This window comes from Microbacterium zouquanmingi (assembly GCF_052266675.1).
GTDB lineage: Bacteria > Actinomycetota > Actinomycetes > Actinomycetales > Microbacteriaceae > Microbacterium.
The window spans coordinates 111,292-162,386 of sequence record NZ_JBQPRA010000007.1 but is presented as its reverse complement, the minus strand read 5'-3'; the positions used below and the strand labels follow the sequence as shown (position 1 = coordinate 162,386).

Genomic DNA, 51,095 nt, shown 5'->3' with positions numbered 1-51,095 from the left:
CGGTTTCTGCTTGCGCACTCGCACCCCGGTGTTCAGATCGATGTGTCCCCGCAGCGGCACCCGGTAGCGGGTGAGGATCTTCGACACCGTCGACTGGGGCAGTCCCAGGTGGTGGGCGATCCGGTGCGGCCCCACCGTCTGGTGACCCGCAACGCGACGGCCCGACGCTCCGTGCGCGGCGGCGTCCGATTCGGTGAGCGCAGCGGCCGCGAGGAGCAGTCCTGAAGACCTGCCTCGCCCTCGGCCCGGTAGCGGGTCACCCATTTCGAGACGGTGCCGCGCGCGACCTGGAAGCGTTACGCAGCACATGACATCTACCGGATTCTCGTTGCCGTAAGCACCGAGGAGCGCATGGGTTTTTCCGTTTCCACCCTTCGGCAGCGACCTTCGTCATTGCGAAGCGATGATTCGCGTGCTCCACGATCAGAGTTCGACCGTGCCGCCGTCGAGCCCCTGCTCGACCAATACACTGGGGCCGTGGATCATCTTGAGCGTGTCTTCACCGTTGTGGCTGTGGGTTTCGAGGCGCTCGGCGCCGCAGCGATCGTCATCGGATTCCTCGTCTCGGTCGCTGTCGGCATCCGTTCGGTCGCTCGCCAGGAGGGCGGGGCCGCAGCCTTCTCCGCGTTGCGGACCACGCTGGGCGGAGCGCTCCTGCTCGGCCTCGAACTGCTCGTGGCTGCAGATCTGATTCGCACCATCACCTCGAAGCCCTCTCTCGAGGACGCCGTGATCCTCGGTGTCATCGTGCTCATCCGCACCGTGCTGTCCTTCTCGATCCAGGTCGAGATCGACGGCGTTGCCCCGTGGCGTCGCGCGTTGCTAACCAGCGGGGCCCAGGTCGTCGCCAATCAGATCAACCGTGATGCGCGCGGCGGGCGCAGCGCCGAATCGTCGCGCGAGTGACGATGTGATCTGAGTGGTCTCCCGGCACCTTGCGCCGACAACCGGCAGGGCGCATCACTCCAGCTGCAGGTACCCGCCCCACCCCGAGCCGATGAGGCTCCTGGCGCCGAAGCGGCCCGTTCCGTCTCCTGGGTACAGGTAAAGAGTGCCTGAGGCATCGCGACCGATGATGTCCACGCGGCCATCGCCGTTGTAGTCGACGCCTCCGGTGAAGGCGGTGAATGGAGCCCAGCCGCTGCCGACCGCAGTCGCCGTGGTGAAGGCGTTGCCGACTCCGCGATAGAAGTAGAGCGTGCCATCGTGCGCCACGGCCATGATGTCGCCGATTCCATCACCGTTGAAGTCGCCCCCGGCTAGGAACTTCATGACGCCCCACCCGCTGCCGGCTTTTGTGCGCGCGCCGGACAGCGCACCGGCCCCGTTGCCGTTATAGATGGTGAGTTCGCCCGCCGAAGACGTCGCGAGCACATCCTGCAACCCGTCGCCGGAGAAGTCTGCACCCGATACGACGTGCACCATGTCGGACCACCCGAACTCGAGCCGGTCGTATCGGCCGAACCCGCCGCGTGATCCTCCGCCGTAATACTCGAGCAGCCCGTCGCCCCGCACCGCGAGGATGTCGCCTCTACCGTCGGCGTTCAGATCGGTGTGAACCAGATGGCGGTACACGCCCCATCCGCTGGTGATGACCGACGGGGACTGGAGCGCTCCTCCGCCACTGCCCGCGAGGAACTGCAGATCGCTGTCGGCACTGATTCCGAGCAGATCGGCCTTGCCATCACCGTTGTAGTCAGCCGACGACACGGGCGAGAGGGGCGCGGTCGGAGCCGTTCGAAGGCCGGGGAAGATCAGAGGGAGCGTGTTCCCGCGCGCCACCGTTGACAGGCACACGAAGCCATCGTTGATCGCGGAGTACACCGAGCCGTTCCGCCACACCTCGAAGTGCAGGTGGGCGCCCGTCGAGTTGCCGGTGCTGCCGACGACACCGATCTGCTGACCGCGCACGACGTGCGTACCGGGGGCGACGACTCCCTGCGCCACCATGTGGGCGTATCTCGTCGCGTACCCGCCGGTGTGCTCGATGTCGACGTAGTAGCCGTACCCACTGCTGTACGTGCGTGTCTTCACGACGCCGTCGTAGGCGGCGAGGATGGGCGTCCCGCCTTGACCCGAGATGTCGATGCCGTCATGCGCACGATAGTTCGAGCGGCATCCATCTCCGACTCTCGACTGAATCGTGCCGGATGCGGGATAGATCATCTGCCCATCGGTCGCCGCCGCCGCCGCCGCCGCGGGAGCAGGCGGCGACAGTGCGGTCGCGATCATTCCGACCAGGACGGCCGCTGTCGCGGCGATCGCGATGCCTGAGAAGCGCCAACGGGACGTCCGTCTCATCTCGAGTGCCCTCCACCTGCGTCGCACCCTCGGATGCGAGCGCTATCGAGGTCACCGTATCAGCGCGAGCACGCCGTCGGCATCTGCTCACATCGCGCGTCGATCAGCTCCCCACGACAGCGGTGAGGTCATCCGCCTCGCTGAGGTTGCGTCCCCCACGGAACTGCGCCGCCGGGTGCGAGTCAGCCACTCGAGGACCAGCTCCGTGCACACGCTCGCGCAGCGTCTCGCCAGGGGTGTACGCCTCGCGCAGACGCCCGCGTCGGCGCAGTTCAGGGACGGCGTACTCGATGAAATCCTTCGCCGTGTCATAGCTGTGGTACTGGACGAGATTGATCCCGTCGATGTCGTGTTCGTCGAGCCAGCTCTCGATCTCATCGGCAACATCCGTCGCTGAGCCGACCGCCATGAAGGGCTTCCGGTGGAACCCTGACATCGTCTTCAAGAACTCTGAGATGGTCAGATCCTGCGGCAGGAACGCCGCCTGCACATCATCACCGCGTCCTTCGCGCCGCATCGCCTCGCCGAGCGTGATGTTGCCGTCGTGCGCGGTCGGGTCAAACGGCAGGCTCGCATGCGCGAGCACCCCGTCGATGCTGGCGTACTCGTCGTACTCCCGCAGCTTCGCCTGCGCCTCGGCCCGAGTGGATGCCACGATGACCGTCGCGCCGACGACGAACTTGATGGCATCCCGCGGGCGTCCCTGGCGCTCCAGCTCATCTCTGATGCGCGCGATCGTGCTGCTCACGCCCTCGAATGACGATCCGCCGGTGAAGATGAGCTCCGCGTGACGGCCGGCGAACTCGATCCCGCGCGAGGACTGCGTGGCCTGGATGAGGAACGGCGTCCGCTGCCTCGACGGCGATGACAGGTGTGGGCCCGCCACCGAGAACCGCGGGCCCTCGTGGCCGATGGAGCGCACCTTCGAAGGGTCGGCGTAAACATTGTTCTCGCGGTCCTCGATCACGGCGTCGTCATCCCACGACCCCTCCCACAGCTTGTAAAGCACATCGAGGTACTCGTCAGCGATCTCGTAGCGGGTGTCATGGTCGACCTCGCCGGTCAGCCCGAAGTTGCGCGCGGCGTTCGGAAGATACGAGGTGACGATGTTCCACCCGACCCGGCCCTTCGTGAGGTGATCGAGCGTCGACATGCGCCGCGCGAACGCGAACGGCGGCTCATAGGTCGTGGAGAACGTGATGCCGAAGCCGAGGTTCTTCGTCACCGCAGCCATGGCAGGCACGACCAGCATCGGGTCGTTGCTGGGGATCTGCAGTCCCTCGCTGATCGCCGTCTCCGGTCCGCCGCGGAAGACGTCGTACGCACCGATGACATCGGCGAGGAAGACCGTGTCGAAGCCGCCGGACTCGAGAAGCTGCGCGAGCTCGGTCCAGTACTCGATGTCGTTGAACCGCGTGCGGCTGTTGCCAGGGAGGCGCCACAGACCGTGCGTGATGTGGCTCACGCAGTTCATCTCGAACAGGTTGAGGATGAGACGCTTCGGCTCCGACATGACGGATGCTCCTTCCGGACCCACCGGCTGCGAGTCGACGTCGTTCATCCTGCGTGCACCGAGCGACCTCTCGCGTGCGCTGCGACACACAGCGCAACATGACGAACCATGACGTTCTGCGGCGTCACGTGACGTGGGCAGGTTTCATCGCTCGAAGACCTCGTCATGCTCGTGTCCACGATGCACCAGATTCGACGACGACGCCCCAGGAAAGGCACCCTCACAATGATCACTCACCGCTTCCGCAGGTCAGCGACCGTGTCCGTCACGCTCGTGGCGGCGATGATCGCGATGACCGCCTGCGGTACGTCCGACGCGGTCGTGCCGGCGTCCGACGCCGAGCGCGTCGACGGCGGCACCCTCGTCTACGCCCACCAGCAGGAGCCGCAGTGCCTCTACGGCGGCTGGATCGAACAGGCCTACATCTCGTACCAGTTCCTCGACAACCTCGTCTCGCTCGATGACGACGGCAGCGTCGTTCCCTGGCTCGCCGAGAGCTGGGACGTCTCTGACGACGGACTCACCTACACGCTGACCCTCAAAGACGGCGTGAGCTTCACCGATGGGAGTCCCGTCGACGCGGCGGCCGTCGCATACAACTTCGACTACTGGATCGCGGGCGGCAACAGCACCGCGGGCGTCTGGCTGGACGGCTACTACGCGTCGGCCGAGGCTCTCGATGACCTGACCGTGGCGATCCACCTCATAACCCCTTACCCGCGGTTGCTCGAGAACCTCTCGCAGTCGTACTTCGGCATCCAATCGCAGCAGGCGCTCGAGACCCGCACCCCTGAGGAGAACTGCGAGCAGCCGATCGGCTCCGGGGCCTTCGTCGTCGAGGAATGGAACCGCGGCGAGAACGTGCTGCTCGCTCGCAACGACGACTACACCTCGCCCCCGGCGAATGCGAAGCACGCCGGTGCCGCCTACCTCGACAAGATCGACTGGCGCTTCGTCGCCGACGGTGTCACGCGCGTCTCCGCGCTGCGCTCTGGTGAGGCCGACGCCATCTACGACATCCCAGCCTTGGAATGGGCGGGCCTTGAGAGCGAGCAGTGGGAGCTGCAGAAGTACGTCACCCCCGGCCGGCCGCAGCAGCTCTCGTTCAACACGACCCGTGCTCCCTTCGACGATGAGCCGGTCCGCAAGGCGTTCATCTACAGCCTCGACCGCGAGACGATCGTCGAGACGATCGGTCACGGAGTGATCCCCTACGACGGCAACGGGTCGGTGAGCCAAGCGACCCCCGGCTACAGCCAGGCCGCAGCCGACCTCTACGGCTACGACGTCGATGAGGCGAACAGCCTCCTGGACGCGGCAGGCTGGACCGACCGCGACGGCGATGGATACCGCGTCAAGGACGGCAAGACCCTCGATGTCGTCTTCCCCTACAACGCCGGCACGATCATCAACGCCGACGGTGCCGCGATCTTCCAGGCCGTGCAAGAGCAGGCGAAGGCCACCGGCTTCAAGGTGAAGCTCATCCCGGTGCCGCCGTCCGAGACCTGGGCGGGCAAGTACGCCGGTTCCGACACCTACGACATCTCGGCCGGGTACTGGACGTCGGTGAACGCCGGCATCCTCTACATCACGTGGCGTCCGAGCACCGAGGAGAAGCCGAACTTCTCGAACAGTGCCTTCTACGACGATGCGGACCTTGGGGCGATCATCCTCGAGGCGAACTCGACCGCTGACGTCGACGCACAGAACGCGCTCTACCAGCAGGCGCAGGAATACATCGCCGAGCACGCGACCGCGTTCGGGCTCTACGACCGGCTGAGCACGCTCGGCATCAACCCTCACCTGCGCGACGTCTGGCAGGAGAACGCACAGGGAGGACCGACGTTCTATGACTCGTACTTCGTCGAGTGACGTGCTCGAAAATGCGGATGCTGCCTCGCACAGCGCAGCATCCGAGAGACCTGTCCAGGATGCGGCGACGAACGCCCGCAGGCGATCGCAGCAGGCCCGGCGGATCGTCTCGCGCCTCATCGGTGCCGTCGTGGTGCTCTGGGGTGCGGCCACAGCCGCCTTCCTGGCACAGGTGGCCCTCCCGGGCGACCGGGCGACAGCGATCCTCAACATCCGCACCGGTCAGGCGCAGGAGCGCACTCCTTCAGAGCTGGCCCCGGTCATCGAGGCGTACGGTCTGCATGATCCGGTGCTCGTGCAGTACCTGCACTACCTCACCGGACTCGTGCGCGGCGACCTCGGCACGTCGTACCAGCAGTTCCGGCCGGTCTGGGATCTGATCGGAGAGCAGCTCGGGTCCACGTTCGTGCTCACTCTGGTCGCCATCGCGCTGGCCTGGGTGATCATGATCGTGTGGGTCACACTCACCGCCGGCCGCAGCAGGCGGATCGGTGCGGTCGGCGCGGTCGTCGATACGGTCGCTGCGGCCTTGCCGCCGTACTGGCTCGGCATCCTGCTGCTGCTCGTGTTCGCCCTGAACCTGCGCTGGTTCCCCGTCATGGGCGGCACCGGCATCGCCGGCATCGTGCTTCCTGCGCTGACCCTGGCCATCCCACTGGCCGGCTTCATGGGCCAGTCCGTGCGCGCCGAATACGAGCGGGCGCTCGACCAGCCGTTCGTGCTCAGCGCGCGGATGCGCGGCATGGGTGACCTGCAGATCCGGCTCCGGCACGTGCTGCGCCACGCCTCGCTACCGGCTGTCACCCTCACCGGCTGGGCGATCGGCGCGACGATCTCGGGCGCCGTGATCGTCGAGCAGATCTATTCGCGGCCGGGAATCGGCAAGACGCTCGTCGCGGCTGTCGGTGCGCAGGATCTTCCCGTCGTCACCGGCGTCGTGATCCTCGTCGCACTCGCGTACGTCGTCGCCAATCTGCTCGTCGACATCGTCTACGCGCTGATCGACCCGAGATTGGAGCGGTCATGACCATCGCCGCATCGAAGCCCATCGCCGCATCATCCAGAAGGCGCCGCATCGATCCCGGCCTCGCCGTCGCGATCGTGCTGACCGCGCTGTTCGCGGTCGCCGCCATCGCCCCGGCGCTGCTGGCGACCGCAGACCCCACCGCTCAGAGCTTCGCCGATGCACTGCGCCCACCCTCACTCGCCCACTGGTTCGGCACGGATGAGTCCGGCCGCGACCTGTACAGCCGGGTGATCTACGGCACCAGGGAGTCGCTGATGATCGGTATCGGCGCGGCAGGCATCGCCCTGGTCGCAGCGCTCATCCTCGGGTCGCTGGCGGCACTGGGCGACAGGTTCACCTCGGCGATCGTAAGCCGCGGCATCGAGGTGGTCTTCGCGTTCCCGATCCTGCTGCTGGCGCTGCTGCTCGTGTCGGTCCTCGGCGCATCTGCGTGGACTCAGGTCATCGCCGTCGGTGTGAGCACCGCACCGGGATACGCGCGGATGGTCCGCGGGCAGATCCTCGCGGCCAAGAACGCCGGGTACGTCGAAGCAGCACGGGCCCTCGGGCACAGTCGCGGCCGTATCCTCACCCAGCACGTGCTCCCCAACGCGATCCGCCCGCTCGTGGTGGTGTTCACGATGGCGATCGGGCAGTCGATCGTCTGGGCGTCGGGGCTCGCATTCCTCGGGCTCGGCGTGGCGCCGCCGTCATCGGAGTGGGGTGCCCTGCTCGATGCGGGACGCGCCTACATCCTGCAGGCCCCGTGGCTGACCTTCGTGCCGGGACTTGTGATCCTCGTTCTGGCGCTGACGGCGACGTCGCTCGGAAAACACATCCAGAACAGCTTCGAAAGGGGCGAATGACATGACCACGCAACTGGCCTTGACCAGGCCCAGCACCCAGGCGCAGACTCCGCGGCTCAGCATCCGCGATCTGCGCGTGGGGTTCGCCGCAGGCGGCCGGACGCGACAGGCCGTGCACGGGGTCTCCTTCGACCTCGCGCCTGGGCGGTGCGTCGCGATCGTCGGCGAATCCGGGTCGGGCAAGAGCGTCACCGCGCGCACTCTTGTCGGCCTCACTGGCGCGGGTGCCGTGGTGGATGGCGCGATTGCACTGGGCGGCGACGATTCTGCGGAGAGCATCGACCTCACCACGCAGACCGACCGGGACTGGCGCAGCATCCGAGGCCGGCGGATCGGCTTCGTCCAGCAGGACGCACTCGTCTCCCTCGACCCCCTGCGCCCGGTGGGCGCGGAGATCGGTGAGGCCCTGCGGCTGCACGGGTGGAAGGATCGCGCGGCGCGTGAGCGCAAGGTGATCGAGCTGCTCGCGAGCGTCGATGTGCCATGGCCGAAGCTGCGGGCCAGGCAGCGGGCGGGCGAGCTCTCCGGAGGGCTCCGGCAGCGCGCGCTGATCGCCTCTGCTCTTGCGATGGATCCCGAGATCATCATCGCGGACGAGCCCACCACGGCGCTCGATGTCACCGTGCAGGCGCAGGTGCTCTCGCTGCTGCAGGATGCCAGGACGCGCGGCACCTCGATCATTCTCATCAGCCATGACCTGTCTGTGGTCGCAAGCCTTGCCGACGACATCATCGTGATGCGCGGGGGAGAAGTGGTCGAGCAGGGTGAGGCGGCGAGCGTGCTCGCAGGTCCCCAGCATCCGTACACGCAGAGCCTCATCGATGCGGTCCCCGGCGGGCACACCCGCGGGGAGCGTCTGGCTCCGCAGGCGCGTGAGGTGCCGAACCTGCACCTCACGCGCGCCCATACCCGAGAGCGCGGGGAGCCGGTTCTGGAAGCTCGCGACCTCGTGAAGAACTTCGTCACCCCGGATGGTCGGCTCACGCAGGCGGTCGATCATGTCTCGTTCACTCTGCACCGAGGGGAGACCCTCGGGATCGTGGGGGAGTCGGGATCGGGAAAGAGCACGACAGCGCGCATCGCGCTCGCGCTCGAGACGGCGGATGCCGGCGACGTGACTCTCCTCGGCCAGCCTTGGTCGGCGGTCTCCGAGTCGCGGCGCCGCGGGCTGCGCCCGCACATCGGCGTCGTCTATCAAGACCCGTTGAGCTCGTTCGATCCGCGGTGGAACGTGCAGCGGATCCTGCTCGACGCGATCCCCGCTGATGCCGGGCTGAACCGTGCACAGAAGACCCAGCGCGTGCGGGATCTGCTCGCGCAGGTGGCTCTTCCTGCAGACGTCGCCGACAGATTCCCTCTGCGGCTATCGGGCGGACAGCGTCAGCGCGTGGCGATCGCACGGGCACTGGCGACTTCTCCTGAGGTCCTCGTCCTCGACGAGGCGGTGTCGGCGCTCGACGTCTCGGTGCAGGCACAGATCCTCGATCTGCTGGCTGATCTGCAACGCGAGTACGGCCTCAGCTACCTCTTCATCTCACACGATCTCGGAGTCATCCATCACTTGAGTGATCGGGTGCTGGTGATGAAGGACGGCATCGTCGTCGAAGAGGGCGAATCGGATCAGATCTTCTACGCTCCCGAGCATCCGTACACGAGGGAATTGGTCGCCTCTCTCGCGACGCTGGATGCTTCGGGCTCACCGACCCTTCTGGTTCATAGAAGAAACGAAAATTTTCTGCATTGATTCCGCCAGATGAGCGCTTGTTCTTGCCTGAGAGTGGAGGTATCGCTGAACCGTCACCACAGCAAAGGACACATCATGACCGCCTACCAAGACGACATCGACGCCATCCGGACACTGAAGGAAGAAGCAGGGTCCAGTTGGGATGCGATCAACCCCGAGTCGGTTGGCCGGATGCGCACGCAGAACCGCTTCAAGACCGGCTTGGAGATCGCCCAGTACACCGCCGACATCATGCGCCACGACATGGGGGAGTACGACGCCGATTCGTCGGCCTACACCCAGTCGCTCGGTGTCTGGCACGGCTTCATCGGTCAGCAGAAGCTCATCTCGATCAAGAAGCACCTGAAGACCACGAACAAGCGCTACCTGTACCTGTCGGGCTGGATGGTCGCGGCCCTCCGCTCTGAGTTCGGGCCGCTGCCGGACCAGTCGATGCACGAGAAGACGTCGGTGCCTGCGCTCATCGAAGAGCTCTACACGTTCCTCCGCCAGGCTGACGCGCGCGAGCTCGACCTGCTGTTCACGCAGCTCGATGACGCGCGTGCCGCCGGCGACGACACCGCTGTCGAGTTCATCCAGTCGCAGATCGACAGCTTCGAGACGCACGTCGTGCCGATCATCGCCGATATCGATGCGGGCTTCGGAAACCCTGAGGCCACCTACCTGCTCGCCAAGAAGATGATCGAGGCCGGCGCCTGCGCCATCCAGATCGAGAACCAGGTCTCCGACGAGAAGCAGTGCGGCCACCAGGACGGCAAGGTCACCGTTCCGCACGAGGATTTCATCGCCAAGCTCAACGCCGTCCGCTACGCCTTCCTCGAGCTCGGCATCGACAACGGTGTGATCGTCTCGCGCACCGACTCCCTCGGCGCAGGCCTCACTCAGAAGATCGCCGTCACCAGCACCCCTGGCGACCTCGGCGACCAGTACAACTCCTTCCTCGATGTCGAAGAGATCTCGGAAGATGACCTGGGAAACGGCGATGTCGTCATCAAGAGGGACGGCAAGCTGCTGCGTCCGAAGCGACTTGCGAGCAACCTGTACCGCTTCCGCGCAGGGACCGGTGAGGAGCGCTGCGTGCTCGACAGCATCACGTCGCTGCAGAACGGCGCCGATCTGCTCTGGATCGAGACCGAGAAGCCGCACGTCGAGCAGATCGCCGGAATGATGGACAGGGTGCGCGAGGTCATCCCGAACGCGAAGCTCGTCTACAACAACAGCCCGTCGTTCAACTGGACGCTCAACTTCCGCCAGCAGGCGTACGACCGCTTCGCCGAACAGGGCCGTGACGTCTCGGCGTACGACCGGAGCGCCCTCATGAGCGTCGAGTACGACGACACCGAGCTCGCTCAGGTCGCCGACGAGATGATCCGCACCTTCCAGCGGGATGGCTCGGCGCGTGCCGGCATCTTCCATCACCTCATCACTCTGCCCACGTATCACACGGCGGCGCTGTCGACGGATGATCTGGCCAAGGGGTACTTCGCCGAAGAGGGCATGCTCGCCTACGTGAAGGGCGTGCAGCGCCGCGAGATCCGCGAGGGAATCGCCACGGTCAAGCACCAGAACATGGCCGGCAGCGACATCGGAGACAATCACAAGGAGTACTTCGCAGGGGATGCTGCGCTGAAGGCAGGCGGCAAGGACAACACGATGAATCAGTTCAACTAGGCGAGCCCACGCGAACGGGCCCAGGTGACGCCGGGCCCGTTCGATGCATGTCAGTACGCGAGATCTGCGATGCCGGAGCTGATGAGCTTCGCACCGAGGATCACGAAGAGGATCATCATGATCACGGCGTGGTTGGCCACCAGCCAGTCCCGTACGCCGCTGAGGCGGGCCTCCACCTTGCTGGGCGAGATCACGCTGATCAGCCAGGGGATCAGCACCCCGAGCACGCCGATGAATGCGAAGATCAGGATCACGATCATGATCTCTTGCACCGGGAGCCTCGACTGCGAGACGCGGCCGCCTGCCGCGATCAGCAGCGGAAGGTCTTTGGGCGAGAGCGGCCCCGAGATCAGCACGCCCGCGAGGAACGCCTGCCAGATCGACAACCCGTCCACGGCGCTCATCCACTTGGGGGTGCCGGTGTGGTTCCGATTGCGCCACTGCAGCACCGCCAGCACGAGCAGCACCACACCCAGCACGATCTCGACGATGTCCACCGTCAGGTTCGCGTCAGAGCCAGTGTCCTCCGTGCCGGTCGAGCGTCCGAGGAGCACGCACAGGCCGACGAATACGACGGCGAACGCGTAACAGCCCAAAACGAACGCCGTACCGTTGGTGCGGCCCTTTCCCGACGTCGCCATCAGAATGACGGCGACGATCGCGAGCGGACTGATCGCGATACCGATTCCGATCGTCAGAAGATCAGCGAGCAGATGCAGCATGGTGGTCAGGCTTTCACTGGACGAGACGGGAATCAGGCGCTGGCGGCCTTCGCGGCCGCAGCCTTCTGAACCAGTGCCAGCGTGAGGAAGTCCAGCGTGCGTCCCGCCTCGAAGTGGTCGCTCACATTGCCGGCCAGTCCGCCTTCGAGGGCGAGCTTGCTGCCCAGGTCGAGCACGGCCTCGGGCATGCCCTCGCTGAAGTCCAGGTCTGCGAAGTCCACCCAGACGATGTTGGGCCTGGTCGTGGACTCGAAGATGTAGCGCAGGTTGGTCTGGTCGGCCACGACCTGCCAGATCGTCTGCGAGGCATCGGGCTTACCCGGGTCCGGAATCCGGAACGGCTGGGCGGCGTTGCGGATGACGCTGAACATCGACGCGATCGCCTCGAGCTTGGATGCCGGCTGAGGAAGACGCTGGACGTAATAGGCCGCACGGGCGAAGCGATCGGGAGCATTCGTCGTGCCCGGCACGGGCGCATCTCCGCCGAAGCCATCGAACCGGGCGAGCAGCTCGAGCTGCTCGTCGAACTTCGGCGAGTTCGTCATGATGCGGAATTCCGGACTGTGGTGGATCTCCAGCGCACCATCGATGTACTCGATGATCGCTGAGTCGCCCGTGGCGTCGTTGAGTGCGAGGTGAATCGCCGGTACCTCGCCGCTGGCGGGGTCTATGAGCTGAACGACCTGAGCGCCCGTGCTCTCCATCCACTCCACAGCCTCGGCGACGGTCGCGTAGTTGTCGAGGAAGTACTGCAGCCAGATCGCCTGGCTGAGGGCGGGGCGCTCGGGGTCGTGCTCGCCGTAGATCGACTCAGCCAGCCACAGCACGTGTCCGGCGAGGCCAGCCTCGTTCATGCCATCCACGGAGATCATGTCGAAAGCCGCGGCGACGACACTGCCGTACTTCGACGTCCACGACAGCGCACCGTGCACACCGTCATCGCGCACGGCGCCGCGCGGCAGCTTCCACAGGTTCGTTCCCAGATCCCGGTGGTAGTCCATATTCCGGCCGACCAGGACCGCTCCGTTCGCGTCCGGCCAGAGCACTCGAGTGCACATACGTCGTTACCTCCATGGCGTCTCGTGGACGGGCTGCCGCCTCGCCACAGATGGCTGTGAGTCATTCTTATCCCACTGGCGGCGCTCCGATCCCGGGAACGCGCGCACATCACCCGTGAGATCACCCGCGCGTCATCAGGCCTTCCGGCCCAGGCGCCAGCCGCGCGCAACCGCGGTGACGTCGCGACTGAACGCGGCGCCGAGCATCATGCCGATCGCGATCGCGATGAGTGAGCCCGCCGTCCGCAGGATGGCGGTGGTCGCACCGCTCGTCCCGGCGGCGGCCTCACTGAGCCCGATGAACCCCATGGCGCCAGGGACGAGCAGCCAGTACGCGCAGGTGAGCATGATGGCGGCCGACGGTGCCGCCTTCAGCCGTGCGGCCAGATATGCGGCGGGAATGACGATCAGCGCACCGACGAGGCCGGAGAGCTCTGCGCCGAGCATGACGTTGCCGAGCAATTGCGCGGCGTACGCGACGACGAGTGCGTAGAGGATCCAGATCAGAGACCCGCGGGGAGCGGCGGAGAAGAAGTAGTAACCGATGCTGACCAGCACGATCCCCACCCACGGCGCCCAGGTCCCGAGCTGCTCGCCCGCGCCGGTCGGCGAGGGCGGATTACCTGCGACGGAGAGACCGGCGTAGACCCCGAAGGTCAGCAGCCCCAGCCGAGCGATCCCGTACACGAGTCGGCTCGCCCCGGCCATCATCTGTCCGGAGGTCAGTTCGACGGCGGCGATCGTCAGGGTGAGCCCTGGCAGGAAGGTGACGAGCGCGGGGGCGACCAGCCTCAGGACGTCATCGTGCACCAGAGGGCGGACCAGGAGGGAGATGAGCAGCGTCACGGCGAAAGCGGTGAGCACGGGAAGGATGAGTGAGAGCGTCGGGGAGCGATTGCCGAAGACGACGATCGCACCGACGATCACACCCAGCACCAGGTACACCGGCAGCGCCGTGACGGTGGGATTCAGCACCAGACCGAACCCGACGGTGAGCAAGGTGTGACCCAGGATGCTGAGGAACAGTCCGAACCGCGGAGCCCGAGAACGCACCTCGGAGATCGTCGCGATGACCGAGGCGGGATCGGTCTGATCGCTCGCGACGCGACGCACGAGTCGTTCGACCTCATCGGATTGGTCCAGGCGGAGTGCAGCCTGATCTGCGGGAAAGATCTCGGTTTTCACCGGCGCTGCACGCGTATCCTCGACGATCACCAGAGTGGGCAAGACGAAGATGCGTAGGTCGGGCCGGCCATAGCTTCCGGCGATCCGATTGAGCGTGTCTTCGACATCGCTGGTCGCTTGGGACGAGGCCAGGAGCGTCGTGCCGATCTGACCGATCATCGCGGTGAGATCGGTGTCCTCTTCAGGCGGCGCACCCGCTTCGGGACGTGCCCGGACCGCCTTCAGTGCGTTCTTGGCACGATCGATGAACCGCACCTGCTCACGGTCCCTGCGCCGGTTCATCGGCGATCAGATGAGTTCGGTGGTCAGGAGGTGACTGCGTGCGGCGATCAGGATCGCTTCCTCGCGGGTCGAGCATCCGAGCTTGCGGTACATCGACTTCAATTGCGATTTGATCGTGTTCGGGGAGACGTGGAAGTTCATGGCGATCTTCGCAGTCGTGCCGTGAGAGGCCAGTGCGTTGAGCACGCGAAGCTCGCCATGCGTCAGCTTCGGGCGGGGCTGGGTCTCAACATGTGACAACCCGGACACTCCTGCTTCGAGGATCACGGAGTCTTCCGCCGAGAGCTGCGGACGTACGAGATCGATGAGGGTGCCCGGCACCCCGGCGAGTATCCGGCGGTTCTCACTTCTCGACGCGAGTCGCCAGACCTGCCGCGCCGTTTCGGCGTCCAGCGTGTCGGTGCGCTGCATCTCGAGCCATGCCGACAGGAGCACGAGCTCAGATCGATGACCGGGCGACAGATCCTCCTCGCGGCGAAGACGGACGATTCCCTTGGCCGCGGCATCCAAGCGCGACTCGACGAGGTCGAGCCGGATGACGGCGAGCCGCGTCAGGGGCCCGCATTCGCCATGGACCTCGGCGATCTGACGGGCTGATGTCGTCTCGCCCAAGTCGGCGAATGCTTCGATGGATGCCGAATTGATCACGTCGTTCGCGAATGCCCCGTGCTGCACAGGGTGCGCATCCCGCGTCAGTCGGATCGCCTCGAGGGCTTCGTCTGCGCGGTGCGATGCGATCAGCCATCGGGTGCGCGCAAGGAGCGCACCCGACCACGTCAGCAGGATGCTGTCATAGGCATCGAGGGTGGGAAGGAGATCGTCCGCCGAATCGCTCATCTGATCGACGGCGATGAGCGCGGCGGAGGTTCGCACCGTCATGACGCAGGCGTCGGTGTGCACCGGTGTGGCCTCGGGAAGACCCGAGAGCTCGTCGAGAGCATTCTCGGCCTCAGTCAGAGAACCGCGCAACGCGTGCGAGAGAGCGATCCGGCCCAGCGTGAGCCGCTCGGCATCCGGCTGAGGCGAGAGGCGTCCGAGCTGACGCGCCGTCGCGAACTGCAGCAGTGCGCGGGTGAAATGACCGGCTGCCAGCAGAGTGGAGCCGATGTTGAAATGGTAGAACCAGAGTGGTCCGTCCGTTCTCTCTCTGGACTCGAGACGTGTCTGGTCCAGGCGGTCTTCGAGACGCTTGGCATAGATCAGTGCGGCGGAGACATCTCCGCTGAAACGGAATCCGATCATCTGCACGAGGGTCGTCATATCGAGCTCGGCGACGCTCATTCCCCGCGCGGCTTCTGCTGTCACGAGGGGCTTGAAAGGGCGGTTCGTTCGCGCCAGCACAGGTGTGAGGGGGTGGACGATCTTCAGGATCGGTCGTCGCTCGAGCACCGAGCTCGGCAGCGATGTCACTGCGGAGACGAGTGCGTCGTTATGCCAGCTGTACAGCGGCCAGATGTTGAGTACCGCAGCCTCGGCGATGGTCTCAGGCCGACGTGATGCGAGTGCGCGCCGCAGCTCTTCGATCGCTTTGTCTGCGTCATGAAAGTTCATTCGTCAGCCCCCCGCTGCCGCTTCCGTGAGATCTATTTGTTCTTGCGCGGTCGGAACCAGGGGAACAGAGACCCGATCACGACGCCGGCGACGAGAACCGCCAGGAACCAGCCCCAGGCGGGCATCGTGAATTCGATGAAAAGAAAGCGGAGAGTTGCGGGGGCGACATTCGAGAAGACGAACGCGAGTGCGGCAATTGCGACGATGACAGCGATAATGAGTTTTCCGCTATTCGTCTTCTGCTGATCGGTCATTCTGACTCTCCTCATTCGGATAAGACCCGGATATACCTCGGACTCTACTAACAAATCGCGGCCCGTCAACTCGCGGAACTGGATTTTCGGGGGTAGGCGGGTGAAGAGCGGGTGATCGACGAGGGTGGTATCGGGTGATGCGCCGGAGGAATTCTTCTCTCCTGCACGGTGGCCCCTGTGAGGGGGGACATAGGGTCGCGGTATGACCCAGGTCTCTCAGCGACCGGATCGGATCATCATCCGAAACGTTCGGCTTTTCGACGGCATCGCCGACAGCACGGCCGATAACGTCGATGTGCTCGTCGAAGGGCCATACGTTGTCGGCGTCTCGACGTCGCCTGTCGCTGGCGGTGATGCCAACGGCGTGAAGGAGATCGACGGCAGAGGCCGGTTCCTGATGCCGGGCCTGAGCGATGCCCATGTTCACCTGATGGGCAACGCCAATGACATGGCAGATTTTCTGCAGGGTCCGACCGGCGCTCTCTACGGAAACACGATCGCTGAAGCGAAGAACATGCTCATGCGCGGATTCACGACTGTGCGCGACATGGGCGGCGATACGGCACCGGTGAAATCACTGATCGACCGGGGAGTTTTCGAGGGACCACGAATCTTCCCGAGCCAGGCGATGATCTCGCAGACTTCGGGTCATGCTGACTTCTCATTCGTCTATGACATTCCCGAAGAATTCGGTGGCAGGCCCAGTCGTGGCGAAGAAGTCCATTTCACCAGGGTCGCCGACGGAGTACCGCGCGTGCTCACCGCGGTACGCGAGCAGCTGCGCATGGGAGCCACCCAGATCAAGCTGACGCTCGGCGGTGGCGCAGCCTCCATGTACGACCCGCTCAGTACGCTCCAGTACACGCCGGAGGAGATCCGGGCGGCCGTGCAGGCTGCGTCGGACTACGGCACGTATGTGGCGACTCACGTGTACACGCCGCGGGGGATCGCCCGAGCGATCGACGCCGGTGTGAAGTCCATCGAGCACGGTCATCTCGCCGACGAGACGACGGTGCGTCTGATTGCGGAGAAGCAGATCTGGCTCTCGATGCAGCCCTTCGCCGAGGACGATCATCACTACCCCGATCCGGTGCGCGCCGCGAAGAACTCCGAGATCTGCCAGGGCACCGAGCAGGTGTACGAATGGGCGCAGAAGTACGGCGTGAAGACCGCGTGGGGCACCGACCTGCTGCTCGAACCGAAAGCGGCGGCGCGTCAGAGCGCCATGGCCGCGCGCCTGGGCGACTTCTACACCAACGTGGAAGCGCTGAAGATGCTCACGTCCGGAAATGCCGAGCTGTTCGAGATGGCGGGTGAACGCAACACCTACCGGGGTGGCAAACTCGGCGTCATCGCTGAAGGCGCATGGGCGGACATGATCCTCGTCGACGGCGATCCGATCGCGGACATCTCCGTGATCGCGGACCCGGAGATGAACTTCCCACTCATCATCAAAAACGGCCAAATCGTGAAGGAGACAGTGTGACTATCAACAACAGCAAGGCCCGTCAGAGCACGAACATCGACCCCACCCTCAGCCTGAACCCGGTATTCGTCCGGCCGGGCGAGGCGACGGAGTTCAGCAAGTTCTCGATGCCGGAGCAGCCGAGCCTGCCCGAGACCGCCTACCAGATCGTGCACGACGAGGCGATCCTCGATGGCAACTCTCGGCTGAACCTCGCCACATTCGTCACCACCTGGATGGATGACGAGGCGAAGAAGCTCTACGCCGAGGCCGCCGACAAGAACATGATCGACAAGGACGAGTATCCGGCGACAGCAGCGATCGAGGATCGCTGCTGGCGCATGCTCGCCGAGCTGTGGAATGTGCCGGACACGTCCGACACCATCGGCACCTCGACCATCGGCTCCTCTGAAGCGTGTATGCTCGGCGGGCTCGCGCTCAAGCGCCTGTGGCAGGAGAAGCGCAAGGCTGAGGGCAAGTCGACCGACAAGCCGAACCTCATCATGTCGGCTGCGGTTCAGGTCGTGTGGGAGAAGTTCTGCAACTACTGGGACATCGAGGCACGGTACGTGCCGGTGACCCGCGAGCACATGGTGCTCGACGGATTCGAGCTCGAGAAGTACGTCGACGAGAACACGATCGGTGTCGTCGCGATCCTCGGCCAGACCTTCACCGGCGCCTACGAGCCCGTCGAAGCGATCGCCAAGAAGCTCGACGAGATCCAGGCGAACACGGGTCTTGACGTCAAGATCCACGTCGATGGCGCATCCGGTGCGATGGTCGCGCCGTTCTGCCAGCCCGACCTGAACTGGGACTTCCGCATCGACCGCGTGAACTCCATCAGCACCTCCGGTCACAAGTACGGCCTCGTCTACCCGGGTGTCGGCTGGGTCGTCTGGCGCAACAAGGCAGTCATGCCCGAGAGCCTGATTTTCCACGTCAGCTACCTGGGCGGCGACATGCCGACCCTCGCGCTGAACTTCTCCCGTCCGGGTGCTCAGGTCCTGCTGCAGTACTACCAGTTCCTGCGTCTGGGGCGTGAGGGCTACCGCGCGATCCAGCAGAACTCGATCGACGTCGCGACCTATCTCTCCTCTGAGATCGAGAAGATCGGCCCGTTCGAGCTGGTCAGCAAGGGCGATACGATTCCGGTGTTCGCATGGGTTCTCAAGGATGGACACACCGCCAACTGGGATCTGTACGACCTCGCGGACCGTCTGCGGATGAAGGGCTGGCTCGTCCCCGCCTACCCGATGGCCAACGACCTGTCAGATGTCATTCTGCAGCGCATCGTGGTGAAGGTCGGGCTCAGCCGCGACCTGGCCACCGCACTGCTCGCTGACATCAAGGGTGAGGTGGCGTTCCTCGACTCGTTGCAGGCTCCGCTTCCGCGCGAAGCCACGTCGGGCTCGCACTTCCACCACTGATCGGATCCGCGGGCGGGGAGGGCGTCTATCGGATGCCCTCCCCGCCCTGATTCGGTGACGTCGACCTGGTCGGCCCCACACAGAAGGAGGCTCAGCACTTGAGCACCGCAACGACTGCGCATCATCCGCTCCGCCGTGCGTTCGTCCCCACTGTCACCAAACAGTGCTGGGGCTTCATGATCGGCTCATCCTTCTTCGCGATCAGTTCGACCCCCGGCCTGAACGAGATCCTCGGCAGCACCGGCGCGAACCTCCTCTGCTTCATCGGCGCGTGGTTCTTCACCGCGGCCGGACTCATCCAGCTCTTCCTCAGCGGGGCCATCTCGGTTCCCGTCTCGTACGCTCCCGGCAGGATGGTCCGCGCCGAGTGGCTCTCCGCTGCCACGCAGTCCTTCGGGACGCTGATGTTCAACGTCAGCACGACCGCCGCGCTGTATGCCCACACGACCAGGGTCGAGGAGCGGTACGTCTGGAATCCGGATGCCGGCGGCTCCGTGGGCTTCCTCGTGAGCGGCGCCCTCGCGTTCACCGCGTATGCGCACGCCGCCCGGCACTGGGATGTCACCAAGCGTGCATGGTGGTCGGTGATGATCAACTTCATCGGCTGCGTCGCGTTCGGCATCTCCGCAGTGGGGGCCTTCATCCTTCCCGGTGGAGATGTCGTCAACTCGACGATCGCGAACTACGGCACATTCATCGGTGCGATCTGCTTCTTCTTGACCTCGCTCATCGTGCTCCCCGCGTGGGACCGGCACAAGCGCGCCGCCTCAGACCTCACGTCGCACTCGTGATGTCCGTGTGGCTGCCGTGACCGATTCGACCAGCGCCGCCTCTCTCGCCCGCCGGGTGGATGAGCTCGAGGCCGAGAACGCGAAGCTGCGTGCCGGCACAGGCGGGCGTGTCATCAGCGGTGGGCGATGGCGCGGCATCGCCTCTGCTGTGGCCATCGTCCTGGCATCCATTCTTCTTCCGCTGTCCATCGTGGGCGCCTGGGCGCGGGTGCAGCTCGTCGATGAGGATGCGTTCGTCGCCGTGTTCGCGCCGCTCATCGATGAGGCCGCCGTGCAGGAGCTCATCGTCGATGAGACGATGTCCGCAGTGAATGCGAAAGTCGACTTCGGCGAGCTCACCGATGACGTCTTCGACGGTATCAGCGAGCTCGGCCTCCCGCCGCGCGCATCGACGGCGCTGGACCTGCTGCGTCAGCCGGCGGCGGAGGGGATGCGCAATCTCGTCGAGTCCGCGGTGACGAAGATCGTGGCCTCGGAGACCTTCTCCGTCGTCTGGAGCAGCAGTCTGCACGGTGCTCATCGCGCGTTCACACTGGCTTCCACCTCCGACGGTGGAGGCATCGTCGTACTCACTCCCGATGCAGTGACTATCGAGGTCGGCCCGCTCATCGACAACGTCAAAGACACGCTCGCCGAGCGCGGCATCGGTGCGGCTGCTCTCATACCGACGGTGGAGCGCTCCATCGTCGTCGGCGACGGGCAAGCTCTCGTCACGATGCGCACGACGTACGCGATCGCCGCGGCGTTCGGGGCATGGATGCCGGTCGCAACCCTCGCGCTGTTCGGGCTGGGGATCGCGGTCGCACGCCGCAGGGGCCTCGCCGTTCTCGGTTCCGGCATCGGCGTGGCGGTGGGCGGCGGCCTGCTGGGCATCGCCCTTGCGGTGGGGGCGAGCATTGTCTCCGGATCTGCCGCCGGCTTCGGCGTAGCGCCGGACGCGCTCGCAGTCATCTATGGCCAGGTGATCGGCGGCATCCGCACGGCTGCATGGACCTTCTTCGCTCTCGGGCTGGTGATCGCGGTGGCCGGGTGGTTCGTCGGCGGATCGACTTCGGCACGCCGCGTCCGCGCGAAAGCGCAGGAGGCCACCGCTGCTCTTCGACGGACGTTGCCGGGGAACTGATCGTGTCGACCGAGCTTCTGATCGCGGTGATCGCCGGAGTACTGATCATCGTCCTCGCCAACGCGCTGTCGAAGTGGATCGGTGTTGCAGGGCCCCTGATTCTCGTCGCGATCGGTCTCGGGGTCAGTCTGATCCCCGCAGTCTCCGCGATCTCGATCCCCCCGGAGATCATTCTGGTGGGCGTACTGCCGCCGCTGCTCTACTCGGCGGCGGTGTCGGCGCCTGCGATCGAATTCCGCAGGGACCTGTCGGCGATCGGCGGTCTCTCCGTGCTGCTGGTGATCATCAGCTCGCTGGTGGTGGGCCTGGTGATCTTCTGGGTGATGCCCGAGATCGGCTTCCCGCTGGCGGTCGCGCTGGGTGCGATTCTGAGCCCGACGGATGCCGTCGCGACGTCGGTCGTGCGCAAGCTCGGAGCCCCGCGCCGCGTCGTCACGGTTCTCGAAGGCGAAAGTCTGCTCAACGATGCGACAGCGCTCGTCGTGCTGCGCACCGCACTCGTCGCGGTCGCCACCGGCTTCTCCTTCCTCACGACCCTCGCGTCGTTCGCATGGTCCGTGCTGGCAGCGCTCCTGGTCGGAGCGCTGATCGGGATGCTGGCGCTGCGCTTGCGCGCGTGGACCAGCAGCGCGACCGCCAACACCGCACTCGGTCTCACCGTTCCCTATCTCGCCTACCTGCCCACTGAGGCACTCGGCGGATCGGGGCTCGTCGCAGCGGTGGTGGCGGGGCTCGTGTGCGGTCAGGGTGCGCTCCGCTGGCTGACGCCAGAGCAGCGCGTATCGGACAAGCTCAACTGGCGAACGATCGAATTCCTCCTTGAAGGCGCGATCTTCCTGACGATGGGGTTGGAACTCTACGGAATCGTGCAGAGCAACATCGACGCGGGGGAGCGGCTGCTGAAGGGCGTCGGGGTCGCAGCGCTGGCGTTCGTCGTACTGATGGTGATTCGTGCCCTGTACGTCATTCCGATGCTCTCGCTGCAGTCATCGCACGCGAAGAAGGTGGCGCGAAAGCAGATCGACGGAGACAAGGAGCTGAGCGAGCGGCGGGTCGGGAAGAAGCGTGCGGATCTCGACTACTTCGTCGCATCTCCGCTCACCTGGAAACACAACACGATCATCATCTGGGCGGGGATGCGCGGCGCCGTCACACTGGCCGCAGCCCAGACCCTCCCGGAGAACACCCCCGAGCGCGATCTGCTCATCTTCATCGCCTTCGTCGTCGCAGCCGGCAGCCTCATGCTGCAGGGGCTGACCCTGCCTGCCGTTGTCGGCATGCTCGGCTTGCGTCGCCCCGGTGCGGACGGGCCACCCCGCAAAGAAGTCCGCAGCATCGACCGTGAGCTTCGGAAGGCCGCGCACGCCGCCAGCGATGCTCGTACTCTGCGCGAGATCCCAGAGAGCACTGACCCTGAGCAAGCGCTCGCCGCAGAGCTGGAGCTGCTGGGCGTGATGCGCACGCGCCTGCATGAGTTGGGCCGCTCGGGTCGGCACACCACGAGCGCGCTGCGGTATGTCCTCGATGAGCTCGACGCGTACGAGATCAGTGTCAGGCTCCGCCTGGAAAGTGAGAAGAAGTAATGGAGATCGGTTCGCTCCCTCTGGCGGGAATCGCACTTGCGCTGTGCTCTGCGCTTGCCCTCTCCGTGGGCAACCTCTGGCAGGGCCGCGGCGTTCGCGAGCTGGCGACGAACCCCAAGCGCGGGTCGAAGATCCTCCAGCTCGTCAGCAATCGCATCTGGTTGATCGGATCGGTGGTCCTCGGCCTGTCGATCCTGCTGCAGATGGGCAGCCTCACATTCGCGCCGCTGATGGTGGTCCAGCCGATCGGGGTCACCGCACTGGTGTTCACCGTGCTGCTGACCTTCATCGTCACGAAGAAGAAGCCCGCGCCAGGTGTGGTGCGATCGATCCTCGTGTGCGTGCTGGGCGTTGCGGTATTCGTGACGGTCGCCGCTCTGGTCAGCACGCAGCGCGCGATCACCAACGCACAGCTCATCGCGGTCCTCATCGTGCTCGCCAGCGTGCTCCTGCTGACCGGTATTGCGCTGGTTCTCGCGCGTCGTCGCAAGATGCCCTCGCTGGTCTGGGTCATCCTCGGCGGAACGTTCTCCGCGTTCGTGGCAACGCTCGGAAAGACCGTGATCATGCGGGTGCAGGCCATTATCAAGGCGCAGACGCTCGAGTTCGACACGGCGAATCTGCTGACCCTCGGGTGCCTGATCGGAATCGGAATCGCGGGTGGGCTCTCGATCTACTTCGTGCAGCGGGCGCACGCCGAAAGCCGCCCTGAGGTCGTCGTCGCCGGACTCACGGTGATCGACCCCGCCATCGCCGTGGTGCTCGGCATCACGATCCTGGGAGAGGCGAGCGGGGCCTCGATCTGGGCCGTCCTCGCCTTCATCGCCGCCGGCGCTGTGGCAGTCGGCGGGGTCTTCGCGTTGGCGAAGGCCGAGGAGACGGTTCCCAGCTAGCCGGCGAAGCGCGTGCGCAGTCCAGCGAGCTCATCGTCGGTGAGGCCGCCAGAGCGCAGATAGTCAGCGGCGCCTCCGTGCGCGTCCACCCAGTCGAGGGCCTTCTCGATCTCTTCGGGAGGGGTGCCCGTCACCAGGGTCTCGAGTTCGGGTGTGAGAGGCACACCCATGGAGGAGACCATCTGGAGCATCCCATCGGCCCACGGGCCGGAGAGATTCTGCTGCGAGCTGGCGTAGTCGGCAACGACCGCGCTGCGCTCGACACCAGCCGCTTCGAGCATCAGTGCGGTGGCGACGCCGGTGCGGTCTTTGCCCGCAGTGCAGTGCACCAGCACGGCTGTGGGGGTCGTGTCGTTTGAGGCGGCGATGAGCCGGGCGACCTGTGCGAGTTCTGACGCGCCGTGCTGCAGGATCCCGATGTAGAGATCGCTCAGTGGCGGGATGCTGCTCATCGCCTGGCTGAGCATCTCGGGGGTGGGCGGGGCTGAGGAGCTGCCCATGAACTGCTTCGTCATATCTGCCATCGCACCCTCGAGGAAAGGCAGCTCGACCATCTGGAAAGGGCGCGAGTCGGGAACCCGATCGGGCCCTGCCTCCCGCTCTTGCGGAGTGCGGAAGTCGACGATGACGCCGACGGCGGTGTGTGCGAGTTCGTCGAGCCCCGTCTGCGTCAGATTCGTCAGCGCGTCGGAGCGGTACAGGATGCCAGGGCGGGTCATTCCGCCGTCACGGAGCGGCAGTCCGCCCGTGTCGCGGAAGTTGTAGCATCCCTCGACTTGCAGCTTCGGCATGTCTCAGCTCCTTCCGACGCGGAACGCGCGCACGATGTTGATGATTCCGAGGACGACGAGCGAGATCCCCAGCAGCCACCACAGCACAGCCGCTCCCCAGAGCGGCGAGAACAGCAGCACGATTCCCGCGATGATGCTGAGGATCGCGAAGAGGATCGCCCAGACTTTCGACCCGGCGCCGCCCAGCGTCGAAAGAGCCACGATGCCCTCGACGATCCACATGATGCCGACGAGGACGCTCACGAGCACGGCCAGCAGCCCGGTCGCGAGCGTCAGGTTCATGAACGCGATGATTCCCGCGACGACGAACACGAGTCCGAGAACGATGTGGCCGATCCGCGGCCAGGTACGCATCGTCTTGCTGAAGATTCCCATGCTGCCGTATACGAGTCCGACGACGATGGCGTAGATCGCGATGATCGCCGCGACGACGACGGCCGTCTTCCCCGGCCAGACGAGGACGAGGATCCCGACGATGAGCGCCAGGATGCCGCTGATGCCCAGCACGGTGCGGATGCCGTTGGTTGCAGAGCCGACGGCGGAGTTTTCGGTGTTCATCTCACAGGTTCCTTCTGAATAGATGAGAAGTATGGTGCCAGCTTGGCGAATTTGCACGCGCGGGGGTGCGATCCTGGGCGAAAATCATCCGCGCTGTCACCCGGGTGCTCATCCGCTTGTGAAGATGAACGAGGTCGTTGACATCAAGCAATAGTTGCGGTTCAGCAACTAAAGTCGTATTGTTAACGTCGATCAACCTTTATCTGCAGGAGCGCTCCACTTTGACATCCACCAATCGCGCCTCAGCCGAGGCGGCCCGTTCGCCGCGCGAGATCTTCACCGCGATCTCCGGTCTCATCGTCGGCATGTTCGTCGCCGTGCTCTCCGGAACCGTCGTCTCGACCTCGCTCCCGGTCATCATCGCCGACCTCGGCGGGACGCAGGCTCAGTACACCTGGGTCATCACTGCGAGCCTGTTGGCGACCGCCGTCACGACTCCGATCTGGGGCAAGCTCGCCGACCTCGTCGATCGCAAGGTGCTCGTCCAGGCCTCTCTCATCATCTTCACCGTCGGCACCGTGGCCGCGGGATTCTCGATGGATACGAACATGCTCATCGCGCTGCGCGTCGTGCAGGGCATCGGCGTCGGCGGCCTCATGTCGCTCGTGATGATCGCGGTTGCACTGATCATCTCTCCGCGTGAGCGCGGAAAGTACATGGGCGTCGTGGGCGGCATCATGGCCCTCGCCACGATCGGTGGGCCGCTCCTGGGTGGTTTCCTCACTGATGCGTGGGGTTGGCGGGCGAACTTCTTCGTGGGTGTGCCCTTCGCGATCCTCGCGCTCGTGCTGCTCCAGGTCACCCTGCACCTGCCCAAGCCGCAGAATGTGAAGGTCTCGATCGACTACTTCGGCATCGTGCTGCTCGCCGTCGGCGTCTCGACCCTGCTGATCTGGGTCTCGATGGGCGGCAGTCAGTTCGATTGGGACTCCGGCACCAGCATCTCGCTCGCCGTGATCGGCAGCGTAGCGGTGCTCGCGTTCATCGCGGTGGAGTTCTTCGTGAAAGAGCCGATCGTGCCGATGTCGCTGTTCCGCAACCGCACGTTCACGCTGTCAGTGGTCGCATCCATCGCCATCGGCGTCGCGATGATCGCCACCTCTGTCTTCCTCGCGCAGTACTTCCAGCTCGCACGCGGCGCCACACCGACCGAGTCCGGCGTCATGACCATTCCAATGATCGTCGGCCAGATGGGCGCCTCGATCATCATCGGGCAACTGGTGAGCCGCTTCGGCAAGTGGAAGGGCTGGATGATCACCGGTGCGGTGCTGACCACGATCGGCGTCAGCCTCATGGCGACCCTTCGGTACGACACCCCGTTCCCGTTCGTCGCGGTGTACATGTTCGTGCTCGGTGCGGGTCTCGGCATGGTGATGCAGAACCTCACCCTCATCGTGCAGAACGACACTCCGCCGCAGCAGTTGGGCGCAGCATCCGCCAACGTCAACTTCTTCCGCACCATCGCCGGCACGATCGGCGTGACCATCATGGGCACGATCCTCTCGACCAGTGTGACGTCGTACACGAAGGAGGGGATGGCGGGATTCGTCCCGTCCACTCCGGAAGAGATCGAGGCTCTGAAGGGCCTCGGCTCCGGTGACGTTCCGAAGGTCGGGCAGCTGCCAGAGGCGCTCCGGGTGATCGTAGAATCTGCGTATGGTCAAGGCATCGCGGATGCCTTCATCCTCGCGATCCCGCTCGCAGTGCTGGCGATCGTCGCGATCGCGTTCATCAAGAACAAGCCCCTGTCGACCAAGACCGCGGCCGAGCAACTGCGCGAGCAGGCTGAGGACTCGATCATCGAGTTCGCCGAGGCAGAAGTGGGATCGACCGTCGACACCGGTGCCATCCGGACCGCGCAAGGTCGATGACATGACCGAGCAGTCTGTGCTTTCGGGTGATGACGACCAGGCGCTCGTCGAACTCCAGGGTCATCTGAATCTGCTCTTCGCTCGCGCGCGGGCGCAGTGGAAAGAAGGCGCAGCGCACATTGACCCCCAGCTGCAGCCGGCCGGCTACAAGCTCCTGATGTTCATCGTCCGGGTGGGAGGCTCGAACGCGCACGAGCTCGCGGAGCGCTTCGAGATGGACAAGTCGGTCATCAGCAGGCAGGTGCGGATGCTGGAAGACCTCGGTCTTCTCGAATCGCGCCCCGACGAGCTCGACGGGCGACAGCGCGTGCTGACGCCGACTCCTGAGGCGTGTACCGTGCTCGCCGAGCTGCGTGGCGATCACACCGAGATGCTACGCAGCACGCTCGCCGAGCTCACGCCGGAAGAGATCAGGGCAGCCTTCAAGGTGCTCCGACTCTTGGCCGAGAGCTGAGTGGCTGCGCCGTAAAATGGCAGGTATGAGTGCCGAGTCTGACGATCCGCGCCTGGATGCCGCAGTCACCAGGGTCGAGCAGGAGCTCGGTCGCCTCTTTGCGCGCATCCGCGTGAGCTGGCGTGAAGCGGCGGCGACCGTGCATCCCGATCTTCAGCCGCTCGGATATCAGGTGCTGACCTCGATCGCGACAGGGAAGGCGACCTCGGCCAGCGCCATCATCGAGCGGCTGCAGACCGACAAATCAGCCGTGAGTCGTCACGTCCGCCAGCTCGAGGAGCTGGGGCTCGTCGAGAGCATCCCGGACCCGCAGGATCGTCGCGCGCGAGTGCTCGTCGCGACTGATCTCGCGCAGGAGAAGGTGGCCATTGCGCGTGCGCGCTATGAGGCGCGCATCGCGGATCGTCTGCGTGGCTGGTCGGAAGCAGATCTTGACCATTTCGTCGACCTGCTCGGATCGCTCGGGAGCTGAACGCGCTGCGGCGGTCACCCGGTCGGGGCGACGGATGCTGCGGGTTTGCGGATTCCGATCCAGGAGACGATCCCGCCCGCTGCCATCAGTGCCGCCGTCACCAGAGCTGCGCTGTGGAAGCCGTCGAGATCGAGCGTGCCGCCGACGATGGTCGACAGCATCGCCACGACGATGAGGCCGGCAACGCGAGAGATGGCGTTGTTGACCGCGGAGGCGATTCCGGAGCGGTTCTCGTCGATCGCGCCGAGCACAGCAGAGGTGAGAGGCGCGACCGTGAGTGAGAGCCCGAGGCCGAGCAGAATCATCGATGGGAGCACCTGCCACCAGTAGCTGAAGTCATCGGCGACGGTGAGTAGCAGCAGCGCACCCGCAGCCATGAGCAGGGGGCCTGTGGTCATGAACAGCCGTGGTCCGAGCTTTCCTGCCCATGCGCCTGCCTGCGAGCTGAGCAGGATCATCAGGATCGTGATCGGCAGGCTCGCAAGGCCCGCGGCCGTCGCAGGAAGACCCGCCCCCTCCTGCAGGTAGACCCCGATGATGAAGCCGTTGAGCGAGAGTGCGGCGTAGATGAACAGGGTGGCGAGGTTGCCCCAGGCGAAGTTGCGTGCGGCGAACAGCGACAGCGGCATGAGCGGCGTGCGAGAGCGCTTCTGCCGAATCAGGAACCAGGCGAACAGCAGGATTCCCGCGGCAGCCGGAATCCAGATCGCGGGCGATCCCCATCCGAGATTCGGCTGCTCGATGAGCGCGAACACGACGGCTCCAAGGCCCAGCGCGCACAGCGCGCCACTCCACCAGTCCACACGCAAATCGCGAGGGTGATCGGGCAGCTGCAGGCGGGCGAGCAGCAGCAGCGTGATGCCGATCGGGATGACGTTGATCACGAACACGAAGCGCCAGGACAGCAGGTCGACGAACAGTCCGCCCAGCAGCGGGCCCGCGATCTGAGCCCCGGTCGTGAATGCGGTCCACACCCCGATCGCACGAGCCTGCAGCTCGCCGCGCATCGTCGCCATGATGAGGGCGAGCGAACTCGGGACGAGCAGGGCGCCTGCCGCCCCCTGCAGTGCGCGAGCGAGGATGAGTGTCAGAGGTTCGGGGGCTGCGGCCACGGCGATGGATGCTATGCCGAAGGCGATCAACCCGATCCGCATGATGCGCACTCGGCCGTACGCGTCGGAGAGGGAACCTGCCAGAAGAATGAGGGCGCTGAGGGTGATGAGATATGCGTCGACGACCCACTGCTGCGTCGTGATTCCGCCACCGAGCTCTTCGCTGATGGCTGGCAGAGCGACCGTGACGACCGTGCCGTCGAGGAACGTCACGAAGGAGGCGAGCACCGCGATCGTGATCACGAGCCGCTGCAGGGCGGAGAATGCTGGCACGGTGAAGAGACTACGCCTGGCCTGGCCATCGACGCCGGGCGCCTTCGGGATTACGCTGGCGTCAAGCGGGCGATCTGCCCGTGAATCCGGCGCGGGTCGCTCACCGGCTCGGCCACGATGCAGAGCGGGGCGAGAACGATGGACTCGATGATGATGAGCGCCATGACGGCGGAGATGAAAGACACGACCGGCATGGAGATGCGGATGGACATGGCCGTCATACAGGCGTGCATGGATGCGTGCGCGGCGTGCGAACAGGCCTGCATCGTGTGTTCGATGCAGATGATGGACTGCGCACCGACGTGCATGAACTGCGCCGACATGTGTAACACCATGATGCGCGCGATGATGCGGATGCAGGGAATGACGCCCGCGGTGATGATGGCGATGCTCGACGCCTGCATCGCCATGTGTCAGCTGTGCATGGATGCCTGCATGGAGCACGCTGACCACAGCGAGGTCTGCAAGATGTGCGCTCAGTCGTGCAAGGCGTGCATGGAGGCCTGCGTCGACATGAAGAACATGATGATGGCGGCGACCGCCTGACGCGCTGTTCAGACGGCGACGTTGAAGCGTACGCGCCCGACGGCGAGTACGTGATACTTCCGGTGCAGCGCGACCGGTGTTCCCGGTGCTGCTTCGAGGGCCGCACCCTGGGCGCTCCACAGCGCCCACTCTTCGCCGTCCAGAGTGCGCACGCGCAGTTCGCCGGTGGCAGCCTCCGCCCGTTCGACGATCGCATCGGCCCAATCGCTCGGCGTTGCCGAGGCCAACCGTGCCTGGATCAGGTGCAGGGCGTGACCGGGTGCGAAGGAGGAACACACATCACCGTGGTCGCACATGCAGGCCGCACGTCCGCTCACCTCGAGGGGCGATGCTGTGCGGTGCGTGGTGGACACGATGAACTCCTGAAGTCGGTGAATGCTGTTCCCCCACGGTAGGGCGCTCGCGCTCCGTCACCAATGCGCGGTGAAATACAGCGCAACACGCGGGCTCGGAGACTCAGCGCGGCTCGTGCGCCACGAGGGCATCGCGCATTGCGCCGAGCACGTCGGCGATGGCCGTATCGTCGCGGGATGATGCCCTGCTCGCAGCGAAGATCTCGCGCACCGGCGAGCCGGGCAGTTCAAGCAGTCGCACGGACGAGCGATCAGAGGTCCAGATGAGGTCCGGCAGCATCGCCGCGGCGTGACCCGCGGCAACGAGCCGTGCGTGTGCGATGAGGTCGGTCGCCTCGAAGCGCACATCCGGTTCGAACCCCGCCGCCCGGCACTGCTGCACCGCCCACTGCCGCACGGCCGCACCCTGCGGCTCCATGGCCCAGGCGGCATTCTTCAGATCAGCCAGTGTGGATGCGGTCGACTCCGGCGGAACGGCGAGCCGCACGGCGTCCGTGCCGAGGAGCGTGTGATCGATTCCCTCGAGGTGCTCACGAGTGTGCCCCGGGTACTGCTCGGCGACCACCAGGTCGAAAGCTCGCGCCTGCAGCTCGAAGAGCCCTGCCTCCGGTGCCATCTCGACCATCTCGAGTCGCAGGTCCGGTGCGCGCTCCGCCAGCAGAGTGAGGGCCGCTGGTACGAGAGCTTCAGCGGCCGTGGGCATCACGGCGAGGCGCACGCGGCGGTGCGCGCGCTGCGACGAGGTGAGATCCGCGCGGGCCGACTCGTCGAGCTCGAGGGCGCGTGCGGCATGGTCAGCGAGCAGGCGTCCCTGGGCAGTCAGACGCACCCTCCTGCCGTCGGCCTCGAGCAGCGGCACTCCGGCTTCCTGTTCCAGGCGCGCGAGCTGCTGCGAGACGGTTGAGGGGCTGTAGGAGAGGGCCGCGGCGACATCGGCGATCGTGCCGCGCAGGGCCAGTTCATGCAGCAATCGCAGGCGTCGTAGCTCAAACATCGCACTCTTTCAGAAACAATCGATAAAACCGAATGATATCTATCGTAAACGCTCGCTTTTCACGATGGGAGCATTGATTCACACTGAGATCAGAACAAGTGCACCGCCGTGCCCTGGAGCGAGGAAGACCCATGACGCAGACCGCAGCGATCCCCACCGGCCACGCAGAGCTCACGGCTCTCGCCGATGACGCCACAGCGCTCGTGCGCTCGTGGCTGGAGCAGAGCCGCGAGGTGCCGACGGATGCCGCAGCGCAGCGTCTCGCCGGCGTGCTGGGAGACCCGAACGGTCTCGACTTCACCGTGGGATTCGTCGACGGTGTCGTGCGCCCTGAGGACCTCAGAGTCGCCGCGCACAACCTGCATGACCTCGTGCCGCTCACGCCGAAGTTTCTGCCGCTCGCCCTCCGCAGCCTCATCCGTCTCGGCGGAGCGCTGGCCCCCGCCTTCCCGGGAATCGTGGTGCCGATCAGCCGGAAGGTGCTGCGCGGCATGGTGCGCCATCTCATCGTCGACGCGACCGATGCCAAGCTCGGTGCGGCGATCCGCAGCATCCGCTCTGCTGACGGCGTGCACCTGAACATCAACCTGCTCGGCGAGGCGATCCTCGGCGAAGATGAGGCGGCGAGGCGCCTCGAGGGCACGCGCCGCCTTCTCGAGCGCGACGACGTCGACTACGTGTCGATCAAGGTGTCATCGACAGTCGCCCCGCACAGTCCATGGGCGTTCGACGAGGCCGTCGCGCATGCCGCAGACGCACTGATTCCGCTGTTCCGCATCGCGCGCGACGGCGGCGGCAAGTTCATCAACCTCGACATGGAGGAGTACAAGGACCTCGATCTCACGATCGCGGTGTTCACCAGCATCCTCGACCGTGAAGAATTCCGAGGTCTCTCCGCCGGAATCGTCCTGCAGGCGTACCTGCCCGATGCACTCGGCGCGATGATCCGCCTGCAAGAGTGGTCGGCTGCGCGCGTCGCCGCCGGCGGCGCCGACATCAAGGTGCGCGTCGTCAAGGGCGCGAACCTGCCGATGGAGCGCGTTGATGCCGAAACCCACGGTTGGCCGCTCGCCACGTGGCACAGCAAAGAGGCGTCGGATGCCTCGTACAAGGCCGTGCTCGACTACGCCCTGCGGCCAGAGCACGTGAAGAACGTGCGCATCGGCGTCGCAGGGCACAACCTCTTCGACATCGCACTGGCCTGGCTGCTGGCGAACCAGCGCGGCGCGACCGCGGGCATCGAATTCGAGATGCTGCTGGGCATGGCGACCGCACAGGCGACTGTCATCCGCCGCACCGTCGGTTCGCTCCTGCTGTACACGCCGGTCGTGCACCCCGCCGAGTTCGACGTCGCGATCGCCTACCTGATCCGTCGCCTGGAAGAAGGGGCATCGACCGAGAACTTCATGTCAGCGGTGTTCGACCTCGACAGTGATCCTGCGCTCTTCGATCGCGAGCGCGACCGCTTCCTCGCGTCCATCGCCTCGATGCCGACCGATGTTCCGGCGCCCAACCGCACTCAGAACCGCTCTGCTGAAGCAGTCCCTGAGCCTGCGTCTTCGATCCCTGAGCCTGTCGAAGGGTTCGAGAACACTCCCGACACCGATCCGAGCCTCGCGGCTAACCGCGCGTGGGGTGACGGCATCCGCTCTCGCATGCAGGAATCCGACCTCGGGAACGAGACCGTGCGCGCGAACACCATCTCCGACGGGCAGGTGCTCGACGAGGTCATCACGCGCGCAGTGGCTGCGGGGGAGGCCTGGCGTGCGCGGGGGGCTGCGGGGCGCGCGGCGATCCTGCACAAGGCAGGCGAGCTGCTCGAGAGCCGCCGCGGAGCGCTGCTCGAAGTGATGGGCTCGGAGTGCGGCAAGGTGCTCGAACAGGGCGACCCCGAGGTCAGCGAGGCCATCGACTTCGCGCACTACTACGCCGAGAGCGCGCTGCGCGCTGAGGCGATCGAAGGCGCGACTCCGAAGCCGGTTGGGCTCACCGTGGTCACGCCGCCGTGGAATTTCCCGGTCGCCATCCCCGCCGGTTCCACGCTCGCAGCCCTCGCCGCAGGATCTCCGGTCATCATCAAGCCCGCTCGTCAGGCGCGCCGCTCCGGTGCCGTGATGATCGAGGCGCTGTGGGACGCGGGTGTTCCGCGCGACGTGCTGCAGTACGTGCAGCTGGATGGCCGCGAGCTCGGCCAGAAGCTCGTCAGCGACCCGGGTGTGGAGCGCGTCATCCTCACGGGCGGGTACGAGACGGCTGAGCTGTTCCGCAGCTTCCGCCCCGATCTGCCGCTGCTTGCTGAGACGAGCGGCAAGAACGCCATCATCGTCACCCCGCACGCGGACCTCGATCTCGCCGCCCGCGACGTCGCCTACTCGGCATTCGGCCACGCCGGTCAGAAGTGCTCGGCGGCATCTCTGGTGATCCTCGTCGGCTCGGTTGCAAAGAGCGAGCGCTTCCGCCGCCAGCTCGTCGACGCCGTCGACGCGTATCAGGTGGGCCAGCCGTGGGACGGATCGAGCCGCATCGGGCCCCTCATCGGCCCGGCGGACGGAAAGCTGCTGCACGCGCTCACCACGCTCGAAGCGGGGGAGCAGTGGGTCATCGAGCCCGAGAAGCTCGACGACGAAGGAAAGCTGTGGCGCCCCGGTATCCGTGAGAACGTCGCCGCCGGAAGCCCGTTCCACCTCACGGAGTACTTCGGCCCTGTGCTCGGCATCATGACGGCCGAAAGCCTCGATGAGGCTGTCAGCATGGTGAACGCGATCGATTACGGTCTGACCTCGGGCCTCCACTCCCTCGACGAGGATGAGATCGCGCAGTGGCTGGCGAACGTGCAGGCCGGAAACCTCTATGTCAATCGCGGCATCACCGGCGCCATCGTGCAGCGCCAGCCGTTCGGAGGCTGGAAGAAGGCAGCCGTCGGCTCTGGCACGAAGGCCGGCGGCCCGAGCTACCTCATCGGGCTGTCGGACTGGGCGGATGCGCCGGTTGCCGCAGCCGCCCCGAGCGACGAGCTCTCGCGCGGAGCGCTCGCCGCCATCGAGGGCGACACGACCTGGCTGCAGGGAGCACTCGCCACCGACGTCGCTGCCTGGCGAGATGAGTTCGGCACGGTCAGCGACCCGACAGGGCTCCTCACCGAGCACAACGCGCTGCGTTACGGCACGGTCCCCGTGACGATCCGCGTGGAGAACGGCACCCCCGCTGAGGCGGTCCGTGTGATCGCGGCCGGCGTTCGCACCGGTGCGCGACTGAGCGTGAGCGCAGCCGCTGAGCTTCCGGCATCCGTGACGTCCTGGCTCTCGGCGCATGCGGTCGGCCTCGCGATCGAAGACGCCGCCGGCTGGGGAGCGCGCGCCGCGCGCCTCGCCGAGACCGGCGGGCGCATCCGGCTCATCGGCGGGGATGCTGTGGCTCTCGCAGCCGCTATCGACGGGTCTCCCGCGGTAGCAGTGTATTCCGGCCCGGTTCTCTCGGCCGGACGGATCGAGATGCTGACGTTCCTGCGCGAGCAGGCTGTGTCGGTCTCCGCGCACCGTTTCGGAACGCCGCATCGGTACGAGATCCCGACGCTCGGCGCCTGAGGTCCGTGACATCAACCCGAGAGGGGCGTAAGCTCTGCGGGTGCTGTTCTCGATGAATGCGCCTCGCGCGCGGAAGGTGGTCGCAGGCGCTCCCGGCGCCGGCGGCAGAGGCTGAACATCAGCCGGAGGCGGAACTCCCGTCACCGGCAGATCGTCCTCCCCTCACCGAGTTCAGAAAGCACTTCTTCATGCGTCGCATCGACGAGCGCGATATTCGCGCATCCTTCATCAACGCCTCCCGTAAAGAGGTCTCATCCCTTTCGCTGCCGCCCGCATTCTCTGAGATCGACTTCGACCGGCTCGACTACCTCGGCTGGTCTGATCAGAAGTTCGCCCGCCGCGCCTATGTCGTCACCGAGGTCGACGGTGTTCTCACCGGAATCCTCTTGCAGCGTGCCGAGCAGCGCGTGCTCGCCCGCGCGCAGTGCTCATGGTGCGAAGACGTGACGCTCCGAAGCGACGTGCAGTTCTTCTCTGCGCGCAAGGCCGGAACGGCAGGGCGCAACGGTGACACGATCGGCACCCTGGCGTGCGCGGAGTTCGGCTGTTCGCACAGCGCGCGCCGGCTCCCGTCGCTCGCCTACGAGGGCTTCGATCGTGAAGCTGCGCGCGATCAGCGCATCGAGCGGCTGGGCGAGAACGTCCGGGCGTTCCTCCGGTCGGTCGCGAGCTGACCGCCGCTCAGCCGAGCACGTCGCGTACGGCCAGAACGCCGCTGAGTGCCTCCGCATGCGAGGTGCTCAGTGGCGATAGTCCGAGACGGATACCGTCGGGGAAGCGGAAGTCCGGGATCACGCCGTCTGCCCACAGCGTTTTGGTCACCTCGGCGAAGTCGGGGTGACCTATCGTGACGTGACCACCACGTGCAGCGGCATCCCTCGGGCTCAGAAGGCGCACGCCGAGCGGGGTGAGCTCCTCGTCGAACGCGCGCACGACGAGCTCGGTCAGGGTCTTCGACTTCTCGCGGACCGCTTCTATCGTCGCCGCTTCGATCAGGTCGAGCATGCCCTGCATCGCCAGCATCCCGAGCACGGGTGGTGTGCCGCTGATGAACTGGCGAATGCCGCCGGCCGGCGTGTAGGCGTCACCCATGGCGAACACGTCTCCGGCTCCCATCCAGCCCTGAATGGGCTGGCGCAGCACGTCGTGGTGGCTGGCGTTGATGTACGCGAAGGCGGGGGAACCCGGTCCGCCGTTCAGATACTTGTAGGTGCAGCCGACCGCGATATCGACCCCGCACGCGTCGAGCTCGATCGGGATGACGCCGACCGAGTGGCAGAGGTCCCAGAGGATGAGGGCACCTGCTGCGTGCGCGGCATCCGTGATCGCCTTCATGTCGGCCAGAGCGCCGGAGCGGTAATCGACGTGGCTGAGCACGACGAGCGCCGTCTGCTCCGTGACTGCGGCCTCGACATCGGCCACCTGCACACCGGCGATCGGATCAGGGCTGATCCAGCGCAGCGTGAGGCCGCGCTCGGCGGCGACTCCCTCGGCGACGAAGCGGTCGGTGGGAAAGTTGCCCTCCTCGATCACGATCTCGGTGCGCTCGGGGCGTGCTGAGACCGCGGCGCGCATGAGCTTGTAGAGCAGCACGGTCGTCGAGTCGGCGACGACCGTCTGGCCCGCTGCGGCGCCGAGCGCGATGCGGCCGATCCGGTCGCCGAGTTGGATCGGCAGCGCCATCCACTGCTCGTCCCAGGAACGGATCAGGCGTGTGCCCCAATCGTTCTGAACGAAGGCGGCGAGCCGCGTGGGCAGTTCCCGCAGCGGGCGACCGAGCGAGTTGCCGTCGAGATAGGCGCTGACTCCAGGAGCCTCGACGAAGGCGTCGAGGTGCGCGCGCAGCGGGTCTGCGGCATCGAGGTCGTGGGCTTCGGTGACGATGTCGGACACGTCATTCCTCCAGGTCGGCGGGGGTCAGCGGGCGGGCGAGGAGCGGGTCGGGCACATCCCCCGGGATGAACAGCTGCCGGCCGTCATCGACGGGGGCCAGCGTGCGGATGAGGGCGTCGTCATCGATGCCGGTCTCGCGCAGCGCCCTGACCTCGCGCTCGCTCAGGTCGACGGAGACGGGGCCGTTGCCCATGTCTGTGCCGTAGAGCACAGTGCCGCCGGCGGCATGGAAGCGGCGCACGTTGTCGACGGCGGTCTGGTACGTCGGGCCGGCGTGGATGGCGAGCGTCGAGATCCACTGCACGGATGCTGCCTGTACAGCGATCTCGTCATCGGTGAGTCGCTCGCTGAAGGGCGCGTGCGCCAGCAGGTCGACGCCGAGGGCGGTGACGCGCTGGGCTTCGCCTCGGCCCTCTGCATGGGCGACGACCGGCAGGCTCTCCTCCGTGGCGATTTCGATGATCGTGTGGAGCATGCCGTCGGAGAACACCGACCCTGCGATGGTGTTGCTGGCGACCTTGATGCAGATGGCGCCTGCCTTCTTCATCTCGGCGACGGCTCTGGCCGCGGCATCCGCATCGGGAATCTCGCGCACCGAGCCCTCGGGCGCCCACGAGCGCATCGACGGATAGCCGCCTGGCGGCGTCAGAAACGCACCGGCGTAGGCGACGTCGATGCCGGCCTGCATATCAGCGAGCACCGCCGGGTGCCCGCCGAGATCGATCACGCGACCGAGCACAGAATCGGCCAGCAGCGCGTGATCGACCAGCTGCAGGTGCACGTGGTGGTCGGTGAATCCTCCGACGATGAAGCCCCGAGCTGTCTGCTGCATCACGCCCCGATCTCGGTGCGCACGGTGTACAGCTCGGGGAAGAACGTCAGATCCAGCGCACGCTGCAAGAAGCTCACCCCGCTCGAGCCGCCGGTGCCCTGCTTCATGCCGATGGTGCGGGTCACCGTCTTCAGATGCCGGAAGCGCCAGAACTGGAAGTTGTCCTCGAGATCGACCAGATCCTCGCAGGCCTCGTAGAGGTCCCAGTGCTCCTGCGGGTTCTCGTAGATCTCGCGGATCGCCGGCACGAGCGATGCGTGCGGGCGATAGGGCTCACGGACGTCGCGCTCGAGGACCTCGGCCGGGATCGGTACGCCTCGGCGCGAGGCGTACCGCAGGAACTCGTCGTACAGGGTCGGCCGCTCACGCTCTGCCGCCAGCAGCGCGAGGTTCTCCGGGTGATCGCGGAACACCTGCAGCATCCGCGCATTCTTGTTGCCCAGGGCGAACTCCACCGCCCGGTACTGCACGGACTGGAATCCAGACGAATTGCCCAGCGACCCACGGAACTGGGCGTACTCGGTCGGGGTGAGGGTGGCAAGCACCGACCACTGCTGGGTCATCACGGCCTGGATCTGCTTGACCCGGGCCACGCGCTTGAGCGCTTCGCGAAGGTCATCGTGCGCCAGCAGCACGCGCGCCGAAGACACCTCGTGCAGCAGGAGCTTCAGCCAGAGCTCGGTGGTCTGATGCTGAATGATGAACAGCATCTCGTCGTGGTGCTCTGGCCTGCTGACCGGATGCTGGGCATCGAGCAGTTTGTCGAGCTCGAGGTAGGAACCGTAGGTCATCCGCCCCGCGAGATCTGTGACGATGGTGTCTTCGAGCGCACGTTCGTTGTCGGTGCCTGCGGAGTCTGTGGCCATGATCCCGAGGGTATCCTGAACGATCGGTCAGGCGTCAGGGCTGATCTCGGATCAGTGCGTGGTGTGCTCGTCCAGGAAGTCGATCGTCTTCTGCAGGGCAGTCTGTGCATCTGGCATGTCGAGGTGGAACTGGTACTCGTGCGGGAGCGCAGGCTCATGGTCGGCGGGCCAGAACTGGGTCGTGACGTCGACGCCCAGCGCGTCGAGACGCTGGGACATCGGAATCGACTGCAGCCAGGTGAGAGCGTCGCCGTTGCCCCCGGAGATGTAGGTGGTGGGGAAGTCCTCGGTGACCCAGTTCACGGTCGACATCGTGGCACCCGAGGAGTCCTCGGCCCAGTTCTTCGTGCCCGCGTACGCCCACATCGAGGACTTCAGCCCCCAGCCGAAGATGCCGTCGAGCGCGGCAAGGGCCGCGAGGTCGTAGACACCGCAGTTGAGCACGGTGGCCGCGACCTGGTCTGCCCTCAGCGCCGGCGTCACCGACATGATCTCGGCGTAGTCGGGGTTCGTGATGAGTGTCGCCATCTGGCTGGCGAGCTGGCCACCGGCTGAGTCGCCTGCGAGCACGATCTGCGTGGGATCGACGCCCAGATCGGCGGCGTTCTCATTGATGTACGCGAGAGCCTGGTTGATCTGGCCGACGGCGGTCGGATAGAAGCCCTCTGGTCCGAGCGTGTAATTCAGCGCGATCGTGGTGTACCCCTCGGCGGCGAGGATACGCATGTAAGGGTCGACGTTCTCCTTCGAGCCCGAGATCCAGGCTCCGCCGTGGATCCAGACGACCGTCGGCAGGGGGCCAGTGGCAGATGCCGGGGTGAAGACATCCATCGTCGTGTCGATGCCGTCATCGGCATATGCGACGTCGAGCGTCTCAGTGAGCTGAGTGTCGGGAACGTGCCCTTCCATCTCAGTCGCGGTCGCTTCACCGCCTTGGGTGAAGACGGCGCGGATCACCATGGCCGACGGCCACGGTGTGATCGCTCCGATGATCGCGACGATCAGCACGACCACGATGATGATGCCGAGTGTGATCTTGGTCCTGTACCAGCGCTTGTGCGGCTTGCGGCCAGCGGATGCTTCGACGTCCTCGTGCGTGGTCATGTGTTCCTCTCCACCGACCAGTGTGGCAGTAGTCGGCGTCGCCCCGCTCGTTCAGGTCGCAGCAGCGGTTCGATCAGTTTCCTGAGCGAATCAGTTCCGCACACTTCTCGCCCATCATCATCACCGTGATGTTGGGGTTGACCGTGGTGATCTCGGGCATCGCCGAAGCATCCACCACACGCAGACGTGAGACGCCCTTGACACGCAGCTGGGGGTCCAGCGGCGACATCTCGTCTTCGACAGGACCCATTCGCACGGTGCCGACCGGGTGGTACACGGTGTTGTGAGTGGCACGGATGTACGCGGCGAGGTCATCGTCGGTCACCGCATCCGCACCGGGGGCCAATTCGCGCCCCGCCCACTCGGCCATCGCAGGCTGGGCGACGATTTCGCGGGCCTTGCGGATTCCGTCGATCATGACGCGCATGTCATGACCCTCTGGGTCAGTGAAGTAGCGAGGGTCGACCTTCGGCTTGTCTCGGTAGTCGATCGAACGCAGGCGCACGGTGCCGCGTGAGCGGGCGTGCGTGACGTTCGGCGTGAGACAGATCATCTCCTCCGCAGTGGGGTAGCCGGCCCGATAGGTGTGCATATCGAACGGCACTGAACCGTAGTGCATCATCAGGTCGGGGCGGTCCAGGCCGTCCTGGGTAGGCATGAAGATCCCGATCTCCCACCACTGGGTCGATTCACGAGCCATCTGCTTGTTCGACTCCCACTGCACGACGCCCTCAGGGTGGTCGGCGAGGTTCGAGCCGACACCGGGGGAGTCCACGCGCACCTCGATGCCGATCTCGCGCAGGTGGTCGGCCGGGCCGATGCCCGAGAGCATGAGCAGCTGCGGCGTGTTGATGGCACCTGCCGAGACGATGACTTCGCGTGTTGCGGCAATGTGCGACGGTCGCGCAAACGGGTTGTCGACGCTGATCACGCCCGTGCAGGCGCCGGAGTCGTCGAAGGTGAGCTCCTTGACGTGCCGGCCGGTGAGGATCGTGAGATTCTCGCGGTCGAGGATCGGATGCAGGTACGACACCGACGACGATGCGCGAGTGCCATCGGCCTGACGGTTGACCTGGAAGAAATTCGCACCGTTGACAACCGTCTCGCCGGTGTTGAACTGTACGCGCGGGATGCCGGCCTGCTCACATGCGTCCAGCAGCGCGATGCCGCAGGGGTCGACGGCCGGCACGTTCATCAGGTTCACGGGGCCGTCGTGACCGTGCAGGTCGCCTTCGAGCTCGTTCGTCTCGAGCTTCTTGTACAGCGGGAACGTCTTCTCGGATTCCCAGCCCGTCGCGCCGTGCACGGCAGCCCACTCATCGAGATCTTCCCGCGGAGCCCAGAACGCGATGCACGAGTTGTGCGAGGAGCATCCGCCCAGCACCTTCGCGCGCGCGTGGCGCATGAAGGAGTTGCCATTCTCCTGCGGCTCGATCGGGTAGTCCCAGTCGAAGCCGGACTCAAGCAATTCCATCCAGCGGTTCAGTTGCAGAACGACCTGCTCGTCGGTGTCGGACGGGCCCGCTTCGAGCAGACCCACGGTGACGGAGGGGTCTTCACTCAGACGGGCGGCGACGGCTGCGCCAGCTGACCCGCCGCCGACGACCACATAGTCGAATGTGTGTGTGGTTTTCATTGTCATCTGCTCCAGATCAGTGCTCGGGGAACCAGCCACTCACCGCAGGGGTGAGGTTCTGGTAGATGTGCTTGGCTTCCTGATATTCGGCGAGTCCGGTCGGACCGAGCTCTCGCCCGAACCCGGACTGCTTGAACCCGCCCCACTCGGCCTGCGGCAGGTACGGGTGGTAGTCGTTGATCCAGATGGTGCCGTGGCGGAGGCGTCGGGCGATGCGCTGGGCGCGTCCGGCATCCTGCGTCCACACGGCGCCTGCGAGACCATAGATGGTGTCGTTCGCGATCTCGACAGCCTCATCTTCGGTAGTGAATGTCTCGACGGTGACAACAGGGCCGAAGGCCTCGTCGCGCACCACGGACATGCCGCGGGTGACTCGGTCGAGAACCGTCGGCAGATAGTAGAAGCCGTCGGCGAGATCGTCGCCGGGTGCCTTGCCGCCGGTGCGCAGCCGCGCGCCTTCAGCAATGCCGGCCTGCACGTATGCGTCTACCTTCTCGCGATGCGCGGCGGAGATCAGCGGTCCAGACTCTGCAACCTCGTCGAAGGGGCCGCCGAGGCGGATGGCCTCAGCACGGCGAACGAGCTCATCCACGAAGCGCTCGGCGATCGACTCTTCCACGACCAGTCGCGCGCCTGCCGAACAGACCTGGCCGGAGTGCACGAAGGCCGCGTTCAGCGCGTTGTCGACGGCAGCATCGAAGTCAGCATCCGCGAAGATCACGTTGGGGTTCTTGCCTCCGAGCTCCAGGGCGACCTTCTTCACCGTTGCCGCGGCATTCGCTGCGAGGAGCCTGCCTGTGACCAGACCGCCGGTGAACGAGACCATGTCGACGTCTTCACTCGTCGACAGCGGCCCGCCGGCGGTGGCGCCCGCCCCGAGCACGAGGTTGGCCACTCCTGCAGGAAGGCCCAGTTCGGCGAGCACATCCATCATCAGGATCGCGGTGTGCGGGGTGAGCTCCGCAGGTTTCAGCACGAACGTGTTCCCCGCGGCCAGCGCCGGGGCGATCTTCCATGCGGCCTGCAGCAGTGGATAGTTCCACGGCGTGATCAGCGCGCAGACGCCGACTGGCTCGTACTCGATCCGGCTGAGCACGTCAGCGCTGCCGGCATCTACGATGCGGCCAGCGTCCTGAGCAGCCAACTTCCCGAAATAGTCGAAACACGCGGCGATGTCATCCATATCGATGCGCGCTTCGACCATGCGCTTGCCGGTGTCCAGGGCCTCCGCGCGCGCGAATTCTTCTTTGCGCTCACGCAGGCGGTCCGCCACGCGCAACAGGAAGTCCCCGCGCTCAGCAGGGGGCACTGTGCTCCACTCGCCGTTGTCGAAGGCGCGGCGTGCCGCTGCGATCGCTGCGATCGCATCCACTTCGGATGCCTCATCGACGACTGCTACGAGCGAGCCATCGGCAGGACACCGAATCTCACGGGTGTCTCCTTGCGCTGCAGTCGTCCAGGCGCCGTCGATGAAGAGTGTGCCAGTCATGAGGTCTCCTTCGTGCTGTCGGCATCGGGTGATGCCGGATCTGAGAAGTCGTCTTGCCAGTCGGTGATCATGGGCAGTGATTCGGTGAAGACCGTCTCTGGCATGTCAACGGTGAGTCGCAGGTATTCCAGATGGGACTCGTAGCTGCTGAGCACATCGGTGATCAGCTGGTCGCTCGTGTAGCCGTACACGTCGTAACCGCGCGAACCGGTCGCTGCGAACGGCTCGATGCGGAAGTACTGGCTCGACTCGCTGATGCTCCGGTACGCGAAGGTCGGCACCTCGTGCGCGACCGGGTAGAGCTGATAACTGAAGTCCTCCGCATCGGCGAACGGCACCGAGAGGATGAGCGACGGCATATCCAGTCCGTCGATCTCGATGCGCGCGACCGACGCTTCGGTGCCCGCTGCGCACAGTTCGTCCGCGACGTCCTGCAGCGCGGGAGCGGCCACATTGTCGAGATACGTGACCGCCTGCGCGCGACCGGGGAACGTGGTCGAGCGCTTGAGGCGCTGACGCCAGTTCGTCTGCGTCGGGCCGAACCGTCCGGGGAGCGTGGCCAGATATCCTGCGCGGTGATGCGTCTCTGTTCGCAGTGATCGATAGAGCGAGATCATCACGAGGTACAGCAACAGCGAGACCGGTAGGCCGATGATCAGGGTCGCGGCTTGCAACGTGGGAACGCCACCCACCAGCAGCATCCCGAGCGTCAGCAGGCCCGTGGCGAGCGACCAGAAGATGCGCAGGAGCTTGCTGGCGTCTTGCCTCGGGTCTTCCATCTTGGAGGTCAGATTAGCCAGCACGAGAGCGCCGGAGTCGGCGGAGGTGACGTAGAACAGCAACCCGGTCAGAAGAGCGACGGCCAACACCACCGGTGCCGCCGGGTATTGCTGCAGTAGGTCGAAGAACGCCCGCTCCGGAGTGTTGACCGCGGCTTCCGCAAAAGCGGTATCGCCGCCGAGGATGATCTCGAGTGCGGAGTTGCCGAAGATCGACACGAAGATCGCGATGAACGCGAAGGGGATCACCAGCACGCCGACGATGAACTGGCGAAGGGTGCGCCCACGTGAGATTCGTGCCAAGAACAGTCCAACGAACGGCGCCCAGGCGACCCACCATGCCCAGAAAAACAGGGTCCAGCCCTGCATCCAGTCATCGGGGCGGGTCCAGGCGAAGGTCTCCATCAGGAGGCTCGGGAACGTCGCGACGAAATCGCCGATGTTCATCACGAGGCCGTCCAGGATGCGCCGCGTCTGACCGGTGATCGTTATCCACAGCAGCAGGATGATGGCGAGGATGACGTTCGCCTCGGAGAGACGACGGATGCCCTTCTCTACACCAGAGACCGTCGAGATCGTCGCCATTGCCACGGCGAGCACGATCAGCGCGATCTGCATCGAGACGCCGTCTTCGGTACCGAAGAGCACATGCATTCCGTAACTGAGCTGCACGACGCCGATGCCGAGGGTGGTGGCGATTCCGAACACGGTGCCCAGCACGGTGAAGATGTCGACGCTGTGCCCGACCCAGCCGTTGGTGAACCGCCCGAACAGCGGCGAAAGGACCGAACGGATCGTCAGCGGCTGGTTGAGACGGTAGGCGAAGTAGGCGAATGCCGCGCCCATCAGCGCGTACATCGCCCAGCCGACCGGGCCGTAGTGGAAGAACGTCCACACGATCGCCTGGCGTGCGGCCGCGATGGTCTCGCCGTCACCGGTGGGCGGGTTCATGTACTGAGCTGCGGGCTCAGAGACAGCGAAGAACATCAGGTCGATGCCGATGCCAGCGGCGAACAGCATCGAGGCCCAGGTGAACATGCTGAACTGCGGTTTGGAATGGTCGGGGCCGAGCTTGGTGCGTCCCACCGAGGAGAAGGCCAGGACCAGCACGAACACCACGACGATCGCCGCGGTCAGCACGAAGTACCAACCGAAGTTCGTCGCGATCCAACCGACCATGACGCCGATCACCTCACCGGCCTGCACTGGCGCGAAGATCGCCCACAGTGCGATTGCCAGAATCGCCACCGCCGAACCGATCAGCACAGGCCAGCGAGGCGGTGGTGCAGCGCTTCGTGTGGTTGCGGGCAGGGGCGGCGAGGTATCTTCAGTCATCACATCGGTTTCGTCGGGTGCGAACAGTTAGGTGCATCGTCAGTTATGTACAGGCATCGACGATAGCAAAGCCCGAAGTGCCTGATCAGGTGATATTCGCGAGGACCTCCGCTGTCGTGGCGAGCGTGAGCTGCGGCGGGTACAGGCCCATCACCGTGATGGCCGCGGCGTGATTCTGTGCCGTCGAACCAGCGCAGGCGTCGGTGACGACGGTCACCCTGGCCCCGGCATCCGCGGCGGCGAGGGCCGTCGAGATCACACAGCAGTCGGTGGACACTCCCGTGAGGACGACGTGCCCGCCGCGTCCTGTGAACTCTTCCAGAGCCGCCCATTTGCCGAACGTCGGCACATCGACGCTCGGATGCTGAGACAGCGAAGCGGCCGCCGGAACGAGCTTGAACAGCGCATCTGTCTCTGGCTGATCGGCGAACGGCCAGGCCTGGAAGTACTCGCCCCAGGAGGTGGAACGGTCAGCGGTCGGCAGCCAGCGGGTCACGAGCACGCGCTCGCCGAAGGCCGCGGCCAAAGCCTGAATCCGCGGCATCACCTCGCCGAAGAACGGCGATCCCCACTCCGAATCCGCTGAGGCGAAGATGTTCTGCGGATCGATGACGACCAGCCACGGAGCATCCGTCATGCCTGCTCCTGACGCCTGATCTTTCCGGCCCTGGCGAAGTACGTGACCACGAATGACAGCACGAGTGCGAAAAAGACGCCGAGGTTCGCGTAGGCCCAGTCGCCGTCGCGTCCGCCGATCAGGAACAGCAGGTAGCCCTGCCAGTTGTTCCACGGGGCGTCGTCCGCGAAGTTGTTCACCACGAGTCCCCAGCCGATCACCGACGTCACCACCATCGTGATGATCGCCGTCCAGTCCCACGCGCCGTAGCGGCCCTTCGCGTCGAACAGGGCGTCATCGTCGTAGTCCTTCTTGCGGCGCAGAATGTCGGCGATGAGAATGCCGGCCCACGACGCCAGCGGAACACCCAGCGTGATGAGGAACGACTGGAACGGGCCGAGGAAGTCCGTTGCGAAGAACACCACCCAGATCGTGCCGAGCGTCAGGATGACGCCGTCGATCGCCGCCGCAGAAGGGCGGGGAATGCGGATGCCGAGGCTGATGAGCGTCAGACCAGAAGAGTAGATGCCGAGCACGGCGCCGGATACGAGCGCGAGCACAGCGGTCAGCAGGAACGGCACGAGCACCCAGATCGGCAGCAGCGTCGCAAGCGCCCCGATCGGGTCGGCGCCGACGGCATCCATGAGCGCATCGTCGGAGCCGGCCAGCAGCAGACCGAACACGACCAGCAGCACCGGGGCGATGGCCCCGCCGAGGGTGTTCCAGAAGACGATCGCCCCGTCAGACGCGGTGCGCTTCTGGTACCGGGACCAGTCGGCGGCGATGTTGATCCAGCCCAGGCCGAAACCGGTCATCACCATCACGAGTGCACCGATCACTGCGCCGATTCCGCCATCGGGCCTAGCCATGACGGCGACGAAATCGATGTGCGGGATCGTGAGGATGACATAGAGGATCGTGACGGCGCCGGTGATCCAGGTGAGCACCGACTGCATCTTCATGATCGTGTGATACCCGAGAACGGATGCCGCGACGATGAGCGCTGCGACCACGATGGTGGCAATGATCTTCAGCGCGACGCTGTCGCCATCACCGCCGAGCTGAGTGATGACGGTCGCGGTGGCCAGCACCGCCATGATCGCGAGGAAGGTCTCCCAGCCGATCGAGGTGAGCCAGGAGACGATACCGGGGACCTTCTGCCCATGCACGCCGAACGCTGCGCGCGAGAGCACCATGGTCGGGGCAGAGCCGCGCTTTCCGGCGATCGCGATCAGTCCGCACAGTGCGAAGGAGACGACGATGCCGATGACCGAGACGATCGTCGCCTGCCAGAACGAGATGCCGAAGCCCAACACGAACGATCCGTACGACATGCCGAACACCGACACGTTCGCTGCGAACCATGGCCAGAACAGGTCGCGCGGCTTCGCGGTGCGCTCGGATTCGGGGATGATCTCGATGCCGGCGCGCTCGATCAGCCCCGGTGCTGCACTTGTCTCAGACATGCCACCATATTGGCACCGATGGGTCAGGCGGAGAAGAACGCCTCAGCGACCCGGGTCAGCTCGTGCAGATCGCTGACACCGGCGAGCTCGCGTGCCGAGTGCATCGACAGGATCGGGATGCCGACGTCGACTGTGCGGATGCCGAGCCGCGTCGCCGTGATCGGGCCGATCGTGGAGCCGCACGGCACGGCGTTGTTCGAGACGAACTCCTGCGAGGCGACGCCGACGCTCTCACACCAGGACGCCCAGGCGGCTGCTCCCACGGCGTCGGTCGCATAGCGCTGGTTGGCATTGATCTTCAGGATCGGACCAGATCCGAGCAGCGGCTGGACGACCGGATCGTGCTTGTGCGCGTAGTTGGGGTGCACCGAGTGCCCGACGTCGCTGGACAGATGCCAGGATGCCGCGAATGCGCGGCGCTGCTCGATCGCGTCTGCGCCGAGCCCCGCGTAGACGCGAACGAGGATGTCTTCGAGGAAGGGGCCGGCAGCGCCCGAGCGCGATGCTGAGCCGAGCTCTTCGTGGTCGAACGCCGCGAGCACGGCGATGGAGCCCGAGCCTGTCGACGCGTCGGACAGCGACGCCAGCGCGACGACACCGGCGTGGACGGATGCCAGGTCATCCAGCCGCCCGCTGGCGAAGAAGGCGTCGTCCTTGCCGAATACCGCGCCGCGTGCGGAGTCCGCCACGACGGCATCGAAGCCGCGGATGGCTGCGGCATCCACACCCGCTGACGAGGCGAGCTCACCGAGCAGGTCTTCGGAGGTGGGGTCGCCGAGACCCCACACCGGCTGGGTCTGGAACTGCTTGTCGAGAGCCAGGCCGCTGTTCGCCTCGCGGTCGAGGTGCACAGCGAGCTGAGGCAGTCTCAGCAGCGCTCCGGTGTCAGCGAGGACAACGCGTCCGTCAGCGAGCGCGAGGCGCCCGGCAAGGCGCAGCTCGCGGTCGAGCCAGGAGTTCAGCAGCGGACCGCCGTACACCTCGACACCCGCCTGCAGCCATCCGCGTGAGCCGGTCGTCGGTTTGGGTTTCAGCTTGAAGCCGGGGGAATCGGTGTGCGCGCCGAAGATCTGTGAGGGTGTGGTCGCGGTGGCATCGGCCGGAACGACCCAGGCGATCGCCGCGCCATCGCGCACGACGACGAAGCGGCCACCGGCCTGCGCCGGCCACGCGTCTTCTTCTGCGAGCCGGGTGAATCCGGCATCCTCGAGGCGTCGGGCGACTTCGGCGGCGGCGTGATAGCTCGAGGGAGAAGCCTCGACGAAATCGGCGAGATCCTCGGCGTGGGCAAGAGCAGAAGCGGTGACGACCATGCCTTCGATCGTATCCGCGATGCCGGACCCGACCGTCGACGACCGGATGTCGATGCCGACTGGACGAGACCGGCCGGTAGGGAGCACGCTGTACGGGTGACCTCGATCCCTGCATCCCGCCCCGCAGTCGGCGTCGTGCTGGTCATCGGTTCGTGCCTGTCGCTGCCGTTCGGTGCGGCCATCGCGGCGCAGCTGTTCCCTGCCCTCGGCGCGTGGGGCGTCACCTCGCTTCGAATCGGGATCGCGGCGCTCATCCTGCTCGTCTTCGTGCGGCCGCGCGTTCGACGCTGGAACAGAAAGCAGTGGGTCAGCGCGGCACTGTTCGGAGTGTCACTGGCGGGGATGAACGGCTTCTTCTACGCAGGGATCGAGCGGGTACCGCTGGGACCCGCGGTCGCGATCGAGTTCTTAGGGCCCCTGCTTCTGTCGGCCGTCCTCACCCGCCGCCTCATGGACGGCGTCTGGGTCGCGCTCGCCCTCGCCGGTATGGGATTGCTCGGTCTCGACGGGATGCTGGGTGCCGAGCCGCTCGACCTCCTCGGTGTCATCTTCATCCTGATCGCGGCCGGGTTCTGGGTGTTCTACATCCGGATGAGCGCCACAGTCGGCGAAGCGATCCCTGGCAGCGGCGGTCTTGTCGTCGGTCTGCTCGTGGCATCCGTGCTGCTGCTCCCGGTCGGCATCCCGACAGTCGTGACGCTGAGCACTTCGGGCGACGCGATGGCGCTGCTGCTGCTCGCAGTCCTGACCGCTGTGCTGTCATCGGTGATCCCGTACAGCTTCGAGCTGGCCGCGCTCCGGCGTCTGCCGCAGCGCGTGTTCGGCGTGCTGCTGAGCCTGGAGCCGGCCTTCGCGACGCTCGCCGGCTGGCTCGTCCTCGGCCAGACGGCGACGCCGCTGAAACTCGCCGCCATCGCGCTCGTCGTCGCAGCGAGTGCGGGCACGGCGCTGAGCGTGCGTCGGGCGAAGAGTGCACCGCCCGGTGAAGAAGGCCCCGAAGAGCCTGGCGTCTTCACCGGAGCGATTCCGATCGTCCCGAACTGACCACGTTCACGCGGGTCCTCACGCAGCCACGGGCAGCGGGTAGCGACGCCGCAGGATCACACGCTGCCCGAGCGTCCATGCCACGGTCACGGTGAGATACAGAGATGCCGCCAGCGGGACGAACACGGCGAACACCGCAGAGAAGTAGTGCAGAGCGTTCATCATGCGCAGCATCCCAGGGGAAGACAGTGGCGAGTCATCGACCGGAACGGGACGGAACACGCGTCGCGTGACCTCCGCGACGCCGATCATGATCGCGATGAGCGCGAGATACACGAGCAGCGTCGCGAGCGAGAAGGGTCCATCGATCAGCATGCTCGACAGGCTCGTCCCGAGTGAGGCCCCGAACAGGTCATGGCTGAGCAGCTCATTGGGGTGGCCCGCGATATCGGCGCGCAGGAACAGCGAGTAGAGGATGCCGACGATCGGAGCCTGCAACAGCACGGGCAGGCATCCGGCGAAGGGCGAGGTGTTCTCGTCCTTGTAGAGCTGCATGGTCTCGCGCTGCAGCCGCTCGGGGTTCTTCTTATGGCGCTTCTGGATCTCGCGCAGCCTCGGCGCGAGTCGGGCGCGCGTCTGCTCGGCCTTGGCCTGCGAGATGCCGACAGGGATGAGGAGTGCGCGGATGAGGAGAGTGACGAGGATGACGGCGGCAGCTGAGGCCGCAGAACCCGCGAGAGGTTCGAGTAGAGCGGAGAGCGCGGTCAGTGCGTTGTAGGCGAAGTCGAGGACCGCCGCGATCGGCGGGAAGGCATAGATGTCCAAGGGAGTGTCCGTTCGAAGTGTCGGGAGGGGTCGGCGGTGTGCCGTGTTCCCGTCACGAACGGACGGTCACACGGCGCGCGCGACTCCCGGCGCCCTCGGACGGGGATGGCCTGCGGCTCCCGGATCGCTCTGGGCGAGCAGAACGGATGCGCCGATGGCGCGAAGCGGATGCGGCGATGAACCCTGGCCGGTCTGGAAGATGCCCAGCGTGATCACGACAGCAAGGGTCGTGACGGCCAGCACGGCGACGGCGAGGGTGAGCACGGCGATCTCCATCGTGGAGAGATCGGGCATCGCCGTCAGCCCCAGCACAGACGCGACCAGCTGCATCAGCTGCTCGAGTGCGCCGGAGAATGTCATGTCACACAGGGTACTCGCTTCACACCGAGGCGTACCGTGGAGGGCATGAGTGATCTGCGTGAAGTGCTCGGCATTCAGCATCCGATCCTGCTCGGTCCGTTCGGCGGAATGTCATCGGTCGCGTTGACCGCGGCGGTCAGCAACGCTGGTGGTCTCGGCGCCTACGGTCTGTACGGATACGACGCAGCGCGGATCCGCGAGACGGCCGCGGCGCTGCGTGCGGCGACCGACCAGCCGTTCGCACTGAACATCTGGCTGCCGACGGGTGATGAGGTCCTCCCCGGTCCCCAGCACACCGTCTTCGCGCAGGCGCTCCAACCGTTCTACGAGGCCGTCGGCGTCGAGATCCCCTCTCGCCCTGAGGCGTATCTACCCTCGCTCGACGAGCAGATCGAGGCCATCTGGGAGGCAGCTCCCGCGGCGCTCAGCGTCGTCTACGGAGTTCCCTCGGCCGAGATCGTCGACGAGGCCCATCGTCGCGGCATCCGCGTGATCGGGGCCGCGACGACGGTCGCCGAAGCCGTCGCTCTTGAGGAGGGTGGTGCGGATGTCGTCGTCGCCTCGGGCGCGGAGGCGGCCGGACACCGGGTGTCGTTCCTGCGCTTGGCAGAAGACTCCCTGGTCGGCACGTTCGCGCTCGTGCCGCAGGTGGCAGACGCCCTCTCTGTTCCTGTGGTGGCGGCCGGTGGCATTGCCGACCGGCGAGGTGTGGCTGCTGCGCTCGCGCTCGGAGCATCCGGGGTTCAGGTCGGCACGGCCTTCCTCGCGACTGCGGAATCCGCCGCGAACGATGCGCACCGCGCGGCGATCCGCGCGACGGCTGCGGACGAGAGCGTGCTGACCCGCGCGATGAGCGGCCGGCTTGCGCGCGGCGCGCGAAACCGCGCAGTGCGGGCGATCGAGGCCAGCGGCACGATCGCGCAGTTCCCGATGCAGAACTGGCTCACCGGTCGCTTCCGCACGGCGGCAGGACAGCAGAACCTCGGCGAGCTGCAGTCGCTCTGGCTCGGCCAGGGCGCGCCGCTGGCGACCCGCGATCATGCGGCCGACGTCTTCGCTGAGCTGATTGCTGGGCACTCGGCGTAGCATCCGCCCGCCCGGAATCAGGGCGGGCTACAGGATGACGGTCGAGTGACCGTGCACGATCACGCGGTCTTCCGCGTGCCACTGCACGGCGCGAGCGAGCACCTGACGCTCGACGTCAGCGCCGCGATTCTGCAGATCCGCTGCGGAATCGGCGTGCGAGGCGCGCGTGACGTCCTGCTCGATGATGGGCCCCTCG

At 65.8% G+C, this 51,095-nt stretch carries 46 protein-coding genes and 1 pseudogene (1 of these 47 running past the window's edge); 20 read left to right on the top strand and 27 right to left on the bottom strand.

All coding sequences use genetic code 11. The annotated features are described in order from the left end of the window. Positions 1–296, bottom strand: a pseudogene (locus tag ACTU6V_RS15115) (helix-turn-helix domain-containing protein); the annotation flags it as partial. Positions 297–477: 181 nt separating this feature from the next. Here ACTU6V_RS15115 and ACTU6V_RS15110 point away from each other — a divergent pair. Beyond that, positions 478–906, top strand: coding sequence for a DUF1622 domain-containing protein (locus tag ACTU6V_RS15110; RefSeq protein ID WP_443475961.1), 429 nt, complete (start codon positions 478–480; stop codon positions 904–906). A 54-nt stretch (positions 907–960) separates the two neighbouring features. Here ACTU6V_RS15110 and ACTU6V_RS15105 read toward each other — a convergent pair whose 3' ends face one another. Together ACTU6V_RS15105 and ACTU6V_RS15100 are read right to left on the bottom strand one after the other, a co-directional pair. Next, entirely contained in the window at positions 961–2,301 is a 1,341-nt protein-coding gene (locus ACTU6V_RS15105) for a peptidoglycan DD-metalloendopeptidase family protein (RefSeq protein ID WP_443475960.1), read from the bottom strand. A gap of 103 nt (positions 2,302–2,404) precedes the next feature. After that, a complete protein-coding gene (locus tag ACTU6V_RS15100) occupies positions 2,405–3,814 on the bottom strand; it encodes an NtaA/DmoA family FMN-dependent monooxygenase (protein WP_443475959.1) in 1,410 nt (469 codons plus the stop codon). A 225-nt stretch (positions 3,815–4,039) separates the two neighbouring features. Between ACTU6V_RS15100 and ACTU6V_RS15095 the strand changes: the two genes are divergently transcribed. From ACTU6V_RS15095 to ACTU6V_RS15075, 5 genes are all read left to right on the top strand, one after another. Next, on the top strand, positions 4,040–5,686 hold the full coding sequence (locus ACTU6V_RS15095; protein WP_443475958.1) for an ABC transporter substrate-binding protein: 1,647 nt from the start codon (positions 4,040–4,042) through the stop codon (positions 5,684–5,686). After that, entirely contained in the window at positions 5,664–6,713 is a 1,050-nt protein-coding gene (locus tag ACTU6V_RS15090; protein WP_443468721.1) for an ABC transporter permease, read from the top strand. The genes ACTU6V_RS15095 and ACTU6V_RS15090 overlap by 23 nt, the downstream gene beginning before the upstream one ends. Further along, positions 6,710–7,558 (top strand): ABC transporter permease, encoded by an 849-nt coding sequence (locus tag ACTU6V_RS15085; protein ID WP_443475957.1) that lies wholly within the window; start codon positions 6,710–6,712, stop codon positions 7,556–7,558. The genes ACTU6V_RS15090 and ACTU6V_RS15085 overlap by 4 nt, the downstream gene beginning before the upstream one ends. Before the next feature lies 1 nt (position 7,559). Next, positions 7,560–9,302 (top strand): dipeptide ABC transporter ATP-binding protein, encoded by a 1,743-nt coding sequence (locus ACTU6V_RS15080; RefSeq protein WP_443475956.1) that lies wholly within the window; start codon positions 7,560–7,562, stop codon positions 9,300–9,302. Positions 9,303–9,377: 75 nt separating this feature from the next. Next, a complete protein-coding gene (locus ACTU6V_RS15075) occupies positions 9,378–10,973 on the top strand; it encodes an isocitrate lyase (RefSeq protein WP_443475955.1) in 1,596 nt (531 codons plus the stop codon). A 50-nt stretch (positions 10,974–11,023) separates the two neighbouring features. Here ACTU6V_RS15075 and ACTU6V_RS15070 read toward each other — a convergent pair whose 3' ends face one another. The 5 genes from ACTU6V_RS15070 to ACTU6V_RS15050 form a co-directional block, all read right to left on the bottom strand. Continuing rightward, the gene (locus tag ACTU6V_RS15070) at positions 11,024–11,695 is read right to left on the bottom strand and encodes a GAP family protein (protein ID WP_443475954.1); all 672 of its coding nucleotides are present in this window, start codon (positions 11,693–11,695) and stop codon (positions 11,024–11,026) included. Between the two features lie 32 nt (positions 11,696–11,727). Then, the gene (locus ACTU6V_RS15065; RefSeq protein ID WP_443468726.1) at positions 11,728–12,753 is read right to left on the bottom strand and encodes a linear amide C-N hydrolase; all 1,026 of its coding nucleotides are present in this window, start codon (positions 12,751–12,753) and stop codon (positions 11,728–11,730) included. Between the two features lie 135 nt (positions 12,754–12,888). Continuing rightward, entirely contained in the window at positions 12,889–14,220 is a 1,332-nt protein-coding gene (locus ACTU6V_RS15060) for a threonine/serine exporter family protein (RefSeq protein ID WP_443468727.1), read from the bottom strand. A 6-nt stretch (positions 14,221–14,226) separates the two neighbouring features. Beyond that, positions 14,227–15,771, bottom strand: a complete 1,545-nt coding sequence (locus tag ACTU6V_RS15055) for a helix-turn-helix transcriptional regulator (RefSeq protein WP_443468728.1) — start codon at positions 15,769–15,771, stop codon at positions 14,227–14,229. A 32-nt stretch (positions 15,772–15,803) separates the two neighbouring features. Beyond that, positions 15,804–16,025, bottom strand: a complete 222-nt coding sequence (locus ACTU6V_RS15050) for a LapA family protein (protein ID WP_443468729.1) — start codon at positions 16,023–16,025, stop codon at positions 15,804–15,806. Positions 16,026–16,227: 202 nt separating this feature from the next. On the opposite strand from ACTU6V_RS15050, the gene ACTU6V_RS15045 reads away from it, so the two are divergent. From ACTU6V_RS15045 to ACTU6V_RS15020, 6 genes are all read left to right on the top strand, one after another. Continuing rightward, entirely contained in the window at positions 16,228–17,511 is a 1,284-nt protein-coding gene (locus ACTU6V_RS15045; protein ID WP_443475953.1) for a metal-dependent hydrolase family protein, read from the top strand. 2 nt (positions 17,512–17,513) lie between these two features. Further along, positions 17,514–18,917 (top strand): glutamate decarboxylase, encoded by a 1,404-nt coding sequence (gene gad / locus ACTU6V_RS15040; protein WP_443468863.1) that lies wholly within the window; start codon positions 17,514–17,516, stop codon positions 18,915–18,917. 98 nt (positions 18,918–19,015) lie between these two features. Further along, a complete protein-coding gene (locus tag ACTU6V_RS15035; protein ID WP_443468731.1) occupies positions 19,016–19,708 on the top strand; it encodes a hypothetical protein in 693 nt (230 codons plus the stop codon). 16 nt (positions 19,709–19,724) lie between these two features. After that, on the top strand, positions 19,725–20,831 hold the full coding sequence (locus ACTU6V_RS15030; RefSeq protein WP_443475952.1) for a hypothetical protein: 1,107 nt from the start codon (positions 19,725–19,727) through the stop codon (positions 20,829–20,831). 2 nt (positions 20,832–20,833) lie between these two features. After that, entirely contained in the window at positions 20,834–22,414 is a 1,581-nt protein-coding gene (locus ACTU6V_RS15025; protein WP_443468733.1) for a cation:proton antiporter, read from the top strand. Then, on the top strand, positions 22,414–23,307 hold the full coding sequence (locus ACTU6V_RS15020; RefSeq protein ID WP_443468734.1) for a DMT family transporter: 894 nt from the start codon (positions 22,414–22,416) through the stop codon (positions 23,305–23,307). Before ACTU6V_RS15025 ends, ACTU6V_RS15020 begins: the two co-directional genes overlap by 1 nt. Here ACTU6V_RS15020 and ACTU6V_RS15015 read toward each other — a convergent pair. Beyond that, a complete protein-coding gene (locus tag ACTU6V_RS15015) occupies positions 23,304–24,098 on the bottom strand; it encodes a tyrosine-protein phosphatase (RefSeq protein ID WP_443475951.1) in 795 nt (264 codons plus the stop codon). The genes ACTU6V_RS15020 and ACTU6V_RS15015 overlap by 4 nt on opposite strands. Positions 24,099–24,101: 3 nt before the next feature. Further along, positions 24,102–24,656: an HdeD family acid-resistance protein gene (locus ACTU6V_RS15010; protein ID WP_443468736.1), complete on the bottom strand. Its 555-nt coding sequence runs from the start codon at positions 24,654–24,656 to the stop codon at positions 24,102–24,104. Positions 24,657–24,877: 221 nt separating this feature from the next. Here ACTU6V_RS15010 and ACTU6V_RS15005 point away from each other — a divergent pair, with 221 nt between their 5' ends. The 3 genes from ACTU6V_RS15005 to ACTU6V_RS14995 are packed head-to-tail and all read left to right on the top strand — an operon-like array spanning position 24,878 to position 27,453. Beyond that, positions 24,878–26,527 carry an MDR family MFS transporter gene (locus ACTU6V_RS15005; protein WP_443475950.1) on the top strand — a complete coding sequence of 550 codons (1,650 nt, stop codon included), beginning with the start codon at positions 24,878–24,880 and terminating at the stop codon, positions 26,525–26,527. 1 nt (position 26,528) lies between these two features. Then, on the top strand, positions 26,529–26,981 hold the full coding sequence (locus ACTU6V_RS15000; RefSeq protein ID WP_443475949.1) for a MarR family winged helix-turn-helix transcriptional regulator: 453 nt from the start codon (positions 26,529–26,531) through the stop codon (positions 26,979–26,981). Positions 26,982–27,006: 25 nt separating this feature from the next. After that, complete coding sequence (locus ACTU6V_RS14995) at positions 27,007–27,453, top strand: MarR family winged helix-turn-helix transcriptional regulator (protein ID WP_443468739.1); 447 nt, start codon at positions 27,007–27,009, stop codon at positions 27,451–27,453. A 14-nt stretch (positions 27,454–27,467) separates the two neighbouring features. Here the strand turns inward: ACTU6V_RS14995 and ACTU6V_RS14990 are convergent, their stop codons facing one another. Both ACTU6V_RS14990 and ACTU6V_RS14985 read right to left on the bottom strand, forming a co-directional pair. Continuing rightward, positions 27,468–28,838, bottom strand: a complete 1,371-nt coding sequence (locus ACTU6V_RS14990) for an MFS transporter (RefSeq protein WP_443468740.1) — start codon at positions 28,836–28,838, stop codon at positions 27,468–27,470. Positions 28,839–28,888: 50 nt separating this feature from the next. Beyond that, the gene (locus tag ACTU6V_RS14985) at positions 28,889–29,050 is read right to left on the bottom strand and encodes a hypothetical protein (protein WP_443475948.1); all 162 of its coding nucleotides are present in this window, start codon (positions 29,048–29,050) and stop codon (positions 28,889–28,891) included. Between ACTU6V_RS14985 and ACTU6V_RS14980 the strand changes: the two genes are divergently transcribed. After that, positions 29,043–29,384 carry a four-helix bundle copper-binding protein gene (locus ACTU6V_RS14980; RefSeq protein WP_443468742.1) on the top strand — a complete coding sequence of 114 codons (342 nt, stop codon included), beginning with the start codon at positions 29,043–29,045 and terminating at the stop codon, positions 29,382–29,384. The genes ACTU6V_RS14985 and ACTU6V_RS14980 overlap by 8 nt on opposite strands. A gap of 8 nt (positions 29,385–29,392) precedes the next feature. Here the strand turns inward: ACTU6V_RS14980 and ACTU6V_RS14975 are convergent, their stop codons facing one another. Further along, on the bottom strand, positions 29,393–29,737 hold the full coding sequence (locus ACTU6V_RS14975; protein ID WP_443468743.1) for a hypothetical protein: 345 nt from the start codon (positions 29,735–29,737) through the stop codon (positions 29,393–29,395). A gap of 103 nt (positions 29,738–29,840) precedes the next feature. Beyond that, entirely contained in the window at positions 29,841–30,731 is an 891-nt protein-coding gene (locus ACTU6V_RS14970) for a LysR substrate-binding domain-containing protein (RefSeq protein ID WP_443468744.1), read from the bottom strand. A gap of 131 nt (positions 30,732–30,862) precedes the next feature. On the opposite strand from ACTU6V_RS14970, the gene ACTU6V_RS14965 reads away from it, so the two are divergent. Next, positions 30,863–34,315: a bifunctional proline dehydrogenase/L-glutamate gamma-semialdehyde dehydrogenase gene (locus ACTU6V_RS14965; protein WP_443475947.1), complete on the top strand. Its 3,453-nt coding sequence runs from the start codon at positions 30,863–30,865 to the stop codon at positions 34,313–34,315. Between the two features lie 188 nt (positions 34,316–34,503). Further along, complete coding sequence (locus ACTU6V_RS14960; RefSeq protein WP_443468746.1) at positions 34,504–34,989, top strand: FBP domain-containing protein; 486 nt, start codon at positions 34,504–34,506, stop codon at positions 34,987–34,989. A 7-nt stretch (positions 34,990–34,996) separates the two neighbouring features. Here the strand turns inward: ACTU6V_RS14960 and ACTU6V_RS14955 are convergent, their stop codons facing one another. The 10 genes from ACTU6V_RS14955 to ACTU6V_RS14910 form a co-directional block, all read right to left on the bottom strand. Beyond that, positions 34,997–36,208: a kynureninase gene (locus tag ACTU6V_RS14955; RefSeq protein ID WP_443475946.1), complete on the bottom strand. Its 1,212-nt coding sequence runs from the start codon at positions 36,206–36,208 to the stop codon at positions 34,997–34,999. Position 36,209: 1 nt separating this feature from the next. Then, the gene (locus ACTU6V_RS14950; protein ID WP_443468748.1) at positions 36,210–37,043 is read right to left on the bottom strand and encodes an amidohydrolase family protein; all 834 of its coding nucleotides are present in this window, start codon (positions 37,041–37,043) and stop codon (positions 36,210–36,212) included. Continuing rightward, a complete protein-coding gene (locus tag ACTU6V_RS14945) occupies positions 37,040–37,906 on the bottom strand; it encodes a tryptophan 2,3-dioxygenase (protein ID WP_443475945.1) in 867 nt (288 codons plus the stop codon). The genes ACTU6V_RS14950 and ACTU6V_RS14945 overlap by 4 nt, the downstream gene beginning before the upstream one ends. Before the next feature lie 51 nt (positions 37,907–37,957). Then, positions 37,958–39,010 (bottom strand): alpha/beta hydrolase, encoded by a 1,053-nt coding sequence (locus ACTU6V_RS14940; RefSeq protein WP_443468750.1) that lies wholly within the window; start codon positions 39,008–39,010, stop codon positions 37,958–37,960. Positions 39,011–39,083: 73 nt separating this feature from the next. After that, positions 39,084–40,646 (bottom strand): GMC family oxidoreductase, encoded by a 1,563-nt coding sequence (locus ACTU6V_RS14935; protein WP_443475944.1) that lies wholly within the window; start codon positions 40,644–40,646, stop codon positions 39,084–39,086. Positions 40,647–40,662: 16 nt separating this feature from the next. Continuing rightward, positions 40,663–42,135 carry an aldehyde dehydrogenase family protein gene (locus ACTU6V_RS14930; protein ID WP_443475943.1) on the bottom strand — a complete coding sequence of 491 codons (1,473 nt, stop codon included), beginning with the start codon at positions 42,133–42,135 and terminating at the stop codon, positions 40,663–40,665. Continuing rightward, entirely contained in the window at positions 42,132–44,249 is a 2,118-nt protein-coding gene (betT, locus tag ACTU6V_RS14925) for a choline BCCT transporter BetT (protein WP_443468753.1), read from the bottom strand. The genes ACTU6V_RS14930 and betT overlap by 4 nt, the downstream gene beginning before the upstream one ends. A gap of 85 nt (positions 44,250–44,334) precedes the next feature. Beyond that, positions 44,335–44,886, bottom strand: a complete 552-nt coding sequence (locus ACTU6V_RS14920; RefSeq protein ID WP_443475942.1) for a cysteine hydrolase family protein — start codon at positions 44,884–44,886, stop codon at positions 44,335–44,337. Further along, the gene (locus tag ACTU6V_RS14915; RefSeq protein ID WP_443468755.1) at positions 44,883–46,331 is read right to left on the bottom strand and encodes a purine-cytosine permease family protein; all 1,449 of its coding nucleotides are present in this window, start codon (positions 46,329–46,331) and stop codon (positions 44,883–44,885) included. The genes ACTU6V_RS14920 and ACTU6V_RS14915 overlap by 4 nt, the downstream gene beginning before the upstream one ends. A 23-nt stretch (positions 46,332–46,354) precedes the next feature. After that, positions 46,355–47,644, bottom strand: coding sequence for a M18 family aminopeptidase (locus ACTU6V_RS14910; RefSeq protein ID WP_443475941.1), 1,290 nt, complete (start codon positions 47,642–47,644; stop codon positions 46,355–46,357). 96 nt (positions 47,645–47,740) lie between these two features. Between ACTU6V_RS14910 and ACTU6V_RS14905 the strand changes: the two genes are divergently transcribed. Beyond that, complete coding sequence (locus ACTU6V_RS14905; protein WP_443475940.1) at positions 47,741–48,688, top strand: EamA family transporter; 948 nt, start codon at positions 47,741–47,743, stop codon at positions 48,686–48,688. Positions 48,689–48,706: 18 nt separating this feature from the next. On the opposite strand, the gene ACTU6V_RS14900 is transcribed toward ACTU6V_RS14905, so the two are convergent. After that, the gene (locus ACTU6V_RS14900; RefSeq protein ID WP_443475939.1) at positions 48,707–49,453 is read right to left on the bottom strand and encodes a YidC/Oxa1 family membrane protein insertase; all 747 of its coding nucleotides are present in this window, start codon (positions 49,451–49,453) and stop codon (positions 48,707–48,709) included. Positions 49,454–49,519: 66 nt separating this feature from the next. Further along, positions 49,520–49,813: a DUF6412 domain-containing protein gene (locus tag ACTU6V_RS14895; RefSeq protein ID WP_443468759.1), complete on the bottom strand. Its 294-nt coding sequence runs from the start codon at positions 49,811–49,813 to the stop codon at positions 49,520–49,522. 45 nt (positions 49,814–49,858) lie between these two features. Here ACTU6V_RS14895 and ACTU6V_RS14890 point away from each other — a divergent pair, with 45 nt between their 5' ends. Continuing rightward, entirely contained in the window at positions 49,859–50,899 is a 1,041-nt protein-coding gene (locus ACTU6V_RS14890) for an NAD(P)H-dependent flavin oxidoreductase (RefSeq protein ID WP_443475938.1), read from the top strand. A 27-nt stretch (positions 50,900–50,926) separates the two neighbouring features. Here ACTU6V_RS14890 and purU read toward each other — a convergent pair whose 3' ends face one another. Next, positions 50,927–51,095, bottom strand: partial view of a formyltetrahydrofolate deformylase gene (gene purU / locus ACTU6V_RS14885; protein WP_443468761.1) — the 3' end only. Its footprint extends 683 nt past the window's final position; 169 of the gene's 852 nt are visible here — the last part of the coding sequence; its start codon lies off the right edge, out of view; its stop codon occupies positions 50,927–50,929.

Excerpts from the sequence above, each read along its gene's own strand:
- ACTU6V_RS14995 (WP_443468739.1), top strand. The coding sequence starts at position 27,007 with ATGAGTGCCGAGTCTGACGATCCGCGCCTGGATGCCGCAGTCACCAGG.
- ACTU6V_RS15020 (WP_443468734.1), top strand. The coding sequence starts at position 22,414 with ATGGAGATCGGTTCGCTCCCTCTGGCGGGAATCGCACTTGCGCTGTGC.
- ACTU6V_RS15045 (WP_443475953.1), top strand. The coding sequence starts at position 16,228 with ATGACCCAGGTCTCTCAGCGACCGGATCGGATCATCATCCGAAACGTT.
- ACTU6V_RS14890 (WP_443475938.1), top strand. The coding sequence starts at position 49,859 with ATGAGTGATCTGCGTGAAGTGCTCGGCATTCAGCATCCGATCCTGCTC.
- ACTU6V_RS15055 (WP_443468728.1), bottom strand. The coding sequence starts at position 15,771 with ATGAACTTTCATGACGCAGACAAAGCGATCGAAGAGCTGCGGCGCGCA.
- ACTU6V_RS15015 (WP_443475951.1), bottom strand. The coding sequence starts at position 24,098 with ATGCCGAAGCTGCAAGTCGAGGGATGCTACAACTTCCGCGACACGGGC.
- ACTU6V_RS14895 (WP_443468759.1), bottom strand. The coding sequence starts at position 49,813 with ATGACATTCTCCGGCGCACTCGAGCAGCTGATGCAGCTGGTCGCGTCT.
- ACTU6V_RS15075 (WP_443475955.1), top strand. The coding sequence starts at position 9,378 with ATGACCGCCTACCAAGACGACATCGACGCCATCCGGACACTGAAGGAA.
- ACTU6V_RS15095 (WP_443475958.1), top strand. The coding sequence starts at position 4,040 with ATGATCACTCACCGCTTCCGCAGGTCAGCGACCGTGTCCGTCACGCTC.
- betT (WP_443468753.1), bottom strand. The coding sequence starts at position 44,249 with ATGACTGAAGATACCTCGCCGCCCCTGCCCGCAACCACACGAAGCGCT.
- ACTU6V_RS14985 (WP_443475948.1), bottom strand. The coding sequence starts at position 29,050 with ATGTCCATCCGCATCTCCATGCCGGTCGTGTCTTTCATCTCCGCCGTC.
- ACTU6V_RS14945 (WP_443475945.1), bottom strand. The coding sequence starts at position 37,906 with ATGGCCACAGACTCCGCAGGCACCGACAACGAACGTGCGCTCGAAGAC.
- ACTU6V_RS14980 (WP_443468742.1), top strand. The coding sequence starts at position 29,043 with ATGGACATGGCCGTCATACAGGCGTGCATGGATGCGTGCGCGGCGTGC.
- ACTU6V_RS15080 (WP_443475956.1), top strand. The coding sequence starts at position 7,560 with ATGACCACGCAACTGGCCTTGACCAGGCCCAGCACCCAGGCGCAGACT.
- ACTU6V_RS14940 (WP_443468750.1), bottom strand. The coding sequence starts at position 39,010 with ATGACCACGCACGAGGACGTCGAAGCATCCGCTGGCCGCAAGCCGCAC.
- ACTU6V_RS15060 (WP_443468727.1), bottom strand. The coding sequence starts at position 14,220 with ATGAACCGGCGCAGGGACCGTGAGCAGGTGCGGTTCATCGATCGTGCC.
- ACTU6V_RS15065 (WP_443468726.1), bottom strand. The coding sequence starts at position 12,753 with ATGTGCACTCGAGTGCTCTGGCCGGACGCGAACGGAGCGGTCCTGGTC.
- ACTU6V_RS15105 (WP_443475960.1), bottom strand. The coding sequence starts at position 2,301 with ATGAGACGGACGTCCCGTTGGCGCTTCTCAGGCATCGCGATCGCCGCG.
- ACTU6V_RS15085 (WP_443475957.1), top strand. The coding sequence starts at position 6,710 with ATGACCATCGCCGCATCGAAGCCCATCGCCGCATCATCCAGAAGGCGC.
- ACTU6V_RS14930 (WP_443475943.1), bottom strand. The coding sequence starts at position 42,135 with ATGACTGGCACACTCTTCATCGACGGCGCCTGGACGACTGCAGCGCAA.
- ACTU6V_RS15100 (WP_443475959.1), bottom strand. The coding sequence starts at position 3,814 with ATGTCGGAGCCGAAGCGTCTCATCCTCAACCTGTTCGAGATGAACTGC.
- ACTU6V_RS14915 (WP_443468755.1), bottom strand. The coding sequence starts at position 46,331 with ATGTCTGAGACAAGTGCAGCACCGGGGCTGATCGAGCGCGCCGGCATC.
- ACTU6V_RS14965 (WP_443475947.1), top strand. The coding sequence starts at position 30,863 with ATGACGCAGACCGCAGCGATCCCCACCGGCCACGCAGAGCTCACGGCT.
- ACTU6V_RS15010 (WP_443468736.1), bottom strand. The coding sequence starts at position 24,656 with ATGAACACCGAAAACTCCGCCGTCGGCTCTGCAACCAACGGCATCCGC.
- ACTU6V_RS14960 (WP_443468746.1), top strand. The coding sequence starts at position 34,504 with ATGCGTCGCATCGACGAGCGCGATATTCGCGCATCCTTCATCAACGCC.
- ACTU6V_RS14935 (WP_443475944.1), bottom strand. The coding sequence starts at position 40,646 with ATGAAAACCACACACACATTCGACTATGTGGTCGTCGGCGGCGGGTCA.
- ACTU6V_RS14970 (WP_443468744.1), bottom strand. The coding sequence starts at position 30,731 with ATGTTTGAGCTACGACGCCTGCGATTGCTGCATGAACTGGCCCTGCGC.
- ACTU6V_RS15000 (WP_443475949.1), top strand. The coding sequence starts at position 26,529 with ATGACCGAGCAGTCTGTGCTTTCGGGTGATGACGACCAGGCGCTCGTC.
- ACTU6V_RS15050 (WP_443468729.1), bottom strand. The coding sequence starts at position 16,025 with ATGACCGATCAGCAGAAGACGAATAGCGGAAAACTCATTATCGCTGTC.
- ACTU6V_RS14920 (WP_443475942.1), bottom strand. The coding sequence starts at position 44,886 with ATGACGGATGCTCCGTGGCTGGTCGTCATCGATCCGCAGAACATCTTC.
- ACTU6V_RS14910 (WP_443475941.1), bottom strand. The coding sequence starts at position 47,644 with ATGGTCGTCACCGCTTCTGCTCTTGCCCACGCCGAGGATCTCGCCGAT.
- ACTU6V_RS15090 (WP_443468721.1), top strand. The coding sequence starts at position 5,664 with ATGACTCGTACTTCGTCGAGTGACGTGCTCGAAAATGCGGATGCTGCC.
- ACTU6V_RS15070 (WP_443475954.1), bottom strand. The coding sequence starts at position 11,695 with ATGCTGCATCTGCTCGCTGATCTTCTGACGATCGGAATCGGTATCGCG.